42 protein-coding genes, 1 tRNA gene and 2 pseudogenes are annotated in these 43,630 nt (G+C 70.9%); 26 read left to right on the top strand and 19 right to left on the bottom strand.

Annotated elements, in window-relative coordinates; all coding sequences use genetic code 11:
* Positions 1-87: 87 nt before the first annotated feature.
* From ACFWRO_RS33375 to ACFWRO_RS33365, 3 genes are all read right to left on the bottom strand, one after another.
* Positions 88-300, bottom strand: coding sequence for a hypothetical protein (locus tag ACFWRO_RS33375; protein WP_384517217.1), 213 nt, complete (start codon positions 298-300; stop codon positions 88-90).
* A 52-nt stretch (positions 301-352) separates the two neighbouring features.
* Positions 353-829: a carboxymuconolactone decarboxylase family protein gene (locus ACFWRO_RS33370; protein WP_384517214.1), complete on the bottom strand. Its 477-nt coding sequence runs from the start codon at positions 827-829 to the stop codon at positions 353-355.
* A 112-nt stretch (positions 830-941) separates the two neighbouring features.
* Positions 942-1,757 (bottom strand): GNAT family N-acetyltransferase, encoded by an 816-nt coding sequence (locus ACFWRO_RS33365; protein ID WP_384517212.1) that lies wholly within the window; start codon positions 1,755-1,757, stop codon positions 942-944.
* A gap of 76 nt (positions 1,758-1,833) precedes the next feature.
* On the opposite strand from ACFWRO_RS33365, the gene ACFWRO_RS33360 reads away from it, so the two are divergent.
* Positions 1,834-2,367, top strand: a complete 534-nt coding sequence (locus ACFWRO_RS33360) for a GNAT family N-acetyltransferase (RefSeq protein WP_384517209.1) — start codon at positions 1,834-1,836, stop codon at positions 2,365-2,367.
* On the opposite strand, the gene ACFWRO_RS33355 is transcribed toward ACFWRO_RS33360, so the two are convergent.
* Positions 2,368-3,852: a CehA/McbA family metallohydrolase gene (locus ACFWRO_RS33355; RefSeq protein ID WP_384517206.1), complete on the bottom strand. Its 1,485-nt coding sequence runs from the start codon at positions 3,850-3,852 to the stop codon at positions 2,368-2,370.
* A 101-nt stretch (positions 3,853-3,953) separates the two neighbouring features.
* Between ACFWRO_RS33355 and ACFWRO_RS33350 the strand changes: the two genes are divergently transcribed.
* Positions 3,954-4,787: an LLM class F420-dependent oxidoreductase gene (locus ACFWRO_RS33350; RefSeq protein WP_384517203.1), complete on the top strand. Its 834-nt coding sequence runs from the start codon at positions 3,954-3,956 to the stop codon at positions 4,785-4,787.
* A 4-nt stretch (positions 4,788-4,791) separates the two neighbouring features.
* Here ACFWRO_RS33350 and ACFWRO_RS33345 read toward each other — a convergent pair whose 3' ends face one another.
* Positions 4,792-5,466, bottom strand: a complete 675-nt coding sequence (locus tag ACFWRO_RS33345) for a hypothetical protein (RefSeq protein WP_384517200.1) — start codon at positions 5,464-5,466, stop codon at positions 4,792-4,794.
* Between the two features lie 138 nt (positions 5,467-5,604).
* Here ACFWRO_RS33345 and ACFWRO_RS33340 point away from each other — a divergent pair, with 138 nt between their 5' ends.
* Genes ACFWRO_RS33340 through ACFWRO_RS33325 form a run of 4 tightly spaced genes read left to right on the top strand, consistent with a single transcriptional unit; the run spans position 5,605 to position 9,273 of the window.
* Entirely contained in the window at positions 5,605-6,066 is a 462-nt protein-coding gene (locus ACFWRO_RS33340; RefSeq protein WP_384517197.1) for a prevent-host-death family protein, read from the top strand.
* A complete protein-coding gene (locus ACFWRO_RS33335; protein ID WP_384517194.1) occupies positions 6,063-6,416 on the top strand; it encodes a hypothetical protein in 354 nt (117 codons plus the stop codon). Before ACFWRO_RS33340 ends, ACFWRO_RS33335 begins: the two co-directional genes overlap by 4 nt.
* Complete coding sequence (locus tag ACFWRO_RS33330) at positions 6,413-6,685, top strand: hypothetical protein (RefSeq protein ID WP_384517192.1); 273 nt, start codon at positions 6,413-6,415, stop codon at positions 6,683-6,685. Before ACFWRO_RS33335 ends, ACFWRO_RS33330 begins: the two co-directional genes overlap by 4 nt.
* A complete protein-coding gene (locus ACFWRO_RS33325; RefSeq protein WP_384517189.1) occupies positions 6,682-9,273 on the top strand; it encodes a bifunctional FO biosynthesis protein CofGH in 2,592 nt (863 codons plus the stop codon). The genes ACFWRO_RS33330 and ACFWRO_RS33325 overlap by 4 nt, the downstream gene beginning before the upstream one ends.
* A 57-nt stretch (positions 9,274-9,330) precedes the next feature.
* Here ACFWRO_RS33325 and ACFWRO_RS33320 read toward each other — a convergent pair whose 3' ends face one another.
* A complete protein-coding gene (locus tag ACFWRO_RS33320) occupies positions 9,331-10,419 on the bottom strand; it encodes a tyrosine-protein phosphatase (RefSeq protein ID WP_384517187.1) in 1,089 nt (362 codons plus the stop codon).
* A 162-nt stretch (positions 10,420-10,581) separates the two neighbouring features.
* Between ACFWRO_RS33320 and ACFWRO_RS33315 the strand changes: the two genes are divergently transcribed.
* Complete coding sequence (locus tag ACFWRO_RS33315) at positions 10,582-11,700, top strand: ADP-ribosylglycohydrolase family protein (RefSeq protein WP_384517184.1); 1,119 nt, start codon at positions 10,582-10,584, stop codon at positions 11,698-11,700.
* 106 nt (positions 11,701-11,806) lie between these two features.
* Here the strand turns inward: ACFWRO_RS33315 and ACFWRO_RS33310 are convergent, their stop codons facing one another.
* The gene (locus ACFWRO_RS33310) at positions 11,807-13,363 is read right to left on the bottom strand and encodes a sodium:solute symporter family protein (RefSeq protein WP_384517181.1); all 1,557 of its coding nucleotides are present in this window, start codon (positions 13,361-13,363) and stop codon (positions 11,807-11,809) included.
* A gap of 216 nt (positions 13,364-13,579) precedes the next feature.
* The gene (locus tag ACFWRO_RS33305) at positions 13,580-14,362 is read right to left on the bottom strand and encodes an SDR family oxidoreductase (protein WP_384517178.1); all 783 of its coding nucleotides are present in this window, start codon (positions 14,360-14,362) and stop codon (positions 13,580-13,582) included.
* Positions 14,363-14,444: 82 nt separating this feature from the next.
* Between ACFWRO_RS33305 and ACFWRO_RS33300 the strand changes: the two genes are divergently transcribed.
* A complete protein-coding gene (locus tag ACFWRO_RS33300; protein ID WP_384517175.1) occupies positions 14,445-15,302 on the top strand; it encodes a hypothetical protein in 858 nt (285 codons plus the stop codon).
* A 181-nt stretch (positions 15,303-15,483) separates the two neighbouring features.
* On the opposite strand, the gene ACFWRO_RS33295 is transcribed toward ACFWRO_RS33300, so the two are convergent.
* From ACFWRO_RS33295 to ACFWRO_RS33285, 3 genes are all read right to left on the bottom strand, one after another.
* Positions 15,484-15,684 carry a DUF397 domain-containing protein gene (locus ACFWRO_RS33295; RefSeq protein ID WP_384517173.1) on the bottom strand — a complete coding sequence of 67 codons (201 nt, stop codon included), beginning with the start codon at positions 15,682-15,684 and terminating at the stop codon, positions 15,484-15,486.
* A gap of 255 nt (positions 15,685-15,939) precedes the next feature.
* Positions 15,940-16,800 carry a helix-turn-helix domain-containing protein gene (locus tag ACFWRO_RS33290; RefSeq protein WP_384517170.1) on the bottom strand — a complete coding sequence of 287 codons (861 nt, stop codon included), beginning with the start codon at positions 16,798-16,800 and terminating at the stop codon, positions 15,940-15,942.
* 192 nt (positions 16,801-16,992) lie between these two features.
* On the bottom strand, positions 16,993-17,703 hold the full coding sequence (locus tag ACFWRO_RS33285) for a GPP34 family phosphoprotein (RefSeq protein ID WP_384517167.1): 711 nt from the start codon (positions 17,701-17,703) through the stop codon (positions 16,993-16,995).
* 162 nt (positions 17,704-17,865) lie between these two features.
* On the opposite strand from ACFWRO_RS33285, the gene ACFWRO_RS33280 reads away from it, so the two are divergent.
* The 3 genes from ACFWRO_RS33280 (at position 17,866) to ACFWRO_RS33270 (ending at position 23,336) form a co-directional block, all read left to right on the top strand.
* The gene (locus ACFWRO_RS33280) at positions 17,866-20,112 is read left to right on the top strand and encodes a D-alanyl-D-alanine carboxypeptidase family protein (protein ID WP_384517164.1); all 2,247 of its coding nucleotides are present in this window, start codon (positions 17,866-17,868) and stop codon (positions 20,110-20,112) included.
* Between the two features lie 255 nt (positions 20,113-20,367).
* Complete coding sequence (locus ACFWRO_RS33275) at positions 20,368-22,056, top strand: MFS transporter (RefSeq protein WP_384517223.1); 1,689 nt, start codon at positions 20,368-20,370, stop codon at positions 22,054-22,056.
* A 245-nt stretch (positions 22,057-22,301) separates the two neighbouring features.
* Positions 22,302-23,336, top strand: coding sequence for a Kelch repeat-containing protein (locus ACFWRO_RS33270; RefSeq protein ID WP_384517162.1), 1,035 nt, complete (start codon positions 22,302-22,304; stop codon positions 23,334-23,336).
* Between the two features lie 42 nt (positions 23,337-23,378).
* Here ACFWRO_RS33270 and ACFWRO_RS33265 read toward each other — a convergent pair whose 3' ends face one another.
* Positions 23,379-23,603 (bottom strand): cold-shock protein, encoded by a 225-nt coding sequence (locus ACFWRO_RS33265; RefSeq protein ID WP_384517159.1) that lies wholly within the window; start codon positions 23,601-23,603, stop codon positions 23,379-23,381.
* A 316-nt stretch (positions 23,604-23,919) separates the two neighbouring features.
* Here ACFWRO_RS33265 and ACFWRO_RS33260 point away from each other — a divergent pair.
* Positions 23,920-24,283: pseudogene (locus tag ACFWRO_RS33260) on the top strand (hypothetical protein).
* 469 nt (positions 24,284-24,752) lie between these two features.
* Complete coding sequence (locus tag ACFWRO_RS33255; RefSeq protein ID WP_384517156.1) at positions 24,753-25,220, top strand: lamin tail domain-containing protein; 468 nt, start codon at positions 24,753-24,755, stop codon at positions 25,218-25,220.
* Between the two features lie 434 nt (positions 25,221-25,654).
* Here ACFWRO_RS33255 and ACFWRO_RS33250 read toward each other — a convergent pair whose 3' ends face one another.
* Positions 25,655-26,071 carry a hypothetical protein gene (locus ACFWRO_RS33250; RefSeq protein WP_384517153.1) on the bottom strand — a complete coding sequence of 139 codons (417 nt, stop codon included), beginning with the start codon at positions 26,069-26,071 and terminating at the stop codon, positions 25,655-25,657.
* A 214-nt stretch (positions 26,072-26,285) separates the two neighbouring features.
* On the opposite strand from ACFWRO_RS33250, the gene ACFWRO_RS33245 reads away from it, so the two are divergent.
* The gene (locus ACFWRO_RS33245; RefSeq protein ID WP_384517151.1) at positions 26,286-26,855 is read left to right on the top strand and encodes a suppressor of fused domain protein; all 570 of its coding nucleotides are present in this window, start codon (positions 26,286-26,288) and stop codon (positions 26,853-26,855) included.
* Between the two features lie 49 nt (positions 26,856-26,904).
* Here the strand turns inward: ACFWRO_RS33245 and ACFWRO_RS33240 are convergent, their stop codons facing one another.
* Complete coding sequence (locus ACFWRO_RS33240; protein ID WP_384517148.1) at positions 26,905-27,291, bottom strand: HAD family hydrolase; 387 nt, start codon at positions 27,289-27,291, stop codon at positions 26,905-26,907.
* A gap of 3 nt (positions 27,292-27,294) precedes the next feature.
* Between ACFWRO_RS33240 and ACFWRO_RS33235 the strand changes: the two are divergent.
* The 3 genes and pseudogenes from ACFWRO_RS33235 to ACFWRO_RS33225 form a co-directional block, all read left to right on the top strand.
* Positions 27,295-27,894, top strand: a pseudogene (locus ACFWRO_RS33235) (replication initiator); the annotation flags it as partial.
* 2 nt (positions 27,895-27,896) lie between these two features.
* Positions 27,897-28,100, top strand: a complete 204-nt coding sequence (locus ACFWRO_RS33230; RefSeq protein WP_384517145.1) for a helix-turn-helix domain-containing protein — start codon at positions 27,897-27,899, stop codon at positions 28,098-28,100.
* Complete coding sequence (locus tag ACFWRO_RS33225) at positions 28,100-29,254, top strand: tyrosine-type recombinase/integrase (protein ID WP_384517143.1); 1,155 nt, start codon at positions 28,100-28,102, stop codon at positions 29,252-29,254. The genes ACFWRO_RS33230 and ACFWRO_RS33225 overlap by 1 nt, the downstream gene beginning before the upstream one ends.
* A 71-nt stretch (positions 29,255-29,325) precedes the next feature.
* Here the strand turns inward: ACFWRO_RS33225 and ACFWRO_RS33220 are convergent.
* Positions 29,326-29,398, bottom strand: a tRNA-Arg gene (locus tag ACFWRO_RS33220).
* A 266-nt stretch (positions 29,399-29,664) separates the two neighbouring features.
* Here ACFWRO_RS33220 and ACFWRO_RS33215 point away from each other — a divergent pair.
* On the top strand, positions 29,665-31,308 hold the full coding sequence (locus tag ACFWRO_RS33215) for a class I adenylate-forming enzyme family protein (protein ID WP_384517140.1): 1,644 nt from the start codon (positions 29,665-29,667) through the stop codon (positions 31,306-31,308).
* Between the two features lie 6 nt (positions 31,309-31,314).
* Here ACFWRO_RS33215 and ACFWRO_RS33210 read toward each other — a convergent pair whose 3' ends face one another.
* Complete coding sequence (locus ACFWRO_RS33210) at positions 31,315-32,589, bottom strand: M6 family metalloprotease domain-containing protein (protein ID WP_384517137.1); 1,275 nt, start codon at positions 32,587-32,589, stop codon at positions 31,315-31,317.
* A gap of 318 nt (positions 32,590-32,907) precedes the next feature.
* On the opposite strand from ACFWRO_RS33210, the gene ACFWRO_RS33205 reads away from it, so the two are divergent.
* Together ACFWRO_RS33205 and ACFWRO_RS33200 are read left to right on the top strand one after the other, a co-directional pair.
* On the top strand, positions 32,908-33,579 hold the full coding sequence (locus ACFWRO_RS33205) for a TetR/AcrR family transcriptional regulator (protein WP_384517135.1): 672 nt from the start codon (positions 32,908-32,910) through the stop codon (positions 33,577-33,579).
* 125 nt (positions 33,580-33,704) lie between these two features.
* Positions 33,705-35,216, top strand: coding sequence for an MFS transporter (locus tag ACFWRO_RS33200; protein WP_384517132.1), 1,512 nt, complete (start codon positions 33,705-33,707; stop codon positions 35,214-35,216).
* A gap of 39 nt (positions 35,217-35,255) precedes the next feature.
* On the opposite strand, the gene ACFWRO_RS33195 is transcribed toward ACFWRO_RS33200, so the two are convergent.
* Complete coding sequence (locus tag ACFWRO_RS33195; protein WP_384517129.1) at positions 35,256-35,768, bottom strand: MarR family winged helix-turn-helix transcriptional regulator; 513 nt, start codon at positions 35,766-35,768, stop codon at positions 35,256-35,258.
* A 145-nt stretch (positions 35,769-35,913) separates the two neighbouring features.
* Between ACFWRO_RS33195 and ACFWRO_RS33190 the strand changes: the two genes are divergently transcribed.
* Positions 35,914-36,681, top strand: coding sequence for a dioxygenase (locus ACFWRO_RS33190; protein ID WP_384517220.1), 768 nt, complete (start codon positions 35,914-35,916; stop codon positions 36,679-36,681).
* A 100-nt stretch (positions 36,682-36,781) separates the two neighbouring features.
* Here the strand turns inward: ACFWRO_RS33190 and ACFWRO_RS33185 are convergent, their stop codons facing one another.
* Positions 36,782-37,357, bottom strand: a complete 576-nt coding sequence (locus ACFWRO_RS33185) for a Uma2 family endonuclease (protein WP_384517126.1) — start codon at positions 37,355-37,357, stop codon at positions 36,782-36,784.
* 459 nt (positions 37,358-37,816) lie between these two features.
* On the opposite strand from ACFWRO_RS33185, the gene ACFWRO_RS33180 reads away from it, so the two are divergent.
* Positions 37,817-38,824: an RNA polymerase sigma factor RpoD/SigA gene (locus ACFWRO_RS33180; RefSeq protein WP_384517125.1), complete on the top strand. Its 1,008-nt coding sequence runs from the start codon at positions 37,817-37,819 to the stop codon at positions 38,822-38,824.
* A 57-nt stretch (positions 38,825-38,881) separates the two neighbouring features.
* On the opposite strand, the gene ACFWRO_RS33175 is transcribed toward ACFWRO_RS33180, so the two are convergent.
* Positions 38,882-39,838, bottom strand: a complete 957-nt coding sequence (locus ACFWRO_RS33175) for a helix-turn-helix transcriptional regulator (RefSeq protein ID WP_384517122.1) — start codon at positions 39,836-39,838, stop codon at positions 38,882-38,884.
* Between the two features lie 63 nt (positions 39,839-39,901).
* Between ACFWRO_RS33175 and ACFWRO_RS33170 the strand changes: the two genes are divergently transcribed.
* From ACFWRO_RS33170 to ACFWRO_RS33155, 4 genes are all read left to right on the top strand, one after another.
* The gene (locus ACFWRO_RS33170; protein WP_384517120.1) at positions 39,902-41,458 is read left to right on the top strand and encodes an MFS transporter; all 1,557 of its coding nucleotides are present in this window, start codon (positions 39,902-39,904) and stop codon (positions 41,456-41,458) included.
* Between the two features lie 205 nt (positions 41,459-41,663).
* Positions 41,664-42,425: a DeoR/GlpR family DNA-binding transcription regulator gene (locus tag ACFWRO_RS33165; protein WP_362013094.1), complete on the top strand. Its 762-nt coding sequence runs from the start codon at positions 41,664-41,666 to the stop codon at positions 42,423-42,425.
* On the top strand, positions 42,422-43,375 hold the full coding sequence (gene pfkB, locus ACFWRO_RS33160) for a 1-phosphofructokinase (RefSeq protein WP_384517117.1): 954 nt from the start codon (positions 42,422-42,424) through the stop codon (positions 43,373-43,375). The genes ACFWRO_RS33165 and pfkB overlap by 4 nt, the downstream gene beginning before the upstream one ends.
* Complete coding sequence (locus ACFWRO_RS33155) at positions 43,372-43,575, top strand: hypothetical protein (RefSeq protein WP_384517225.1); 204 nt, start codon at positions 43,372-43,374, stop codon at positions 43,573-43,575. Before pfkB ends, ACFWRO_RS33155 begins: the two co-directional genes overlap by 4 nt.
* Positions 43,576-43,630 lie beyond the last annotated feature (55 nt).

The following is a 43,630-nucleotide window of genomic DNA, read 5'->3' as shown; positions in this document are numbered from 1 at the left end:
CCTTTGTTCGTGGGGGGGTGGGGGGCCGGCCCGCCCGCCGCCCCCCCCCACCTCTCGCTTTCGTACGCGGGCTCCGTACGCCGGGCATCAGCGCCCGGGCAGGAGCCCCTCGACCGTCGCGTTGGCGGCCGGCATCTCGGTGGGCCGCTCCTGGGGGTTCAGGAGGCCGCTCAGCGGGACGACGGAGGGCAGGTTCGCGTTGCCGAGGTCGGTCGACGTGTCGGCGACGGCGGAACCGGCGGCGCCGATGCCGCCCACGAGGGCGAGACCGGTCAGGGCGGCGGTGAGCATCTTCTTCATGCCCCGACCAACGAGCGGGACCCCGGCCGGGTGGTGCCGTCCGTTCGGGTGCTCAGAACCCCACGCCGGCCGGCTGACGCACTGTGACGTTGATCCGGTTGAACAGGTTCGTCAGGCCCACCATCAGCACGATCGAGGCGAGCTGCTTCTCGTCGAAGTGGTCGGCCGCCGCGTCCCACACCGGGTCCGGCACGGCGTCCGAGGTGTCCGCGAGCCGCGTCGCGTGCTCGGAGAGCGCCAGCGCCGCCCGCTCCTCCTCGGTGAAGTACGGCGCCTCGCGCCAGGCGGCCACGGCGAACAGCTTCTCGTCGCTCATGCCGGCCTTCCGGGCGCTCTTCACGCCGTAGTCGACGCAGAAGCCGCAGCCGTTGATCTGGCTGGCCCGCAGATGGACGAGCTCCAGGATCGACTCGGGGACGCCGCCCTGACGGGTGGCCTTCACCAGGCTCTGGATGGCGGCCCCGGCGTCGGGGAGGACGTAGGCGGGGTTGGTCATCCGGGGGGTGATCTCGTGCACGTGCTTCTGCATGGCGGTCGCTCCTTCGGCGGTCCGTGGTGCCGTTTCTCGTTGCCTTCACAGCACTGACGGACCGCGCGACGCGGATGTGACACGACCGGCGAAGTTTTTCTTCCCGTGCTGGTCAGGAGGCCGGTTCGGCGATCAGCGCCGTGCCCGCCGTGCGGAAGCCGAGCCGCCCGTAGAGCCGCGCCACGCTCTCGTCCGTCGCCGACAGGAAGACGGTCCCCACCCCGCGCGCCCGCGCGTCCGCGACCAGCGCGGCGGTCACCGCGAGCCCCAGCCCCCGCCGGCGAGCCGCAGGCAGGGTGCCGACCCCGACGACCTCCGAGACGGCGCCCGGGACGACCTCCGAGGCGGCGCCCGAGACGGCGCCCGAGACGCCGCCCAGGGCGGTCCCGACCGGCTGGTGCTGCCCGGCCGACAGGGCGGTGCCGTCCGCGTCCACGGCGGCGGCGAGCCGGGTGAGCCCCGCGCCGATCCTCGCCGCCAGCTGCTCGGCGACCGAGGCGTCCGGGGTGACCCCGAAGGCCGCGTAGGGGACGGCTGCGGCCGACGCCAGGGCCGGGTCGCCGGCCTCCACCATCCGTACGGTCACGCCGTCGGGCGCGGAGACCGCCACGCCCTCCCCTTCGAGGATCATCAGCGGGTGCTCGTGGACCACGAGCCCGCTCTGCTCGACGGCCGCCCGCAGCCCCGGCGTCGTCTCCGCGACCCACTCGAACGCCTCGGGCACGCCCAGCTCCCGCTGGCGCGCCCGTACCCGCTCCACGTCGGCGAGCGGCACCTCCCCGATGTGCCCGAGCGCGGGCCGCGCGTAGTACGGCCAGCCCCGCCCCTCCCGCACGAACAGGGTCAGCGCCCCGAACTCCTCGGCGCGGGCGGCGGACCGGGGGACGGCGTCGTAGTACGTCTCGAGGCGGCTCAGCATGCTCGCCATCCAAGCAGCCGGTCCGCGGGCCCGCCGCTGGATTTCCCCGCTCCGGGCAGGTGGCCGGCCCTGAGAGGATGGCCCCATGACCGAGATCCTCACCCCCCGCCTCCGCCTGCGCCGCTGGACCGACGACGACCTCGTGCCCATGGCCGAGATCAACGGCGACCCCGAGGTGATGCGCTGGATCCGCGACGGGTCCGTCCGGGATCTGGAGCAGACCGCGGAGGACATCGAGCGGTGGGAGGAGGAGTGGGACGACGAGGGCTTCGGGCTCTTCGCCGTCGAACTCCTCGGCTCCGGCGAGCTGATCGGCTTCGCCGGGCTCTCCGTGCCGCGGTTCCTGCCCGACCTTGCGCACGAGGTGGAGGTCGGCTGGCGGCTCGGGCGGCCGTTCTGGGGGCAGGGTTACGCCTCCGAGGCCGCCCACGCGGTTCTGGAGTGGGCGCTCCAGGACCGAGGCCTCGACCGGGTGATCTCCATCGCCCACATCTCGAACGAGGCCTCCGAGAACGTCATGCGCAAGCTCGGCATGAGCCCGGAGCGCGAGCTGGACCACCCGGCCTTCGGCGTCCCGCTGCGCGTGCACGCCATCGACCTCAGCGAGTACGAGGCCTGATCAGCGGGTGCCCTCCAGGAACACCGGGTTGGTGAAGGCCACGAGCGCGCCCGGCAGGGGCGGCAGCGTCGCCGGGTGCCGTACCTCCGCGCGTACGTAGGAGGCGTACGCGGCCGTCGTCGCCCACTCCACCGGCTGTCCCGCCGCGGGCGTCGGCGCCGTGCGCAGTACGCCCTGGTCCGTGACGAAGCGGACCGTGGAGCCCTCCGGGGCGCCGGTCACCGTGAGCCGGGCCGTCACGGCCCGGTCCGCCGGCACGCGCAGCCGCTCGCCGATGCCGGCCGTCCGCCCCCGCCCGTCGGTGACCGCGAAGTCGAGCGAGATCGCCGAGGACTCGGCGACGTACGACCGGCCCGCGCGCAGGCCCGCCAGGATCGCCTCCCGGCTCAGCTCGTCCGCCAGGACCACCGTCTGCGGGGTGCCGACCCGGTCCGGGTCGCGGTGGGCGTCGCTGTTGCCCATCGCCGGGGTCCAGCGGCCCTTCGCGAGCGCCGCGTCCCAGCCGGCCAGGGACACCTCGTCGTCAGGGGTGTACGGCCCGTTCCACACCTCGACCGCGTCCGCGTCGCCGAAGCCGAACTTCCAGCTGCAGCCGATGCAGGTGGCGTGCGGGTGGGCCGGGACGACCAGGCCGCCGGCCCGGCGGATCGCGCGGGCGAAGTGACCGAAACGGTTCTCCCGCGCCCGGTAGCGCCAGTCCACGAACGTGCCCGGCTCGGTGCCGAGCGCCAGGACGTGACCGTTGCGCGTGGTGATCTCCTCGCCGAGGAGGATCAGCAGGTCGTCCCCGCCGAGCTCGGCCCACGCGCCGTGCCCGGCATGGGTGTTGTGCTCGGTGGCGGTGAGGAAGTCGAGCCCGGCGGCGCGCGCGAGCGCGGCGACCTCGGCGGGCGTGCGGCGGCCGTCCGAGTACACGGTGTGCAGATGGCTGTCGCCCCGGTACCAGGCCCGGCCCCGCCCCTTGGCCCGCTCGGGCGGATACCCGGGCCGGACGACGGGAAGCGAGGCGCCGAACCGCAGGGTGATGGTGACGGAGTACGTGAGCCCCTGCGGCGCGACCGTGTACGGGGCGAGCACCACGAACCAGGTCCCGGCCCGCAGCGGCCCGGCGACGTAGCCGGGCGTGGCCTCGTCGGTGCGCAGGAAGAACTCCTTGCGCGCCCCGCCCGACCAGCCGCGGAAGCCCTCGCCGCCGAGCTCGGTGCCGCGCTGGTCGAAGATGCCGATGTCGAGGGCGTTGCCCTGCGTCCCGGCGGGGACGGCGGGCCGCTCGTAGGCGTACGCGACGTGGATCTCGCGCACGCCGCGCGGTATCTCGACCGGGAGGTAGACGTAGTCGGGGGAGCCGGGCGGCAGCGTGCCGCCGACGGTCTCGGTGCGGTCGCCTCCAGGGGTGTCGGCCGCGTGCGCGAAGCTCACGCTTCCCAAGGTAAGGGCGGAGGCGACGCTCGTCGTCAGGAGCGTTCGTCGGGTCGGTTCGCTCATGTCCGGCACCCTCGTAGTAACCCGTGAACTCCCGGACAACGCAAGAAGCCTGACGCGCCGCACCTCTCGGAAATCCCCGCGCCACGGCCTACCGTGCCGCTATGCGGATCTCGACCACGATCTTCCTGACCGACGAGACCATCACGCCCGTGCGTCTCGCGCGCGAGCTGGAGCAGCGCGGCTTCGCCGGCCTCTACCTCCCCGAACACACCCACATCCCGGTCGAACGGACCACGCCCTACCCGGCGGCGGGCGACGAACTGCCCCCGGAGTACGGCCGTACGCTCGACCCCTTCGTCGCCCTCGGCCAGGCTTCCGCCGTCACCGAGCGGCTCCTCCTCGGCACCGGCGTCACGCTGGTCACCGAGCACGACCCGATCGCCCTGGCCAAACAGGTCGCCACCCTCGACCACCTCTCGGGCGGCCGCTTCACCCTCGGCGTCGGCTTCGGCTGGAACAAGGAGGAGGCCGCCGACCACGGCGTGGAGTGGGCGACGCGGCGCGAGCTCAGCCGGGAGCGGATGCGGGTGATGCGGGCGCTGTGGGCGCCCGAACCGACCGCGTACGAGGGCGAGTTCGGCGTCTCGGTCCGGGCCTCGTACGCGTACCCCAAGCCGGCCGGCGGCGCCCCGCGCGTCCTGCTGGGCGGGGCGGCGGGCCCGAAGCTCTTCGGGCACATCACCGAGTACGGGGACGGCTGGATGCCGATCGGCGGACGCGGCCTGACGCAGTCGATGCCGGTGCTCCAGGAGGCCTGGGACCGCGCGGGCCGCGACCCGAAGGCCCTCCAGGTCGTCCCGTACGGGGTCCTGCCGAACCCGGGCAAGCTCGCGCACTACGCGGAGCTGGGCTGCGAGGAGGTCGTGCTGCAGCTGCCGCCGGGGGGTGAGGGGGAGGTCCTGAGGGTCCTGGACGAGTACGCCCAGTACGTCTAGGGGTTCAGGTGAGGGTCGGCGGCTCCAGGTGCCGGACCGCGTCGTCGCCCTTGGCGCCGGCGGGGTCGTAGGCGCAGGACATGGCCGTGAAGCCGTCGAGGGTCTGCCAGTGGGACCACCACCTGACGACGATCCGCTCGGAGTCGGGGTCGTCCTCGTCGCGGCGGGCCCGCAGGACCCATTCGTCGCCGCTCCCGCCGAAGTCGGTGACGTCCCACCCTGTCTTCTCGACGTGGTCGCGGAGCCGCCGCAGCGCGGGCAGGCCCTCCTGCTCGGAGACGCCGGCGATGCGCCAGTTGTGCCCGAGCCGGTAGGCGCCCTGCACGGGCTCGTCGGCGATGGACTCCAGGCCGGTGGGGTAGCAGGCCTCGGCGGAGATCGTGTTCTCGGCCGCGCGGTTGTCCCCGTCCGACCCGGTCGGCGGCAGCGCGCCGCCGATCCCCGCGACGTCGTACAGCTCCTGCGTCCGCGCGGCGGCCCGCTGGGCCATCACGCCCGGGGCCACTTCGGGGTACCCCTCGTCGATCCCCCGCTCGACGGCGTACGCGACGACGAGCCCCACGACGAGCAGCACGGGCAGCGCGACGGCCGCGACCACCACGAAGAAGGTGAACCGCACAGCGCTCTTCAGCGGCGAGGGCGCCTCGGTCACGTCGTCCATCAGTCCGTCGTTCGTCATGCCCGTGACGGTAGGCCGCGCCCGGGCGGTCCGGTATCCGTGCGGCGGCTCAGGCGGAGTGGGGGCGGGTACTCAGTCGCAGGGCCCGCTCGCACCGTCCGTTGACTTCGGAATACATTCCGAAGTATGGTGGCGACCATGGCGCTCACGACTGTCTCGTTCTCCGAACTCTCCAAGAACTCGAAGCGAGTCGCCGAGACGCTGGACAGGGCGCATCGCCTGCTCGTCACGCGACGGGACGGACAGGACCTCTACCTCACCACTGCGCGGCACGATCACGAGCGGGAGGAGACGGCCGAGATCACGGCCCGCCTCCTCGGTGCGCTACTCACGGCCGACGGCGGTGCTCGAACCATAGGGCGAGCGCTCCCTGCGGTCTTTCCCTGGGTACGGCACCTCTCCACCGAAGAACTCAGGGAGTTCGTCCAGGAACTGGTCGACGCGACGTACGACGCCGCGCAGTTGGACGTCCACGCGAACCTGCACCGGACGATCGTGGAATGGCGGGCGACCGCGCGCATCCTCGCCGACCCGACGCTGACCGAGACACTCACGCGCGCGCTCCCCGACGAGGACCACGGCGAGGTGGCCGCTCCGTGAGCCCGAAGAGGGGGGACGACGTCGCCCCACCGGCGATCGGCACGGAGTGGCGCCTTCGGTTCGCCACGAACGAGGCGGCCAAGGGCTGGGGCGAACTCGCGGCGGAGGCACCCGGGAACACGCGCCGGTGCTTCGAGGCGCTGCGCCGGGACCCGACGGCTCACGCAGACCCCGACCGGCAGCACCGGCTCCGTGGCCGCCTGGCCACCGGCACGCTGGGGGGACGTGCATACCCGCAGTGGGAGTACGAGGTCACCGCCGGAGGCCGCGTGCGCTACCTCGTCGACGAAGCGCGCCACACGGTCCACCTCGTCCACGCCGCGCCACGCCATCCCAAGGACACGGAGTGAGCGACTGGGGCGCCGATGCCGTCCAGCGGCAGATCGAGCGGGACGGCCTCGCGGAACTGGTCGCGGCCAACGAGGAGATCCACGGCCCGCTGACCTCCGAGGAGATCGACGCGGCCCGCGCGGAGCTGGGCGATGCCCGCCGCCGCGCCGCCGGGGCGCACCGGGCCCCGTCCCGGCCGGTCGCCGAGCCGGTCGTCGACGCGGTCGCCGAGCCGGTCGTCGAGGAGGTCTCCTGTCCGCTCGCGGTCACTCGTATGCTCGCTCCATGACGGATCAGCAGCCCGGGCAGGCGGAACGCCCCACCGAGAACGCCATGCGCCGTGCCCTCAAGCGGGCCAGGGACGGGGTGGCCCTCGATGTCGGGGAGGCCGCCGTGCTGCTGCAGGCGCGGGGTGCGGACCTCGACGACCTCGCCGGCTCCGCCGCGCGCGTGCGCGACGCGGGGCTTGAGGCCGCCGGGCGGCCCGGGGTCATCACGTACTCCAAGAGCGTGTTCATCCCGCTCACCCGGCTCTGCCGGGACACGTGTCACTACTGCACCTTCGTCACCGTCCCCGGCAAGCTGCGCCGCGCCGGGCACGGCATGTTCATGTCCCCCGACGAGGTCCTCGACATCGCCCGCCGCGGCGCCGAACTGGGCTGCAAGGAAGCCCTCATCACCCTTGGCGACAAGCCAGAGGCCCGCTGGCCCGAGGCCCGCGAGTGGCTCGACGCGCACGGCTACGACGACACCCTCGCCTACGTACGGGCCATGGCGATCCGGATCCTCGAAGAGACCGGTCTCCTGCCGCACCTCAACCCCGGCGTGCTGTCCTGGACGGACTTCCAGCGGCTCAAGCCCGTCGCGCCGTCCATGGGCATGATGCTGGAGACGACCGCGACCCGGCTCTGGTCCGAGCCCGGCGGCCCGCACTACGGCTCGCCCGACAAGGAACCCGCCGTCCGGCTGCGGGTCCTGGAGGACGCCGGACGCTCGTCCGTCCCCTTCACCAGCGGGCTGCTCATCGGGATCGGCGAGACGTACGAGGAGCGGGCCGAGTCCCTCTTCGCGCTGCGCCGCGTCTCGCGCGCCTACCACTCCATACAGGAGCTGATCATCCAGAACTTCCGCGCCAAGCCGGACACGGCGATGCGCGGCATGCCCGACGCCGAACTCGACGACCTGATCGCCACGATCGCCGTCGCCCGGCACATCATGGGCCCCTCCGCCTGCCTCCAGGCCCCGCCGAACCTCGTCGACGAGGAGTACGGCCGGCTCATCGGCGCCGGCATCGACGACTGGGGCGGGGTCTCCCCGATCACCATCGACCACGTCAACCCCGAGCGGCCGTGGCCGCAGATCGACACCCTCGCCGAGAAGTCCCGTACCGCCGGCTTCGAGCTGCGCGAACGCCTCTGCGTCTACCCGGAGTTCGTCGGCCGCGGCGAGCCCTGGCTCGACCCCCGCCTGCTGCCGCACGTGCGCGCCCTCGCCGACCCGGAGACCGGCCTCGCCGACCCGGAGGCGACCGTCCGCGGCCTGCCCTGGCAGGAGCCGGACGAGGCGTTCACGGCGGCGGGCCGCACCGACCTGCACCGTACGATCGACACCACCGGCCGCACCCACGACCGCCGCGAGGACTTCGACGAGGTCTACGGCGACTGGGGCGCCCTGCGCGAGGCGGCGGCGCCCGGCATGGTCCCGCAGCGCATCGACACGGACGTACGGGCCGCCCTCGCGACGGCCGCGGACGACCCGACGAAGCTCACCGACGACGAGGCCCTCGCCCTGCTGCACGCCGACGGCCCGGCGCTCGACGCGCTGACCCGGATCGCCGACGACGTACGGAAGTCGGTGGTCGGCGACGACGTCACGTACATCGTCACGCGGAACATCAACTTCACCAACGTCTGCTACACCGGCTGCCGTTTCTGCGCCTTCGCCCAGCGCCGTACGGACGCCGACGCGTACACCCTCTCGCTCGACCAGGTCGCCGACCGGGCCCAGCAGGCCTGGGAGGTCGGCGCGGTCGAGGTGTGCATGCAGGGCGGCATCCACCCGGACCTGCCGGGCACGGCGTACTTCGACATCGCGCGGGCGGTGAAGGAGCGCGTGCCCGGCATGCACGTCCACGCCTTCTCGCCGATGGAGGTCGTCAACGGAGCGACCCGGACCGGGCTCTCGATCCGCGAGTGGCTCACGGCGGCGAAGGAGGCGGGCCTCGACTCGATCCCCGGAACGGCCGCCGAGATCCTCGACGACGAGGTCCGCTGGGTCCTCACCAAGGGCAAGCTGCCGACGGCCACCTGGATCGAGGTGATCACCACCGCCCACGAACTGGGCATCCGCTCCTCGTCGACGATGATGTACGGGCACGTTGACCAGCCCCGGCACTGGCTCGGCCACTTCCGTACGCTGGCCCGCATCCAGCAACAGACCGGCGGCTTCACCGAGTTCGTGACGCTGCCCTTCATCCACACCAATGCGCCCGTCTACCTCGCGGGCATCGCCCGCCCGGGCCCGACGGTCCGCGACAACCGCGCGGTCACGGCGATGGCCCGCCTCCTCCTCCACACGCACATCCCCAACATCCAGACCAGCTGGGTGAAGCTGGGTGCGGACGGCGCCGCCGAGATGCTCCGCTCGGGCGCCAACGACCTGGGCGGCACTCTGATGGAGGAGACCATCTCCCGTATGGCGGGGTCGAGTTACGGCTCGTACCGCTCGATCCGCGACCTGATCGCCATCGCGGACGCGGCCGACCGCCCGTCCCGCCCCCGTACGACGCTGTACGGCGAGGTCCCGGAGGAGCGACAGCGAGCGGCGACGGCTTCGGACGGCCATCTGCCGGAGCTGCTGCCGGTGCTGGGGGACTGAGCGCGTCCGGTGTGCCGGTCAGGGCGAGGACGGTCGCCCTGACCACGGCGGGGTGGGTCAGCCGACCAGCAGGTCCCGCTTGAGGTCCTTCAGCTCGCGGGCGTCGATGCCGAGGCCCTGCTTCAGGTACGAGCGGAACGAGCCGTACTCCTCCTCGACCTCGGAGAAGCTCGCGTTGAGGTACTGCGGGCGCACGTCGAGCAGCGGCTTGTAGACCGCGGCCTGCTGCGGCGGGAGGTGGGAGAGGATCGCCTCGTTGGCGGCCGCCCGGTAGGTGTTGCTGGCCAGGTAGTCGGCCATCACCGTCTCCTCGGGGACCCCGAGGGCGGTGAGCAGGGCCGCGTTGTTCCAGCCCGTGCGGTCCTTGCCGGCCGTGCAGTGGAAGAGGACGCCGTGCCGGCGCTCGTCCGCTATGCCCTCGAAGACCGTGGTGTACGCGGCCTTCGCCGTGCCGCCGCTCACCATGAAGCGGTTGCCCTCGACCATCATGGCCTCGGCCTCGGCCGGGGACTTGGGCATGGAGGTGAAGGCGGGGCTGCCCGCGAGGACGTCGGCGACGACGTGCGTGGCGCCGGCGGGGACGCGGTCCGGGTCCTTGTCGCGCTCGCTCTGCATGCGCAGGTCGAAGACGGTCCGGATGCCGAGGCGCTTCAGCTTGGCCAGGTCGTCCGGGGTGAGCTGGTTGAGGGCGTCGGAGCGGTAGATCTCGCCCATCTTGACCCAGTGGCCGTCGGCGGTGCGGTAGCCGCCGGCGTCACGGAAGTTGACCGTGCCCTGGAGCTTGATCAGGCGGTCGGCCAGGCGCAGCGAGGTGCCCCGGTCGGGGACCAGGTCGAACCAGCGGCGGTCGACCGGGCGCAGGCCCTTGATCGTGACCTTGCCGGTGTCGCCGCCCCGGGCGACCGTGCGGCCCTCGGTGCGGATCTTCACGCCGTGGGTGCCGCGGGCGGACCAGGCGATCGTGAAGCTGCCGTCGGCGTTCTCGGTGACGGTGGCGGAGGTGAAGGGGACGGAGGACTGCTCCCGGTGGGAGGAGTGCCCGCCATGCGAGTTCCGGTTGTCGTGGGCGACGGCGGCCGGGGCGGTGACGCCCAGGACGAGCGCGGCGGCGACGACTGCGTATGTGGAGGTCTTGAAACGTGTCACGCGCGGATCGTTCAAGTCATGCCGAAACATCCGGTGAACTGCGGTCGAAGATGGACAGAAAGGCATCCGATCGCAAAACGTTCAGCCTCGCGAACGTGCGAACGCGGTCGATTACAGTGCTGCGAGACCTGTGCGCCGAAGGCTTCCGGGGGAGGGCACGTCGTGACCACGAGCGCTGCGGCGGTGTGGGGCCGTACCGAACAGCAGGACTTCCGGGCCCGCGTCCGGGGCTGCCTCCTCGGCGGGGCCATAGGCGACGCCTTCGGCGCCGGCATAGCGCCCCTCTCCCTGGACGCCATCAGGGCCGCCCACGGACCGGAGGGCCTCACCGAGCCCGTCCCCGCCCACGGCAGGCGCGGCGCCGTCACCGCGGCCACCCAGATGACCCTCTTCACCGTCGACGGCCTGATCCGCGCCCAGGTCCGCCGCGACACCGGCGCCTGGCACCCGCCCACCGACGTGCACCACGCCCATCTGCGCTGGGCCGCCACCCAGCGCGACTGGGGCCCCGACGAGCGCCGCAAGGACAACGGCTGGCTCGCCCGCGAGGAGTGGCTGTACGTCCGCCGCGACCCCGCCCGCGCCTGCCTCACCGGCCTCGGCGACGAGCACCTGGGCACCCTGGACAAGCCCAAGAACCCGGGCGCGACCGACTCCGGCGCGCTCGTCCGCTCGGCGCCCTTCGGGCTGCTCGTCGGGTGGGAGCCCCAACTCGTGTGCCAGCTGGCCGTCGAGTGCGCGGCGCAGACCCACGGCGACCCGGCCGCCTACCTCGCGGCCGGCGCGCTCGCCGTCGTCGTCCACGGCCTCGCGCGCGGCGAGAGCGTGGACGGCTCGGTCCAGCGGGCCCTGGCCCAGCTCGCCCCGCGCCCCGGCCACCAGCCCGTCACCGACGCCCTCCAGCGGGCCCTGGGGGCCGTACGCCAGGGGATGCCGAACGCGGGCCGGGTCACCGACCTCGGCGCCGACGAGGACCGCGCGGAGGGCCAGCTCGCCGCCGCCGTGTACTGCGCGCTCGTCGGCGAGGACATCCGCCACGGCCTGCGCCTCGCGGTCAACCACGACGGCCCGTCGGCCGCCACGGGTGCCGTCACCGGCGCCCTCCTCGGCGCCCTGCACGGCGAAACGGCCCTCCCGCCGGCCTGGCTGGCCGAACTGGAGGGCCGTTCCACGATGCTCGAACTCGCGGACGACTTCGCGATGGAGATGACCCAGGGCGCCGCCCTGCACAGCCCCGCCGAGTCCCACCCGGGCTGGCTCGCCCGCTATCCCAGAGGCTGAAGCCCCTCGGCTGTCCCGCGGCTGTGCGCCGGTCACCGTCGCGGCTGTGCGCCGGTCACCCCAGCGGCTGGGCGGCGGTCACCCTCGCGCCTGTGCGGCGGTCACGTCACCCCCGCGGCTGTGCGGCGGGCTCGCCCGACGCCTGCGGCGGTACGGACGCGCTGCCGCCGTCCTCGTCGCCGTCCGGGTCCTCGTTGATCTTCGCGAGGACCGCGTCACGCTCCGGGGTGTCCTCGGGCTTGATGAAGCCGATGACGATGTAGAGGATCAGCGAGGTCGCGAGCGGCGAGACGATCTGGATCTGGAGCTCGATGCCGTCCAGGCCGTAGTTGGTCAGCCAGAAGACGAAGAGGCCCGCCGCCCAGGAGACGAGCGCCGCCGTGGGACCGGACTTCCGGAAGGTCCTGAGCAGACCCAGCATGAACGGGATCGCGATCGGGCCCATCAGACCGGCCACCCACTTGATGACGATGGTGATGATGTCCTTGAAGGTGGGCGAGTTGACCTGGGTGGCGACCGCCATCGACAGCGCGAGGAACGCGATCGTCGACCAGCGTGCCGCGATGAGCCCGGCCTGCTGCGTCCAGCGCCGCGCCGCCTTGCTCATGACCGGGGCGATGTCCCGGGTGAAGACGGCCGCGATGGCGTTGGCGTCGGAGGAGCACATGGCCATCGTGTGCGAGAAGAAGCCGACGATGACCAGGCCGAGGAGGCCGTGCGGCAGCAGCTGCTCGGTCATCAGGGCGTAACTGTCGGACGCGTCGGGCTTCTTCGGGTCGACGAGGAGCGGCGCGACCCACATGGGGAAGAAGAGGACCAGCGGCCAGACGAACCACAGGGCGGCCGAGAGCCGGCCGGAGCGGGTGGCCTCGCGGGCGTTGGGCGTCGCCATGTAGCGCTGGGCCTGGTTCCACATGCCGCCGCTGTACTCGAAGGTCTTGATGAAGAGATAGGCGAGCAGGAAGGTCAAGGTGTACGGGCCCGCGGTCGGCGCGGTGTGGCCCTGCAGCTCGGGCCGGTCCCACACCTCCCACAGCGCGCTGACGCCGCCGAGCTTGGCGAGCACGGCGACCAGCATCGCGATGCCCGCGAAGAACTGGATGATGAACTGGCCGAGCTCGGTGAGCGCGTCGGCCCACAGGCCGCCGACCGTGCAGTAGATGCCGGTGATGACACCGGTGATGAGGATGCCCTGGTTGAGGGAGATCCCGGTGAAGACGGAGAGCAGGGTCGCGATGGCGGCCCACTTGGCGCCCACGTCGACGATCTTCAGCAGTACGCCCGACCAGGCCAGCGCCTGCTGCGTGGGCAGGTTGTACCGGTTCTTCAGGTACTCCAGCGGGGAGGCCACATGGAGTCGTGAGCGGAGCCGGTTGAGGCGGGGCGCGAAGAGGTGCGCGCCGATCGCGATGCCGATCGCGATGGGGAAGGACCAGGTGACGTACGAGGTGACGCCGTAGGTGAACGCGATGCCCGCGTACCCGGTGAACATCACCGCGCTGTAGCCGGACATGTGGTGCGAGATGCCCGACAGCCACCAGGGCATCTTGCCGCCGGCCGTGAAGAAGTCGGAGACGTTGTCCACGCGCTTGTGGGACCAGACGCCGATCGCGACCATGACGCCGAAATAGCCGATGAGCACGGCCCAGTCGAGACTGTTCATTGAGCCCCCTCCAGGGGTCCGGTCCGCCTTGTGAACGCCGTTCATGGTGTGGGGAGTTGCGGGCCGACGACAACGCGCGGGATGGTCAAGAGAAGGCAAAATCGTTCTTCTAGCTGACCTGCGTTCACATTCTTGAATAGAGATGGGGTCAAAAAGGGCCGCACGGTACGCCCTCGCGTACCGTGCGGCCCTGAACGGGCGGTGCGACGCCGGCCGCTACCGCATCAGCTCGCCCGCGTTGACGAGCAGCGACTGGCCCGTGATCGCCCGCGCCCGGTCGGAGGCGAGGAAGGCCGCCGCCTCCGCCACGTCCCCGTCCGTCGCCAGCTCCGGCAGCGCCATCCGCTCGGCGAGCCGCCCGAGCACCTCGTCCTCCGGCACGCCCTCGGTGTGCGCCGTGAACGTCACGTACGCCTGGACCGGCGGGCCCCACATCCAGCCCGGCAGCACGGTGTTGACCCGGATCCGGTGCGGGCCGAACTCGCGCGCCATCGAGTACATCGCCGAGGTCAGCGCGCCCTTCGAGGCCGCGTACGCCGCCTGCCGGACCTGTGAGGGCGCGGCCACCGCCGACTGCGTACCGATGAGGACCACCGAGCCCCCGCGCTCCTTCAGGGCAGGCAGGCAGGCCCGGGTCATCCGCAGCGTGCCGAGCAGGTTGACGTCCAGGACGCCCTGCCAGGTGGCGAAGTCGGCGTCCTCGATCCCGCCGAAGTAGCTGTCCCAGGCGGCGACATGGACGACCGCGTCGATTCCGCCGAACCGCTCCACCGCGAGCGCGGCCAGCGCCTCGCACTGCGCCTCGTCGGTGATGTCGGTGGCGCGCAGAGCGGTCTGCCGGCCCTCCGGGTCGATCTCGGCCGCCGCCTTGGCGAGGTTGGCCTCGGTACGGGCGCCGAGGACCGCGTTGCCCCCGTCCCGTACGACGGTCTCGGCGACCCGGTGCCCGAGCCCGGCGCCGACCCCCGACACGATCACGGTCTTCCCCTGGAGCAGCATCCGGGTGCCTCCCGACTCTGGCGATCGATCTGACGACCCGTCAGAGTAGGGACCCCCAGAGGACAAGGGAAGGGGTACGGACATGGAGAGCGACACTGGCGGAACGGCACGTGCGGAGACGCACGCGGAGACGTACGCCGAGCTGGCGGCGGTCGGGCCGTACGGGGTACGGCCCGGCCACGCGCTGATCACGATGGTGGAGCCGCACCCGGGCCACGAGTACGCCTACAACCGCTGGTACGAGGACGACCACTACTACGCGGGCGCGATGGCGATGCCCTGGATGTACGCGGGCCGCCGCTGGGTCGCCACCCGGGCGCTCCAGGAACTGCGCGGCCCGGAGAAGTCAGCGGTCGCCCAGCCGGTCACGGCCGGCTGCTACCTCTCCACGTACTGGGTCACCGAGGGCCGCTACGACGAGCACATGAAGTGGACCGTCGGCATCAACAAGCGCCTCAACCGCGACGCCCGCGTCTACCGCGACCGCACGCACGTCTTCACGTCCTTCCAGGACCACGAGGCGACCGTGTACCGCGACGGGGCCGCCGGTCCGCGCGACTTCCACGCCCTCGACCACCCGTACCAGGGCCTGATCCTCCAGGTCGTCGACGCGGAGGGCCCGGAGGCGCGGGCGGAGGTCCTCGAACACCTCGTCGCCCGCGAACTGCCGAGGCGGCTCGCGGGCTCCCCGGCCGCGATGGTCACCGTCTTCCGCCCGACACCGCTGCCGGGGGACAAGATGACCTACGTGAAGCAGGTCGAGGGGGTCGACACCCGGCTGACCCTGCTGTGGTTCCTGGAGAGCGACCCACGCGCCTGCTGGACGGAGCACTTCGCCGACCTGGAGACGGTGGGCGGGGGCGCGGGGCGGGTGGAGCTGGTGGCGCCGTTCATCCCGACGGTGCCGGGGACGGACCGGTACGTCGACGAACTCCGCTGAGCGGAGCGGATGGGCGGAGCGGATGGGCGGGGCCGGGACATAGGCCGAGCCCCCTCGGCCAGGACGGCGGACCGGTCGAGAGGGCTCTTTCCTTTGGAACTGCGAGTACTGCTCGTACCGCACGTGCGCTTACGGCCGGCACTTCCGCCGGCCCGGGGCTGCGCGGTGCCCATCCCCGGGCTCAGAGAGCCCCGTTGCTCACTTCGCCGACGAAGGCGTTCCACGACGCCGAGCCGAAAGCGATGGACGGACCCTCGGGGGCCTTGGAGTCCCGGACCGCGATCGCGGCGACGAGGGGCGACTTGACTTCGATGCAAGCCCCGTTGCCGCCGGAATAGGAGGACTTCGTCCAGGTGTCCGTAGCGCCCTGAATAATGGCCATGTTCTTCACTCCGGTTCTGCCAGTGGTGTTGTCGCGCCAACCTTCGTGCTGGCGTGATCGACGCTACTCGCCGGTCCCGGTGCGTGGGGCCGGCGTTCACCCGACCGGATGGCATATTCCAAGCGAGCTTCCATTGGAGCGAGTCAGCGGTGTACCGTGCCGTCCTCATTCCCCGAGGGGCCGGCCGAATGGCCGCTTTCACCCCCGAATCGGGAAATTGGGATCAGCGGGATCGGGCGGGATCGGCGAGCGGGATCAGCCGGCCGCGTAGGACTTGGCGATGTCCGAAATGAACTCCCGGGTCTGCTCGACATTCAGCGCCTGCGCCCGCAAGTGCTCGTACATCACGCTGTACTTGGCGACGTCCTGGGCCTTCTCCAGATACAGGTCGCTCGTGACGCCCTCGATGTAGACGACGCTGGAGTCGGACGTGTCCGGGAATTCCAGAATCGCGTAATGCCCGCTGATGCCCGGGTGCGCGCCCATGTCGAACGGCAGCACCTGCACGGTCACGTGCGGCAGGTGCGACTGCTCGACCAGATGCTCCAACTGCTGGATCATCAGCTGCTTGTTGCCGACGACCCGGCGCAGCGCGCCCTCGTCGATGACCGCCCACAGCCGAAGCGGACGCTCCTCGTCCTTGATCCGGTCCTGGCGGCGGGTGCGGACGGAGACGCGCTTGTCGATGTCCGTCGGCGTCGACTCCGGGAGCGCGCCGCTGATCACGGCCTCCGCGTAGCCGTGGGTCTGCAGCAGGCCGGGGATGATCTGCGGTTCGTACACCCGCAGGCTCTCCGCGTCCGTCTCCAGACCGATGTAGACGCTGTACGGGATGTCGCCGAAGGCGTGCCACCAGCCCTGCTGGCGCGAGTCCTTGGCCATTTGCATCAGCGACTCGACGACGCGCTCGTCCTCGACCTCGTACACCCCGCAGAGGTCACGGACATCGCGCTGACTGATCGACCGGCGACCGTTCTCCAGGCGGCTGATCTTCGACTGCGACACCAGAAGACGCTCGGCGACCTGCTCGGCCGTCATGTTCTTCTGCTCCCGGAGCCGGCGCAACTCCTGGCCCAAACGGCGTCGCCTGACGGTGGGGTTGACGTTGGACGCCACGGAAACTGCACCTCCGGCTGTCTGCTGCGTAGCTGTGAGTATCTACTGCTTGGCAGACTGCCACCAAAGGTGCGGTGTGCGCTGGGAAATGACCACAACGTGCGCGGGCGCATCTGTGCGGGCGCACGTGTGTGGGGCGGTCGAGACGACCGCCCCACACACGACTTGCGGCTCCCGGAACGGGTTTCGGTGTCAGTGCACGGCGGCGCGCACCATGCTGCCGCGATGCGGCTGCTGGGGAACGCCACCCGTGCTCGGAGCACTCCGGCGCGGCTGGGCGGCCACACCGTTCTGGACGTCCATCACGGCATGCGCCACGAGTCCGCCCATGGGGTCGTGCCGGATCAGATCGCGCAGCCGGGACCGCGACGACCGTCCTTCGTTCCCCGGGTACAGGTGCTTGCCGAGACCGACCGCGTGGGCCAGCGCGGCGAGCGCCGCGGTCCGCGGGTCCGGCGGTACGCCGGTGCGGATCGCACTGTCCAGCCGGGCCCTGATGTCCCGGCTGATGGCTGTCTCCGTCGCCTGGTAGCGAGTCGTCGGCAGCACACCGCACATCTGGCCCTCCACGGCATGGACCATGCCGCAGCGCTCCAGATGAGCGAGGTAGATCTGGCGCAGCCCCAGTCGGGGCCCGCCGATCCAGTGGACGGCCCGAACCGGGCTGCCGCGTCGGCGCAGCAGTTCCAGTGCGGAGTCCAGTGTCGGATCTCCGGTCGGCCGTGGCATCACCACGGCTATACGATCCCCGTCAGGGGCTATCCGTCCTGCCAGAGCCAGCTCCACTAGCTGTGCTCCGGCCAGGCCGAGGTCGAGCGACTGCGGCTGCGCTGTGGTACCCGTCGTCGGGTCCAGAGCGAGCAGCAGAAGCTCCTCCGGAATTGTTCTGCGGCTCCTGCCCATCCATGCCTCCCCGCGTGGATGAGTCACAGGGTGACCCCTCTCACATTCATCTGTCGAGAGTGCCTGGGTGCTTCGTACGGGAACCAGTAGGTATGTCGTTCTCGTCTAGCACGGGGGCCAAGGGGTTCACACAGGACACTGGTACACGGTTCGGACGTATGCATGACGCATGGAGGAGGCACGGTGGCGGGCGAGTCCCCCGACAAGGCGGAGCAGCAGGAGTCCTCGAAGGAGACGACTCCGGGCGGCGGCGGCCGGGATCCCCGGCTTTCGGTACTCCGCGAGCCCGCACCGTCGCCGGTCCAGGTCGACCAGCCGACGGCCGTCTTCAAGACCTTCGCACCGAGGACGTCGGAGGACGACGCTCCGGTGGAGGCTCCGGTGGACGCTTCGGTGGAGGAGCGTGTCGAGGAGCCGGAGGCGGAGTCGGAGCCGGCAGGGGAGGGTGACCGCCTGAGGGAGGCGGTGGCGGCGTGGGTCGCCTCCGGCGACGAGGAGGAGCCTTCCGAGGACTCCGAGCCCGACGCGCCTTCCGAGGCTGCGGAGGCCGCCGAGGCCGCCGAGGACGAGCCCGAGGTCGATGACGAGGCCGAGGCCGAGCCGGAGGCCGAGGAGACGGCTCAGGAGGTCGCTGAGGCCGCCGAGGAGGCGTCTGGCGACGCGGACTCCTGGTTCGCCGCGCGGAAGCCCGCTGCGGCGACGGAGGAGGCGCAGGAGGAGCCCGAGGCCGAGGCAGAGCCCGAGCCCGAGCCCGAGCCCGAGCCCGAGCCCGAGGCAGAGGTCGAGACCGACGACGAGCCCGAGCCCGAGCCCGAGGCCGCAAAGCAGGAAGAGCCCGCCGAACCGGTCGACCAGCCGACCACGATCTTCAAGGCGGTCCGTCCGCCGGCCGTGGATCAGCCGACGACGGCGCTGAAGCTCCCGCCGACTCCGAAGCCGGCGCCGACTCCGGCTCCGACGCCCGCCGCCGCGCCCGAGCGCCCGAGCACCTTCGTACCGCTGCGGCCCGAGACTCCGGCGAAGCCCACCCCGGCCGCCGCCCCCGTGGCCGCCGCGCCCACCCCCGTACCCCCGCCGCCCTCGCTCGCCGAGGCCGAGCGGACCAGGCAGCAGCCGATGCCGCCGCTGCCCCCGCTCGACCTGCTCGCCGAGCTGACCAACACCCCGCCCCCGGCGCCGACGCCGATGCGCATGACCATGCGGCGGGTGCGGATCTGGACGCCGCTGGTCGTCCTTCTCTTGATCGTCTTTGCGGTCGTACAGTTCGTGCGGCCGCTCCCGCCGCCCACGCTCTCCCTCACCGCCGCGCCCACCTTCACCTTCGAGGGCGGCGAGCTCCAGATGCCGTGGCCCACCGAGGGCCAGGGTGCCGCCGAGGTCGAGGGCGTCGGCTCGCTCGGGACGTACGGGGCCCAGAAGCCCGCCCCGCTCGCGAGCGTCGCGAAGACGATGACGGCGTACGTGATCCTCCGGGACCACCCCATCAAGGGGAAGGAGACCGGCCCCGAGATCACGATCGACAAGAAGGCCGCCGACGAGGCGGGCGCCGAGTTCGAGTCGACGGCGGCGGTCAAGGAAGGCCAGACGTACACGGAGAAGGAGCTGATCCAGCTCCTCATGATCCCGTCCGCGAACAACGTGGCGCGGCTCCTGGGCCGCTGGGACGCCGGTTCCGAGGCCGCGTTCGTCGCGAAGATGAACGCCGCCGCCAAGGACCTCGGGATGACGCAGTCGACGTACACGGACCCGTCCGGTCTGAACGCGACCACGGTCTCCACCCCGCAGGACCAGCTGAAGCTGGCGAAGGCGGTCATGCAGTACGACGTGTTCCGGGAGATCGTGAACATGCCGAACCTGACCGTCGACGGCATCCCGGGCCAGATCGAGAACAACAACAACATCCTGCTCAAGCCCGGTGTCTCCGGGATCAAGACCGGCTCGTCCACGCCCGCCGGTGGCAACCTGCTCTGGTCCGCGAACACGATCGTCGACGGCAAGGAGCGCCGGATCCTCGGCATCGTCATGGGCGCGAAGGACGCGGCCGTGCTGCACCAGAAGCTCCAGCTGTCGATCGACTACAGCCTCAAGCTGATCCAGCAGGCCCAGAAGGACGTGACCTCGGCGTCCGTGATCCGTAAGGGTCAGGTCGTCGGCCACATCGACGACGGTCTCGGCGGCCGTACCGCCGTGGTCGCGGACAAGGAGCTCAAGGCCGTCGGCTGGCCGGGCCTGCAGGTCGACCTGGAGCTGACGGACGGCGGCAAGGTCGTCCCGCACACCGGCAAGAAGGGCGACGTCGTCGGCCAGGTGTCGATCGGCACCGGCGCCGGCAAGGTCAGCTCGCCGGTCTCCCTCCAGACGGACCTGGTCGAGCCCGGCTTCGACAAGAGGCTGACCCGTCTGGGCTGACGTGTCAGGGCGTCCCGGTTTACCCGGGGCGCCCGGCTGTTAGCGTGCCGGAGTCCGAGACATGTGCGAAAGGCAGTTCGGGAGCAGTACGGGAGAGGGACGCGAGTGACCACCGCCGAGCCGAAACGCGCCGAGGGGGGCGCGCCGAAGCCCCTGTCGCCTTCCCTCCCGCGAATAGACCTCCCGACGCCGAGACGGCACACGGAGCAGTCACCGACCCGCCGCCCGCCGCGCCGCAAGCGCCGCTACCCGGTCATGATCGCGACGGGCGTCGCCGCGCTCACCCACGTCCTCTGGTTCTTCCTGTTCGCGAACAGCGGCGGGGACATCGCGGCGCAGGACGCCTGGGCCGAGTTCGTGGGCCGGCACCCGGACTCCGCGTACAACCTCGCCTGGTACGGGGGGATGCACCCGGTCTCGTACAGCGTCGTCTCGCCGTACGTGATGTCGGTGCTCGGGGTCCGTTCGACGATGATGATCGCGGGCACGCTGTCGGCGGGTCTCACGGCGCTGATCCTGGTGCGGGTACGGGCGGTGCGCAATCCGCTGGCGTGCTCGCTGGCGGGGGTCTTCGCGTTCCTGTGCAACGCGCTGTCGGGGCGGGTGACGTTCGGGCTCGGCATGATGTTCGCGCTGGGCGCGGTCGCGGCGGTCTTCTGCTGGCCGCACCGCTGGCGGCGCAAGCGCTGGGCGAAGGCGGCTGTCGCCGCGCCGCTCGCGGGCATCGCGACCGCGTGCAGCCCGGTCGCGGGCCTCTTCCTGGGGGTCGCGGCGGCGGCACTGTTCCTCAACCGGCGCCGGCCGGGCGCGTACGCCCTGGGTCTGGCCCCGGTCCTGGTGGTGGCGGTGTCGTCCTGGCTGTTCCCCTTCTCGGGGACGCAGCCGATGTCGTGGGCGTCGACGGCGCTGCCGTTCCTCTTCGGGGTGCTGTGCTTCGCGCTGGTGCCGCGCGAGTGGCGCACGGTGCGGACGGGCGCGGCGGTGTACGCGGCGGGGACGCTCCTGACCTGGCTGATCGACTCGCAGATCGGCTCGAACGTCTCGCGGCTCGTGATGCTCTTCGCGGGCGTGGTGCTGCTTGCGGCGCTGCCGTACAGCGTCCCGCGCTCGCGCAAGTGGTACGCGATCGTGCTCGCCTTCGTGGGCCTGAACTTCTGGATCGGCTTCAAGGGCGTGGACGACGTCATCCGTACCGCGCCGGACGCGTCGTGGGCGCGGGAGGTCGCGCCGCTGATCAACCAGTTGCAGGTGCGCGGGGCGGAGCAGGCGCGGGTGGAGGTCGTACCGGCGTCGAGCCACCGCGAGTCCTCGGCGCTCAGCCCGTACATCAACCTGGCGCGGGGCTGGAACCGCCAGGCGGACATGGAGCGGAACCCGCTCTTCTACGACGACACCCTGAACGCCACGAACTACCAGGACTGGCTGGACCGCTGGGCGGTGCACTACGTGGTGCTGCCGACGGGGGCGCCGGACTCGGGCGCCGAGCTGGAGGCGAAGCTGGTCGGGGACGGGCTGCCGTACCTGAAGCAGGTCTGGTCGGACGCGAACTGGCGGTTGTACGAGGTCGACAACCCGACGCCGCTGGCGGACCCGCCAGCGAAGGTGCGCAGGGCGGGCGCGAACGAGGTCGTGATCGAGGTCGACAGCCCGGGCCGGGTCCTGATCCGGGTCCCGTACTCGCCGTGGCTCGCGCTCGTCGACGAGAACGGCGGCAAGGTCGCGCCGCCGGAGGAGACGGAGGCGTCGAAGCAGGCACGGGAGGAGTCGACGGAGGAGCTGGAGAAGGTCTTCCTCAACGAGTCGGGCTGCCTGCTGAAGACGGAGGCGGACGCCGACGGCGACGAGTGGACGGAACTCCTGGCCCCGAAGGCGGGCGTGTACCGCTTGTCGGCTCCGTACAAGTTCTTCCCGAGGGGCACGGCGTGCCCGGAGGAACTGCGCTGACGCGCTCGTAGACCGCTCTGGTTCCTCCGTTGACCGCTCATGGACCGTTCGGGCGGCTCTGTGGGCCACCCGATGGTTTCCCGTCGGTAGCCGGCTGCGCGACCCGGTGGGTCCGGGAACGCTCCATGGGCATTGCCATGCCCGACGAGCGAACGAAAGGACCCAACGTGCGAGGCATAGACAACGAGCCCCCAGCTGGTCGGAGAAGCCGAATCTGGCGGAGCCGATTCGGACTCACGACGCTGGTGGCAGCCGCCGGCCTGATCGCGGCCGTGCTGCCCGCGACAGCGGCCAACAACGGAACGATCTGGACGACGCTGGCCGACATGCCGACGGCCCGGGCGGACCTGGCGTCCGCGACCGCTCCTTGCCCTCCCGCTCAGGGCGGCAACTGCGTCTACACGGTCGGCGGCGCGACCGCCTCTGGAATAACAGGTGCGGCTGAGTCGTACAGCCGGCTCTCCGGAGCCTGGTCGACGCTGCCGTCCCTGCCCACTCCCCGGAACGTGCTGGGGGCAGCGGCCGCGCCCTGCCCGAACGGACAGCGCGGTACCTGCGTCTACGCGGTCGGCGGCTTCGACGGCTCCGGGGACTCCGCCGTGGTGGAGTCGTACAACCCGGCCACCAACGCGTGGAGCACCGTCGCCGCGCTGAGTATCCCCCGGCGCTTCACCGCGGCAGCGGCCGCGCCTTGTCCGGTGGGGCAGATCGGCACCTGCGTCTACGCGATAGGCGGTGTGACGAGCGGCAGCAACACGGCCTCCGTGGAGTCGTACAACCCGGTGACCAACGCCTGGAGTCCCGTGGCGTCCCTTACGCTCGCCCGGAACAGCCTGGGTGCGGCCGCGTCCACCTGCCCGCGTGGGCAGAAGGGCACGTGTCTCTACGCCGTGGGCGGCGACGCGAGTGGGCCCGTCGGCCTGGCGGAGTCGTACAACCCGGCCACCAACGTCTGGACCCCCGTGGCGTCCCTCCCCACGCCCCGGTACGGCCTGGCGACGGCGGCGGCGCCCTGCCCGCCGGGACAGACCGGCACGTGCGTCTACACGGTGGGTGGCGTGAACGGCGGCGTCAGCGGCAAGGTGGAGTCGTACCAGCCGGCCTCCAACACCTGGACGACGCTGCCCTCGCAGCCCACCCCCCGCTCCTACGCCGCGGCAGCGGCCACACACTGCCCGCCGGGAATCACGGGAGCCTGCGTCTACGTCTCCGGCGGCCAGTCGCTCGACGGCGACTCGTCGACCCTGGAGGCCCTGGACCCGCCGATCCTGACCCACTGACCAGACTTGACGGCCCCCGCCCTGGGACGGGACCGGGGGTCGTCAGCGGTCGAGGGGCACGATCTTCAGGGCGCGAAAGCCGTACCCATCCTGCTCGAACCCGGGCGCTTCCCACTCAAGCTCAACGAGCTGCCCGACGACCAACGTACGAAACCCCGCAGCCCGGATGCTCGAAAAGTGCCCCCAACACCCCCCAGGAGTCTCGGCGCACTCAAGCACGCCCCACCCGTCCTCCTCGTACCACTCACGGACAGTCGCAACCACCATGGAGGGCACCCTACGGCGCCGCTGACGCCCCCTGGGAACACCGAAGGCTCCGGACCAAGACTGGTCCGGAGCCTTTGCACGTGTGCCCCCGGCAGGATCAGCGCAGACGTCAAAAGCTCCTGCGGCAAGCTCAGTTACCGCCACACCGCCACACCGCCACACCGCCACACTGCCTCGCGCCACAGTGGCAGGCAGTGCACCTCGCCTCTGATCTGCGATCGAGGTGTCGACATCACCGTCCGGCGCGTACCCCATCCAGACGGCGCACCTGTGAGGTTGTCGTCGCAGTACTCATCGCCAGACAATCCGCCCCCACGTGCCGACGCCCGTCCCTCAAACAGGCGGACCGGAGCTACGCCTCCTCCCATGGACGGGCCCCGACGGCAAGCCCTGCTACCTGAGCACCGACAACACCAGGAGCCACCTGTCCCGCCTGGCCGACCACACCGAAGCAGTCCAACTTGGCTCGGCGGCCGACCTCGTGGAGCGCGCCCAGGAAGTCCACGGAGACGAAATGGCCGCGCCGGAGGAGCTTCAACGCCCTGACAGGGGACCTGACGGATGCCCTCACGGACACGCTCCGTGTAGCCAAAAGCCGCGGGCATCGCCTGGCCGCTGTGGACATCGGCGCTCACGGTGGCGACGAAGGCCCACGACTGCCGGCGGCAGCCTTCGGCTAGCGCTGACGAGCACCCGGAGGACAGAGGGGCCCGGACACAACCCGAGGACTCTCGCCCTCGAAGCCGGAGACCGTCTTGGCCTTTCGTCCGCTGTCGTGCGCGAGAGGGCGTCAGGTGTGCGAAGAAACGTGCAGTACTGCCGTTACTCGGGCTCTTCACCTGATCGGCAGAGTGCGCCGGGTGGTGCGACCGGTAGTGCGCCGGAGCCCGAAAGGGCTTGCCGCTGACCCTTCAACGGGTGGGTGTAGCAGACAGTGAATGTCAGGGCCGCACCCGCAGCGGGTGTGTGACCGATACAGGCGACAGTTACGGAAATGTCCGTACCTGGTAACGGGCCCTGGTTGCCGTTCCGGCGCGGCCGGCGGGGCCGCAGAGTTTGGGTCCTCGGCCCGCACTGGACCGGGAACCCGCACAGCTCTCACCAGCAGTTACCGGCTGATGAGGCTCTGTTCTTGAGGGGACATCACACATGTCTGCTTCTTCGACCGCCCGCCGGATCGCTGCCACCGCCCTCGCGGCCGGCGCGATCGTCTCCGCCGTCGCCCTGCCGGCCGCCGCCCACGACGGTGACCGCCAGCGCACCCCGAAGGTGGAGATCAGCCGGGTCCAGGCCGACAGCCCCGGACGCGACAACCGCACCAACCGGTCGCTGAACGCCGAGTGGGTCGAGATCACCAACAACACCCGCCACGCGATCAACCTCGACGGCTGGACCCTGAAGGACGAGGACGGCCACCGCTACAAGTTCAACGACTACCGCCTCGCCGGCCGCGCCACCGTCCGCATCCACACCGGCGAGGGCCGCGACACCCGCACCGACCTCTACCAGGACCGCCGCAACTACGTCTGGGACAACAACCGCGACAAGGCCACCCTCCGCAACGACCACGGCCGCACCGTCGACACCAAGTCCTGGGGCAACCACCACCACCGCTGACCCCACCCGCCGTGACCCTGCCGCCGGCGCCTTGAAGGCGAACAGGCCGGGCCGGCACCCCTGAACCGCGTGCGCCGGACAGCCTGACCTGCCCGGCGCACGCAATACCCAGAGCCCTCGGCCCCGCCGGCGTTCACCGCCGGCGGGGCTCTTCGCGTCACCGGCGCCCACGACGGGTATGACCCGCCCCCGCCCCGCGGGCTGCGGAGGAGCACGCAGCCTGTACAAACGCGCCACGAACGACCTGGACGCCCGGTGCCGTGTCTGCTCGGCTTTGCCTGGGTCGACGGCAGACGGGATGGGAGTTCCCCACCGCCACACCCCACCGGCCGGCACCCGCGTACGGCGCCCCCGCCATCCCGGAGCCTGAGTGCCCCCGCCGGAGGCATCATCTGTGACCCGCGGCTTCCCTACCGCGCTGTGCTTCGCTGGTGTCAGCTGAGACTTTCCAGACCCAGTTTCGCAAGGCGTGACCTGATGGCGCTGGGCTTGCGGTCGAACTGCTTCCCCAGGGCTTCGAGGTCCCGCTCTCCTCGCTGGTAAAGGGTGAGGAGGTGTGTGTCATCTTCCTGCGTCCAAGCGTGGCCCATCTTGGGGTAGCGGACGCGGAGTTCTTCCAGCGATTCCCGCTGTCTGCTCGGTGTGGCTTCTGGGTGTATCGACTCGATGATGTCGAGGGGGAAGCGGCCGACTTCGGTTCCGGTCAGCCAGAGGGCGAGGTGATCGCTCTCGAAGGTGAGCCGGTCGGCGTGGATGGTTGCCGCTCGGCGGAGGACGTCGCTGTCGTTCGGGTCTTGGTGGTAGTCGCTGAACGTGATGCGGAAGGCTGTAGGGGCTGCCGGGGTCTCCATGGGGCAAGCTTGCCCGCGCATTGGTCCAAGTTGGAGGTTGTTTCTCTCCCGCGCTGTGCGCGGGCCTTGATGAGGTAGAGAAACTTGTAACAGCTCTCCCGTGGCTCCGTTCGCGAGAACCGGTTCTGGCTCAGCTTCTGTGGACCTGTTGCGGAGCGTTACTGGTGAAGGCCCCGGTGGCGTGCACAGGTGAACGATCATGCAGGCTGGACGCATGGCCAGTCGCGTTGAGAAGTACCTCGCCCATCTTGATCGACTTTCCGGAGGAACGGAGCCTCGTTTCTTTCCTGTCGAGTCGACCAAGCAGGGGCTGCGGGGCGTGACGGAGATCGTGTACGACAACCTGCCGGACGGGCTTCTCACGGCGCTCACCTACGGCTTGTCGCTAGCAGAGCATCCGGATTGGCAGCACGGCACGCCAGAACTCTGCCTCAGCGTGAACTCGACCAACGTGATCTGGGCCCACGCGGTGGGCTACCTCGCCGAGCAGCTCCGTGGCACTTGCCCCTTCAGCTACGGCAGCACCATCAACTTTGGCGAGCGAATCTTGCCTGAGTCCGAGATGACGGCATTCTGCGTGTTCGCGCCGATGATCCTCGACAGAGACGACTACCTGGGCATCGACGTCGGCACTCCGGGACACGAGAGCCACGACGTGATCAACATCCAAGGGATGTACCCCATCCACGAGGTCGAGCGGCAGTTCATCAACGAGTACGGGCTTGAAGCCTTCTGGAAGAGCGACTGGGAGCCCACCAACGTGCTCCGGCGCCCCGCGATCTGATCTGAAGTTGTGTCAGAACCCGGTTGTCGCGAACAAAGCCACGCCTCGGCTACGCCGTGGTGAGTGCGTCGGCGATGGCCTGCATGTCGTCGGCAATCGCGTCGGCTTGCGCTTCGGCGAACAGGTCTGCCTTGTGAGGCTTGTTGGCGTAGCCGATGACCGTTGCACCGGCAGCGTGAGCGGCCTGGATATCCGTGAGCGAGTCACCGATCAGGGTGCAGTTCGTGACGTCCATGTGCATCCGCTCGGCCGCCGTGATGAGCGGGAACGGGTTCGGCTTCATCAGCTGGGGCTGCCCCGTGGGACGACCGACGATCTTCGCGACGAAATCGCCCAAGCCATGCAACTCCACGAAGCGTTGAACACACTCGGCAGAGTTGTTGCTCACCACCGCGACCGCCCTTCCTGAAGCGTGCGCGGCCCGAAGAGCTTCCACTGCCCTGACGTCGGGGGGGCCGGCCACTGCGACAGCTTCGACCTCGGCGGCCGTCAGCGCTCGCTAGACTTCTGGCGCTACTTCACGATCTACCTCTGCCGCGAGATCGCCGCCCGTGCCGGCCTCACGCAGAAGGCTGCTCGCGAGCAGTCCCGCGTCTCGTTCGGCAAGGTCGCCGAGTACCAGAAGCGCGGCGCCGTCCACTTCCACGCCGTCATCCGCTTCGACGGACCCGATGGAAGCCTGCATGGAGCTCGATGCGGCCTACCCAGACCGGCGCCTCCGCGCCTGGGCTCACATGCTCGGCTTCCGGGGCCACTTCTCCACGAAGTCCCACCGCTACTCCACCACCCTCGGTGCTTTACGCCAGGTCCGCGCCGACTACCGCGCCGCCCAGCAACGCGCCTCCCTCGGCCTGCCCGACCCCGACGAACACCCGGAGGCAACGTCCTCGTCGTCGCCCACTGGACCTACGCCGGACACGGCTCCACCCCGGGAGAGTCCTGGCTCGCCGCCAACATCCGCCGCGACATCCAGCACGACCGCGAACACGCCCGCGAGATCCGCGCCCAGTTCGAAGAGTCCACCGAAGGGGAGTGGTGACCATGTCCGCACGTCTACTAACCGTCGACCAGGTCGCCGAACTCCTCGGCACCTCCGTCCGTTTCCCGCGACGCCTCATCGAGGAACGGCGCATCACCTTCGTCAAGGTCGGCCGGCACGTCCGCATCCCGGAGCCCGCCATCGAGGCGTACATCGAGACCCACACCGTGCAGCCCATCGAGCGTCGCTACGGGAAGGTGGCCTGATGGCGAACCGCAAAGGCAGGCGACGCCGGTTCGGCACTGTCCGGCAGCTTGCCTCGGGACGCTGGCAAGCTCGGTACCGCGACCCACTGTCGGGCGAGGTGAAGTCCGCCCCGCACACTTTCGACACCAAGACGGACGCCGATGTCTGGCTGACCACCATCGAGGCGGAGATCATCCGTGGGACTTACCAAGCCCCGGACGCGGGCAAGGTGTCCTTCGGGCCGTACGCCGACGACTGGCTCAGGCACCGCAAGCTGGAGGACCGCACTCGGGAGCGGAGCGAGAGCGTGGTCCGGGTGCACATCAAGCCGACCTTTGGCGCCGGGTCCATAGCCGCGATCACCACGCCCCGGGTCCGGGCCTGGCGTACCGGACTCCTGGACGCTGGTGTGGGGGAGCCGACCGTGGTCAAGGCGTATCAACTACTCCGGGCCATCCTGAACACGGCGGTGGACGACGAACTCATCCGCCGTAACCCGTGCCGGATCAAGGGCGCCGATCGGTACGACGTCCCGGAGCGGCCCATCCTGACCGTGGCCCAGGTGTACGCCGTGGCCGATGCAATCCAGCCGCGCTACCGAGTGCTCGTGCTCCTCGCCGCCTTCACCACGCTCCGCTTCGGTGAGCTGGCCTCACTCCGTCGCCGGGACCTCGACCTGACCCGCTCCGTGGTCCTGGTCCGCCGTGCCCAGTCCGAGCTGCAGAACGGCAGGCTGGCCGACAAGGCCCCGAAGTCCGCCGCCGGCGTCCGGCCGATCGCCTTCCCGGCCGAGCTCGTCCCCGAGCTCGATCACCACCTGGAGCACTTCGCCGGCGCCGGGCAGGACGGCCATCTCTTCCAGGGTCCCCGCGGCGGGCTCCTACGCCGCAGCAACTTCCGGGACGACTGGACCACTGCTCGTACCAAGGCCGGGGTCTCTGGGAACGTGCACTTCCACGATCTCCGCCACACCGGGAACACGCTCGCCTCCAGCGTCGGGGCCAGCACGCGCGAACTCATGACGCGGATGGGCCACAGCACGACCCGGGCCGCGCTGATCTATCAGCACATGACGAGTGACCGTGATCAGCACATCGCGGGGAAGCTCGGCGAGATGATCCGCCGCGCTCGCCAGGACCAGGAAGGGAGCGATCCGCCGCCTTCTGGCACGTAGGTGGCACGGCCGCGATCATGACGAAGGGCCAGCCTCGGGGGAATGCACCCCTGAGCTGGCCCTTCGGCTTGTGCCCCCGGCAGGATTCGAACCTGCGACACCCGCTTTAGGAGAGCGGTGCTCTATCCCCTGAGCTACGAAGGCGTGCACTGGTCAGGTTGGCCTGGTTGGGCGGGTGGCCCTGGAGGGTGGCTGACCGCTGACAGCCTAGCGGATGGGGGTTGGGGAGGTCGCCCCAGATTGGTGGGCGGGGAGTGCGGGGGCTGGAGCTGTGCCGGGCGCCGTCTCTGCGGTCAGCCTCGTCCGCTTGACCCTTGCCGGGGCCGGCGACCGTGTTTGACGGTCCGGGGTGTCGGGCATAGCGTCGGCCGGGGCTGAGCGAGTGCTTAGAGAGTGGGGCGGTCGTGGGTGTGGGAGACGCTGCGGAGGCGGTCGCCGCGCGGCTGGGTGCGCCCGGGGGGCCCTTTGCCGTCGAGGACGGGGTGTATGTCGAGGGGCCTCGCACGCTGCGGGAGTTCGTCGAGGCCACGTGGGCGTACGGGGACCGGCCGTTCCTCGTCTCCGAGGGCGGGGTGCTGAGTTACCGCGCCTTCTTCGACGCCGCCTGCGGGCTCGCCCGGCGGCTCGTCGACCAGTACGGGCTGCGCCCCGGCGACCGGGCCGTCGTCGCCATGCGGAACCACCCCGAGTGGCAGATCGCCTTCTGGGCCGCCCAGCTCGCCGGCCTCGTCGCCGTGCCCCTCAACGCCTGGTGGACCGAGGAGGAGTGCGCGTACGCCCTCGACGACTGCACGCCCCGTGTTCTGCTCGTCGACGGGGAGCGGATGGAGCGTGTGCGGGCGTGGGCGCGGAAGCGTCGCGTGCCTGGGATCGTATTTCGTGGGGAGGGTGGGGACGGGTTTCAGGCCTACGTGCGCGACACCGACTCGCTGCTCGGGCCGCCTCCCGTCGACGTCCTGCCCGAGCACGACGCCACCCTCATCTACACCTCCGGCACCACCGGCCGCCCCAAGGGCGCCGTCGCCACCCACCTCGCGCAGGCCGGGGCCGCGATGAACCCGCGCTACTTCGCCGCCGCCTCCGCCCTCGGGCGCGGCACCGTCCCCGGGCAGGGGCCCGCGCCCGTCTCGCTCACCACGTTCCCGTTCTTCCACGTGGCCGCCTTCACCTCCTTCTACTCCGTCATGGCCGCCGGCGGGACCCTCGTGCTCATGCGGAAGTGGGATGCCGAGCAGGCGCTGGAGCTCATCCGCCTCCACCGCGTCACCCACTACTCCGGGGTTCCCACCACCGCCCTCCAGCTCCTCGACCTCGCCGAGCGGACCGGCGATCCGCTGGAGAGCCTCACCATGCTCAACACCGGCGGCGCCGCCGCCCCGCCCGAGCTCGTCGCCCGGCTCACCGCCGCCTACGGCGAGCGCATCGAGCCCCGCAACGGCTACGGCCTCACTGAGACCTGCGGCGGGGTCTTCGCCACCTTCGGCGCCGAGTACCGCGCCCATCCCAGCGGCCTCGGCCGGCCCACCCCCGCCACCGAGGTCCGCGTCGACCGGCCCGACGCCGACGGGGTGGGGGAGCTGCTGCTGCGCGGCCAGTCCCTCGTCCGCGGCTACTGGGGCGACGAGGCCGCCACCCGCGCCGCCTTCACCGAGGACGGCTGGTTCCGCACCGGCGACCTCGCCCGCCTCCGCGACGGGCGCCTCACCGTCGTCGACCGGCTCAAGGACATGGTGATCCGGGGCGGCGAGAACGTGTACTGCGTCGAGGTCGAGGCCGTGCTCCACGAGCACCCCGACGTCCTCGACGCCGCCGTCCTCGGCGTACCCCACCCGACCCTCGGGGAGGAGGTCGCCGCCGTCGTGCGCCTGCGCGAGGGCGCCACCGTCGGCGTCGAGGAAGAGGAAGTCGTCGAGGAGCTCAGGACGTACGCGGGGACGCGGCTCGCCGCCTTCAAGGTGCCCGCCCTGGTCGTCGTACGCCACACCGAGCTGCCCCGGAACGCCACGGGGAAGGTGCTCAAGCGGGAGTTGAGGGGAGAGATGCGGGAGCCGTAGGCGCGTTCAGCCGCGTGTGATTCGTACGCGGTACGTGCCCCCCGCCTCCTCGCCCAGTACCGAGATCCGGATGCCGTTCGTCCGGTCGTGGTACGTCTCTCCCGGCCGGTACGGCGCGTCCGACAGCTCCGCGTGGACGTTCGGGCGGCGCGTGCAGCCGCCGCTCTCCCTGTCGCTGTCCGCCACCGTCACCGGGCCGTGGCCCGTGTCGACGTCCGACTCGACCCGGTAGATCAGGACGCCCTCCTCGCAGACCGCCTCGTCGTTGCCCTCCCGGGTGCGGACCTCGACCGCGTAACCCGACTTCTCGGAGAGGGGTACGAACGCGAGCTTTGGGCCGCCGGCCGTCGCCAGCGGGGTCAGCGCGTAGTCGTGCGACCCGGGCAGGGCCGCGCAGCGGATCTGGCTGTTGTCCAGCCAGCCCAGCTTCCACTTGTGCCAGCCGAGCAGGTCGTTGTTGGCCCCCCAGTCCTCGGACATGATGTCCCAGTGCCCGACCGTGCCCCCGCCGTCCACGGTGTAGAGGTCGGGCAGGCCGAAGATGTGGCCGTTCTCGTGCGGCAGCACGCGGTAGCCGGTCTGGTCGTACGTCCCCGAGCCGTCGTCCTGGCGGCTGTAGACGAAGGACGTGTTGGAGAGCGGGACGCCGTCCGCGTACGGCGCCTCGTCGTTCCCCGAGAAGGTGACGGACAGGACGGTGTCCAGGGCCGAGGGCCCGGCGTTCGGGGTGATCAGGATGTTGACCAGGTCGTACGCGCTGAAGTCGACCTTCGGGTCGGCGGTCTTCACGATGTCCTCGACGAGGCCGCGGTAGCCCGGTTCGTACGGTGAGCCGCGCTCTATCCCGTACGAGGAGAACGGCCGCGGCATCCGCAGCCACTCGGGTATCGGGGCCTCCGGGTGGTAGTGCAGGCGCCCGTACGAGCTGGTGCTGAACCACTCGGTGGTCTTCGGGAAGAACTCGTCGTACCGTTCGAGCGCCGTGCCCTCCCCCTCCGCGTCCGGGAAGTCGACCATCAGGTTGAGGGCCCTGACGCGGCCCGTGGAGCGCGCGTATCCGGGGGCCGTGGGCATCCCCTCCGACATCTGCACACCCATCGTCGTCGCGATCCTGCACGGCCCGAGCGCCGTGGCGTCCCCGGGCGCGGCGGCCACCGGGCCCGCCGAGGCAGGGGCGGGGCCCGGCAGCGTGGTGCTGGCCGAGGCGAGGGCGGCGAGCGTGAGGGCCGCCGCGGTCGCGAGGACGACGGGTCTGCGTATGCGCCGGCGGGCCTGCTGCATGCGGTCGCCTCTCGGGTCGGCGTGCGTCTCTGATCAGCGCTGCTGTCCGATCAGCCTGTGTCGAGAGCTCCGGGGGCGCGCGTCGGGTTGGCCCGATCGTGGGTATTCGCGGAGAGTCTCATGCATGTGACGCAGGTCACATTCCCAGTGGGAAATAACCGGGGACTCCCTCCCCGTTTACGCCTGTGTTCGAAGAAGTGGGGACCCATTCCCCGGATCGTCATTCAAGGGTCCGAGGATCCAAGGGTCCGAGGATCCAAGGGTCCGAGGATCGGTCCGGGGACCCGAGAGTCCCTTAGCTCTGGAAGGAGGCGTGGCATGACTGCCGAAGCCGATACCGCGCCCGTTCGCCGCGTACCCCGCCCCCGTGCGGATGCCCTGCGCAATCGCGAGCGGATCGTCACCGCGGCCCGTGAGATGTTCGTCGAGTTCGGCCCCCAGGTGCCGCTCGACGAGATCGCGCGCCGCGCGGGCGTCGGCAACGCCACCCTCTACCGGAACTTCCCCGAGCGGAACGACCTCGTCCACGAGGTCGTCCTCTCCGTCACCGGCCGCACCACGGACCTGGCGCGGGAGGCGGCTGAGGCCGTCGACGCGGGCGAGGCCGACGCCTTCGACGCGCTGCGCCGCTTCACCCACGCCGCCGCCGACGAGCGCATCGGGGCCCTGTGCCCGATCCTCGACGGCACCTTCGACAAGAACCACCCCGAACTGCACGCCGGGCGCGAGCAGCTGGAAGAGGCCGTCCAGGACCTCGTCGACCGGGCGCACGGCGCGGGCAGGCTCCGCACCGACGTCGGCGTCGGGGACCTGATGGTGGCCGTCTCCCAGCTCACCCGCCCGCTCCCGGGCACCGCCTGCCTGAACATGGACCGTTTCGTCCACCGCCATCTGCAGCTGTTCCTGGACGGACTCGAAGCGCCCGCACGCTCCGTACTGCCCGGCTCGGCCGCCACTCTTGAGGACCTGAGGGGCGACTGCGACCAATGACCCTGAGCTGACCTGACCGTCCCGTGACCCCGCGCATGACCCTGCACTCGCGTCCGTAACTCCCCTTACGGAACACCCACTTACATCCACTTTTTCCTTTTACGCACCATGAGGTGGCTACCCCCATGTCCGAAACAGATCCCCGGCGCTGGAAAGCCCTGGTTTTCATCGCCCTCGCCCAGCTGATGGTCGTGCTCGACGCGACGATCGTGAACATCGCGCTGCCCTCCGCCCAGCAGGACCTGGGTATCTCGGACGGCAACCGGCAGTGGGTCATCACGGCCTACGCCCTCGCCTTCGGCGGTCTGCTGCTCTTCGGCGGCCGCATCGCCGACCTGTGGGGCCGTAAGCGCACCTTCGTCGTCGGCCTGATCGGCTTCGCCGCCGCCTCCGCCCTCGGCGGTGCCGCGACCGGCGAGGCCATGATGCTCGGTGCCCGCGCGCTCCAGGGCGCCTTCGGCGCGCTGCTCGCGCCCGCCGCGCTCTCCCTGCTCGCGGTGATGTTCACCGACGCCAAGGAGCGCGCCAAGGCCTTCGGCATCTACGGTGCGATCGCCGGTGGCGGTGGCGCCGTGGGCCTGATCCTCGGCGGTTTCCTCACCGAGTACCTGGACTGGCGCTGGACCTTCTTCGTCAACATCCCCTTCGCGATCGTCGCGGCCGCGGGCGCGTACTTCGTGATCCGTGAGCCGGCCGGCGGGCGCAACCGCTCGCCGCTCGACATCCCGGGCGTGGTCCTCTCCACCCTCGGCCTGGTCTCGCTCGTCTACGGCTTCACCCGCGCCGAGTCCGCGGGCTGGTCGGACGCCACGACGATCGGCATGTTCGTCGCCTCCGCCGTGCTCCTCGCCGCCTTCGTCCTCACCGAGGCGAAGGTCAAGTCCCCGCTGCTGCCGCTGCGCGTCCTGACCGAGCGCAACCGTGGCGGTGTGTACCTCTCGCTGGGTCTGGCCATCATCGCGATGTTCGGTCTGTTCCTCTTCCTGACGTACTACCTCCAGGTCGTGAAGGGGTACTCGCCGGTCATGACGGGCTTCGCGTTCCTCCCGATGATCGCGGGCATGATCGTCGGCTCGACCCAGATCGGTACGCGGCTGATGATGCGGGTTCCCCCGCGCTGGCTGATGGGCCCGGGCTTCCTGACCGCGGGCGTCGGCATGCTGCTGCTCACCCAGCTGGAGATCGGCACCTCGTACGCCGGTCTGATCCTGCCCGCGCAGGTGCTGCTCGGCCTCGGCATGGGTACGGCGTTCATGCCGGCCATGTCGCTCGCCACGCACGGCGTCGACCCGCGGGACGCCGGTGTGGCCTCCGCGATGGTCAACACCTCGCAGCAGGTCGGCGGCGCCATCGGTACGGCCCTGCTGAACACGATCGCCGCCTCGGCGACCACCGCGTACATCGTCGACCACGCGGCCGGCGCCACCACGGAGGGCGCCCAGAAGCTGCTCCAGCTCCAGGGCATGGTCGAGGGTTACGCGGCCGCCATCTGGTGGGCCGTCGGCATCCTGGCCGTCGCGGCCGCGATCGCCTTCACCTTCATCAACACCGGGAAGCCGGAGACCGGACCGGTCGCCGGTTCGGGCTCGGGCGAGGGTGCTGAGGACGAGGTGAAGATCCCCGTCATCGCGCACTGATCCGCGTACGGATTCCTTCTGGTCCTGCCCTGGTTCCGCTCAGCGGAGCCAGGGCAGGTCCGCGTCCGGGCCCGTCGGCTGGAGCCCCTCCGCCATGACCTTCATGATCTCGCCGAGCTGGACCACCTGCTCCGGGCTGAGCCGGTCGAACATCGCCTGCCGCACGGCGCCGACATGACCGGGCGCCGTCCGCCTCAGCACCTCGAAGCCCTCGTCCGTGAGGTGCGCGAACTGGCCCCGCTTGTCGGAGGGGCAGTCCTGGCGCACCACCCAGCCGTTCTTCTCCAGGCGGGCGACGGCGTGCGAGAGCCGGGAGCGGGTGATCTTGGCGTCCTTGGCCAGCTCGGTCATCCGCAGCCGGCGCCGGGGCGCCTGGGAGAGCTGGACGAGCAGGCCGTAGTAGATGTGCGGCATCCCGGCGTCGCGCTGCAGCTGGCGGTCGAGATGGTCCTCGAGGAGGGTGGTGGCGTGGCGGTACGCGCGCCAGACGCACTGTTCGTCGTCGCTGAGCCAGCGAGGCGCGTCTTCGGGTGCGGTGGTCATGGGATCCATCGTACGACTCGTCCTTGAAAGTTGAACTATATGGACTTACGCTCGGGGTGTCAGCACGCTTGAAACTTCAAGAAATCTTCTGGAGGCGGTCGTCATCATGGACGCCACGCATGCCATGGACGTCGCGGACGCCACGCTGGAACGGATGCCCGCCCTCTATCTCTCGCACGGCGCTCCACCGCTCGCCGACGACCCAGTCTGGCCGGGCGAGCTCGCCGCCTGGTCCGCCGGGCTGCCCCGGCCCAAGGCGATCCTGATGGTCTCCGCCCACTGGGAGGAGGCCCCGCTCGCGCTCGGCGCGACCGAGACCGTGCCGCTCGTCTACGACTTCTGGGGCTTCCCCGAGCACTACTACCGCGTGCGCTACGACGCCCCGGGCGCCCCCGAACTCGCCGCCTCGGTCCGCAAGCTGCTGCACGGGCCCGGCACGCCGGTGCAGGACATCCCCGACCGGGGGCTCGACCACGGCGCGTACGTGCCGCTGGTGGAGATGTTCCCGGACGCCGACCTGCCCGTACTCCAGATCTCCCTGCCCACGCTCGACCCCCGGAAGCTGATGGAGATCGGCCGGCGGCTCGCGCCGCTGCGCGACGAGGGCGTACTGATCGTCGGCAGCGGATTCTTCACCCACAACCTGGCCGCGCTGCGGCACACGGGGGCGGGGGTGCCCGGCTGGTCGGCGGAGTTCGACGACTGGGGCCGCCACGCCCTGGAGGCGCAGGACGTCGACGCGCTCCTGGACTTCGAGCACAAGTCCCCGGCGGGCCGCCTGGCCCACCCGCGCACGGAGCACTTCGCACCACTCTTCGTGACCCTGGGCGCGGCGGACGCGACGGGCGACCTGGGCGCGGGCCGGAGCGTGATCGACGGCTTCTGGATGGGGCTCGCGAAGCGCTCGGTCCAGTTCGGCTGAGCGGCTTCTAGGACACGGGCGGGTTGACCTCGATCGCCCGGCCCGTGGCGGTCAGCGCCCTCGCGTCACCGACGTCGAGCGCCGTGTCGGGGTCGGTCCCCTAAGGAGTGATCTGCTCGAACCTCGAGGAGTCCAGGACGAGCTCGGTCGCCCCCACGGCGATGGTGATCGGGTCGCCGAAGGCGCCCTTGTGGGACGTGCGGTACTCGGCCGGTGCCGTCGCGGGGGAGTGCGGATCGCTCAGGAGCTCCCAGGTGCCGTTGTAGACGTCGACGACGAGGTAGCTGGGGATGCCGCGCAGGGCGTAGTGCGAGGCCTTGGTGACGTAGTCGCGGGCCTTCGACTCGGCGGAGACGATCTCCACGACGAACGGCAGGTCCGTGTGGTGGTAGTTCGGTTCGCCTGCGTTGTACAGGGAGCTGGGGATCGCGGCGGCGTCGGGCTCCGGGTTGTAACTCTCGACCGTGGGTACCAGGCGGAACTCGGCGATCGGTTCGAAGCCGGGGAGGCCGTTCTCGATCTGCTCCTCGATCCGCCGCTGGGTCTTCTTGTGGGCGGGTGTAACGGGGACCAACTTGACGCCTTCCTCGGTGAGCCGGAGGCGGACGAGTCGGGTGCCCTCCAGGAACTCCTGGACCTGAGGCTGTACGTACTCCAGCCACGACTGATCGATCATCGTGCCTCCCTCGCTGGTCTTCGACCTGGGCTCATCGTATCCAGGGTGACCGGCGTCACGCGGGCCGTCCGAGCCGCTTTTCGTGCCGGGCGACGCCCCCGCACCCCGCACCGCTTACTCGAGAATTCGACTTTCGTCCCATTCTGGACATCGCGAGCAACCAGAAGAGGGCGCGGGTCGTCTTCAGGGTGGGAGTGGGGCGTCGACGGTGATGCGCGTCTCACGGGTGCAGTGGTCGTACGGCTCCGTGAGCGGGGTCGGGTCACCCTCCGTGCCCGGCCTGACCTGCACCTCTGTGCGTGCGAATGCCATCGATCGGCCTCGGCGGCGGCACAGGGTACTGCATGATCGCGAAAATCGATGCGTCGGGTGGGAATTCTGTCCTGATTCCAGTCGTTGTTTCCGTCGGATGCAGGGCACCCGAAAGGGTGTCGCGACCTACTCAGCAAGGGAGCACGCATGGCAACCCGTGCCGTCGCCCGTCGTCAGTCCTCCGCCACCAGCGGTAGCGGCAAGAGCCGGGCAAGCAGCGTTCGCGCCGTGGGCGGGGAGATCGCCGACCGCGACCTGGTCGGCATGTACCTCGACGAGATCGCGCGCACGCCCCTGCTCGACGCCGCCAAGGAGGTCGAGCTCTCCCAGACGATCGAGGCGGGCGTCTACGCCCGGCAGATACTCGACGGCGAGGTGGAGAGCGAGGCGGGTGGGGCCTCCCGCGAGGAGCTCGAAGCGCTCTACGAAGCGGGCGAGCGTGCCAAGGATCTCTTCATCAAGTCGAACCTGCGGCTGGTCGTCGCGGTCGCGCGACGCTACCCGCGCAGCGGCCTCCCGCTGCTCGACCTGATCCAGGAAGGGAACGCGGGCTTGGTGCGCGCGGTCGAGAAGTTCGACTACGCCAAGGGCTTCAAGTTCTCGACGTACGCCACGTGGTGGATCCGCCAGGCCATCACGCGGTCCATAGCCGACCAGTCGCGCACGATCCGGCTCCCCGTCCACCTGGTGGAGGAGCTCGGGCGGATCCGGCGTGTGCAGCGCGAGTTCAACCGGGAGCACGGCCGCGAGCCGGAGCCGGCCGAGGTCGCGGCGGAGCTGGACACGAAGCCCGAGCGCGTCGTGGACGTCCTGGACTGGGCCCGTGACCCGGTCTCGCTGAACATGTCGGTGGACGACGCGGGCGAGACGCAGTTCGGCGACCTCCTGGAGGACACGTCGGCGGTGTCGCCGGAGCAGTCCGTCCTGACGTTGCTGCGCAGCGAGGAGCTGGACGACCTGATCGACAAGCTCGACCACCGCACGGCCTCGATCATCCGTATGCGCTACGGCATCGAGGACGGCCGCGAGCGCACGCTCACGGAGGTCGGCAAGGAACACGGCCTCACGCGCGAGCGCATCCGCCAGATCGAGAAGCACGCGCTCCTGGAACTGAAGAAGATGGCCCGCGACACGGGCTTCGACGCGGTGGCCTAGAGCGGCCGGCGAACCAGGGCCAGGGCGACGAGCCTTGGCCCTGGGGGAGTGGGCCCCTCAGCCCGTCGCCGCGCTCAGCCGTGCCCCCAAGTCCCTCGTGTACGTCAGCAGGGCCGGCGGGCCGTGAATCGTGAACGGGGCGTCGACCAGGGCCAGGCGGAGGGCCAGCCATTCCGTGGAGTCCGTCGTGCGTGTGTGGACGCGGCAGGCCGTCGGGCCCGTCGGGCTCGGGGTCAGGTGGGACGGGAGGCGGGACGCGACGAATTCGGCGGGGGCCTCGAAGGTGACGTCCAGGTCCAGTTCCGGCTGGGCCCGGGCCATCGAGCGGTTCATGAGCCCGGCCGCCCCGCCCTCCGGCAGCTCCCTCGGCGCGAACCGCGCCCCCGTCGCGAACGGGTCCGAGACCCGGTCCACCCGGAACGTACGCCAGTCCTCGCGCTCCAGGTCGTACGCCACGAGGTACCACCGCCGCCCCGTCGAAACCAGCCGGTACGGCTCGACCTGCCGCCGCGACTCCGTACCGTCCCCCGCCCGGTAGCCGAACCGCAGCCGCTCCTGCGCCGTCACCGCGCCCGCGAGCGCCGTCAGCGTCGACGGCGCGACCGTCGCCCCGTCCCCCCGCGTCAGCGGGATCGTCGCGTTCTGCAGCGTGGAGACCCGGTGCCGCAGCCGTGACGGCAGCACCTGCTCCAGCTTGGCCAGCGCCCGTACCGACGCCTCCTCCACGCCCTCGATCGCGTGCCCCGCGCCCGCCCGCAGCCCCACCGCGATCGCGACCGCCTCCTCGTCGTCGAGGAGCAGCGGCGGCATGGCCGTACCGGCGACCAGGCGGTACCCGCCCACCGCGCCCTTCGTCGCCTCCACGGGATAGCCGAGCTCTCGCAGCCGGTCGATGTCCCGGCGGATCGTCCGCGCGGAGACCGAGAGCCGGTCGGCGAGCTCGCTGCCCGGCCATTCGCGCGGCGTCTGGAGCAGCGAGAGCAGATTCAGCAGTCGTGCCGGAGTGTCCGTCATGTGTTTCAGCATGCGCCGCATCTAGGACATGCACTGACCTATATGGTCTCTAAGTTTCTCCTCATGAGTTCACACGACGCCGTCACGGAGGCGGCCCCCGCGGCCCCCGACGCAGCCGCTGCCGCGGACCCCGCCGACCGCAGACGCTGGATAGCCCTCGCCATCGTCATGACCGCCGCCTTCATGGACCTGGTCGACGCCACGATCGTCAACATCGCGATCCCCAGCATCGAGCGGGACCTCGGCGCCACCTTCGGTGCCATCCAGTGGATCACCGCCGGATACGCCCTCGCGTTCGCCGCCGGCCTGATCACCGGCGGCCGCCTCGGCGACATCTACGGCCGCAAGCGGCTGTTCCTCCTCGGCACCGCGGGCTTCACCGTCGCCTCCGCGCTCTGCGGCTTCGCCGCCAACCCGGAGATGCTGGTCGCCTCGCGCCTCCTCCAGGGCGCGGCCGCGGCCATGATGGTGCCGCAGGTCCTGTCGATCATCCACGTCACCTTCCCCGCCCACGAGCGCGGCAAGGTCTTCGGCATGTTCGGCGCGATCATCGGCCTCGGCGCCGTCTCCGGGCCGCTCCTCGGCGCGCTGCTCACCCAGTGGAACATCGCCGGCCTGGAGTGGCGGCCGATCTTCCTCATCAACCTGCCGGTCGGCATCGCGGGCCTGCTCCTCGGCCGCAAGTTCATCACCGAGTCGAAGGCGCCGAAGGCGCTCCGCCTCGACATCGTCGGCGTGCTCCTCGTGACGCTCGCGCTGCTGATGCTGATCTACCCGCTGACGCGCGGCCGCGAGCTGGACTGGCCGCTCTGGGGCCACCTCTGCATGGCCGGCAGCCTCCTCGTCTTCGCCGCCCTCATCGCGTACGAGAAGTACAAGACGAAGAAGGACGGCTCCCCGCTGGTCGAGCTCTCCCTGTTCAAGGTGAAGAGCTTCGCGGCCGGTATCGCGGTCCAGCTGACCTTCGGCGTCGTGATGGGCATCTTCTTCCTGGTCTGGACGCTGTACATGCAGATCGGCCTCGGCTGGAGCCCGCTCAAGGCGGGTCTGACGGGCGTGCCGTTCTCGATCGCCGTCTCCACGGCGGCCGGCCTCTCGGTGCAGAAGCTCGTCCCGCGCTTCGGCCGCAAGGTGCTGCAGACCGGCGCGCTGACGATGGCCGCGGGCATGCTGCTCTACCTGTGGGAGGCCGGCCGGTACGGCACCGACATCACCACCTGGCAGATGATCCTGCCACTCGTCGTCATGGGTCTGGGCATGGGCCTGATCGTGGCCCCCCTGACGGACGCGGTCCTCTCGGACGTGCCCCGCGAGCACGCGGGCTCGGCCTCCGGCCTCATCAACACGACCGGGCAGATGGGCAACGCGCTCGGACTCGGGCTCGTCTCGGTCGTCTTCTTCGGCGTGATCGACGAGGACCGGCTCAAGGAGGTCCCGACCGAGATCGGTACGGCGTTCGCGGACGCCTTCCAGAACGCGCTCGGCTGGGCGGTGGCGGTGCTCGCCGTGATCTTCCTGATCATGTTCGCGCTGCCGGCGAAGCCGAAGCAGCACATCGAGGGCGCGGAGGACGACGTCGAGGGCGACGCCGTCGCGAAGGAGCCCGCGCTCACCTCGTGAGTACGTAAGTGGGTACGTAAGTGAGTACGTGAGCGAGGCCGAAGGGCCCCGGCCCCCGGGATGGACGTCCCCGGGGGCCGGGGCCCTTCGTCGTATGTCCGGTTCCATGTCCGTTTCGATGCCCGAATCTGTTTACTTCGCGGATACGCGGACGTAGCCTGCAAGAGAAACAACAGGTTCGGGCATGGAACGGATGTAAAACCACATGTACGCACCCGAGCGACAGCAGGCGATCCTCCGGCTCGCCCGGGAGAGCGGACGCGTCGACGTCCTCTCCCTCGCCGAGGAGTTCCAGGTCACCGCCGAGACCGTACGGCGCGACCTCAAGGCCCTCGACCGGGCCGGACTCGTCCGCCGGGTGCACGGCGGCGCGATACCGGCCGGGCGGCTCGACTTCGAGCCCGACCTCGCCGAGCGCGAGGGGACCGCCGCCGACGAGAAGGACCGGATCGTCCGGGCCGCCCTCGCCGAACTCCCCGACGAGGGAAGCGTCGTGCTCGACGCCGGCACCACCGTCGCCCGGCTCGCCGCCGAGTTTCCCCTCGACTGCGGACTCACCGTCGTCACCCACGCCCTGCCCGTCGCCGCCCGGCTCGCCGACCACCCCGGCATCGACCTCCACCTCGTGGGCGGCAGGGTCCGGCACCGTACCCGCGCCGCCGTCGACGCCTGGGCGCTGCGCGCGTACGGCGAGATCCGCGCCGACGTCGCCTTCCTCGGCGCCAACGGCTACTCGCCCGAGCTCGGGCTCACCACCCCCGACCTCGCCGAGGCCGCCGTCAAGCGGGCCGTGATCGCCTCCGCCCGCCGGGTCGTGCTGCTCGCCGACTCGGCCAAGCACGGCGAGGAGCACTTCGCCCGCTTCGGCGCCCTCACCGACGTCGACCTGCTCATCACCGACAGCGGGCTCAGCCCCGAGGACGCCGCGGCGATCGAGGCCGCGGGAACGGAAGTCGTACGCACATGATCCTCACCGTCACCCCCAACCCCTCCCTCGACCGGACCTACGAGGTCCCGGTCCTGGAGCGCGGCGAGGTGCTGCGGGCCTCCGCCGAGCGGATGGACCCCGGCGGCAAGGGCGTCAACGTCTCCCGGGCGGTCGCCGCCGCCGGGCGGCGGACCGTGGCCGTCGTCCCGCTCGGCGGGGCGCCCGGCGCGCTGGTCGCCCAGCTCCTGGCCGACCAGGGGATCGAGGTCGCGCCGGTACCGGTGGCGGGCCACACCCGCTCGAACATCGCGATCGCGGAACCCGACGGCACGCTGACGAAGGTCAACGCGCCAGGACCCGAGCTCACTTCGGCCGAGTCCGAGACCCTCCTCGCCGCCGTCGGGGCCTACTCCCCGGCCGCCGACTGGATCGCCTGCTGCGGCAGCCTCCCGCGCGGCCTCCCGCCCGAGTGGTACGCCGAACTGGTCACCCGCGCCCACGGCGCGGGCGCCCGGATCGCCCTCGACACCTCGGGCCCCTCCCTCAACGCGGCCCTCGCGGCCCGGCCGGACGTCGTCAAGCCGAACGCCGACGAACTCGCCGAGGCCGTCGGCCGCCCCCTGGCCACCGTCGGCGACGCCGTGAAGGCGGCGGAGGAACTGCGCCGGCGCGGCGCGGGCGCGGTGCTCGCGAGCCTCGGCGCGGACGGCCAGCTGCTCGTCACCGCCGACGGCACCTGGTTCGGCGCGGCGGCGGTCGACACCGTCCGCTCCAACGTCGGCGCGGGCGACGCCTCCCTGGCCGGATTCCTCACGGCCGGCGGAGAAGGCCCCGAGGCGCTCGCGGCCGCGGTCGCGCACGGCGCGGCGGCCGTCCAGCTGCCGGGGAGCGAGATGCCCACCCCGTCCGACCTGAACCCGGCGGCGGTCACCGTGACCGCCGACGTACCCCTCGACCGAGAACTCAGCGAGCAAGGGAGCCCGCGATGAGCCAGATGATCACCGCGGACCTGGTCGATCTCGACCTGTCCGCCACAACGAAGGAAGCGGCGGCCCGCTCGCTCGCGGAGCGCATGGCCGCGCAGGGCCGGGTGACCGACCCAGGGCCTGGCGTTTGGATCATGCCGGGCTCGCGGGGTCTGGCACGCACGCTCGCCGCGTTGTCGTCGGTCGCCAACGCTCCGCGTTGACTCCCTCCTCCGCCTTGCGATCGCACGCACCAGACCCCGCTCTCTGATCCGGCCC

The sequence above is a fragment of the Streptomyces sp. NPDC058579 genome, from assembly GCF_042718575.1.
Taxonomy (GTDB): domain Bacteria; phylum Actinomycetota; class Actinomycetes; order Streptomycetales; family Streptomycetaceae; genus Streptomyces.
Note: the sequence above shows the minus strand (reverse complement) of the source record. Positions and strands in the feature narration are given on the sequence as shown.

Coding starts and splice junctions, on each gene's coding strand:
- ACFWRO_RS33255 (WP_384517156.1), top strand. CDS start 24,753: ATGTCTGCTTCTTCGACCGCCCGCCGGATCGCTGCCACCGCCCTCGCG.
- ACFWRO_RS33200 (WP_384517132.1), top strand. CDS start 33,705: ATGTCCGAAACAGATCCCCGGCGCTGGAAAGCCCTGGTTTTCATCGCC.
- ACFWRO_RS33190 (WP_384517220.1), top strand. CDS start 35,914: ATGCCCGCCCTCTATCTCTCGCACGGCGCTCCACCGCTCGCCGACGAC.
- ACFWRO_RS33310 (WP_384517181.1), bottom strand. CDS start 13,363: ATGAACAGTCTCGACTGGGCCGTGCTCATCGGCTATTTCGGCGTCATG.
- ACFWRO_RS33280 (WP_384517164.1), top strand. CDS start 17,866: ATGACGCATGGAGGAGGCACGGTGGCGGGCGAGTCCCCCGACAAGGCG.
- ACFWRO_RS33265 (WP_384517159.1), bottom strand. CDS start 23,603: ATGGTGGTTGCGACTGTCCGTGAGTGGTACGAGGAGGACGGGTGGGGC.
- ACFWRO_RS33195 (WP_384517129.1), bottom strand. CDS start 35,768: ATGGATCCCATGACCACCGCACCCGAAGACGCGCCTCGCTGGCTCAGC.
- ACFWRO_RS33250 (WP_384517153.1), bottom strand. CDS start 26,071: ATGGAGACCCCGGCAGCCCCTACAGCCTTCCGCATCACGTTCAGCGAC.
- ACFWRO_RS33210 (WP_384517137.1), bottom strand. CDS start 32,589: ATGCAGCAGGCCCGCCGGCGCATACGCAGACCCGTCGTCCTCGCGACC.
- ACFWRO_RS33245 (WP_384517151.1), top strand. CDS start 26,286: ATGGCCAGTCGCGTTGAGAAGTACCTCGCCCATCTTGATCGACTTTCC.
- ACFWRO_RS33350 (WP_384517203.1), top strand. CDS start 3,954: ATGCGGATCTCGACCACGATCTTCCTGACCGACGAGACCATCACGCCC.
- ACFWRO_RS33300 (WP_384517175.1), top strand. CDS start 14,445: ATGGAGAGCGACACTGGCGGAACGGCACGTGCGGAGACGCACGCGGAG.
- ACFWRO_RS33180 (WP_384517125.1), top strand. CDS start 37,817: ATGGCAACCCGTGCCGTCGCCCGTCGTCAGTCCTCCGCCACCAGCGGT.
- ACFWRO_RS33170 (WP_384517120.1), top strand. CDS start 39,902: ATGAGTTCACACGACGCCGTCACGGAGGCGGCCCCCGCGGCCCCCGAC.
- ACFWRO_RS33225 (WP_384517143.1), top strand. CDS start 28,100: ATGGCGAACCGCAAAGGCAGGCGACGCCGGTTCGGCACTGTCCGGCAG.
- ACFWRO_RS33355 (WP_384517206.1), bottom strand. CDS start 3,852: ATGAGCGAACCGACCCGACGAACGCTCCTGACGACGAGCGTCGCCTCC.
- ACFWRO_RS33295 (WP_384517173.1), bottom strand. CDS start 15,684: ATGGCCATTATTCAGGGCGCTACGGACACCTGGACGAAGTCCTCCTAT.
- ACFWRO_RS33325 (WP_384517189.1), top strand. CDS start 6,682: ATGACGGATCAGCAGCCCGGGCAGGCGGAACGCCCCACCGAGAACGCC.
- ACFWRO_RS33345 (WP_384517200.1), bottom strand. CDS start 5,466: ATGACGAACGACGGACTGATGGACGACGTGACCGAGGCGCCCTCGCCG.
- ACFWRO_RS33375 (WP_384517217.1), bottom strand. CDS start 300: ATGAAGAAGATGCTCACCGCCGCCCTGACCGGTCTCGCCCTCGTGGGC.
- ACFWRO_RS33165 (WP_362013094.1), top strand. CDS start 41,664: ATGTACGCACCCGAGCGACAGCAGGCGATCCTCCGGCTCGCCCGGGAG.
- ACFWRO_RS33230 (WP_384517145.1), top strand. CDS start 27,897: ATGTCCGCACGTCTACTAACCGTCGACCAGGTCGCCGAACTCCTCGGC.
- pfkB (WP_384517117.1), top strand. CDS start 42,422: ATGATCCTCACCGTCACCCCCAACCCCTCCCTCGACCGGACCTACGAG.
- ACFWRO_RS33185 (WP_384517126.1), bottom strand. CDS start 37,357: ATGATCGATCAGTCGTGGCTGGAGTACGTACAGCCTCAGGTCCAGGAG.
- ACFWRO_RS33305 (WP_384517178.1), bottom strand. CDS start 14,362: ATGCTGCTCCAGGGGAAGACCGTGATCGTGTCGGGGGTCGGCGCCGGG.
- ACFWRO_RS33365 (WP_384517212.1), bottom strand. CDS start 1,757: ATGGCGAGCATGCTGAGCCGCCTCGAGACGTACTACGACGCCGTCCCC.
- ACFWRO_RS33340 (WP_384517197.1), top strand. CDS start 5,605: ATGGCGCTCACGACTGTCTCGTTCTCCGAACTCTCCAAGAACTCGAAG.
- ACFWRO_RS33285 (WP_384517167.1), bottom strand. CDS start 17,703: ATGGGCAGGAGCCGCAGAACAATTCCGGAGGAGCTTCTGCTGCTCGCT.
- ACFWRO_RS33205 (WP_384517135.1), top strand. CDS start 32,908: ATGACTGCCGAAGCCGATACCGCGCCCGTTCGCCGCGTACCCCGCCCC.
- ACFWRO_RS33275 (WP_384517223.1), top strand. CDS start 20,368: ATGATCGCGACGGGCGTCGCCGCGCTCACCCACGTCCTCTGGTTCTTC.
- ACFWRO_RS33155 (WP_384517225.1), top strand. CDS start 43,372: ATGAGCCAGATGATCACCGCGGACCTGGTCGATCTCGACCTGTCCGCC.
- ACFWRO_RS33370 (WP_384517214.1), bottom strand. CDS start 829: ATGCAGAAGCACGTGCACGAGATCACCCCCCGGATGACCAACCCCGCC.
- ACFWRO_RS33175 (WP_384517122.1), bottom strand. CDS start 39,838: ATGACGGACACTCCGGCACGACTGCTGAATCTGCTCTCGCTGCTCCAG.
- ACFWRO_RS33360 (WP_384517209.1), top strand. CDS start 1,834: ATGACCGAGATCCTCACCCCCCGCCTCCGCCTGCGCCGCTGGACCGAC.